We start from the raw sequence: 52,153 nt of genomic DNA, 5'->3' as shown, positions 1-52,153 counted from the left end.
CGAGGCCGGACGCGCCGCGGGCTGCGGCCCGGCGCCGGCGCTTTCGCGCGCCGTCCGGGCGTCCGGCGCGCCGGCGCGGCGAGGCCCGGCCTCGCCGGCGCCGCCGGCCTGCCGATCTCCCGATCGCGCAGGTCTTTTGGGTACATTCGACATGGGGGCGCATTATAATCCCGGGCATGAATTCCCAAACCGACCTCGTCCCCTCGCCCGCAAGCGCGCCGGCCGCTGCCGGCGCTGCGGATTCCGGCCTGCAGCACGCCCAGTTCGTCGACTGGATGCGGTCGGTCGCGCCCTACATCCACGCGTTCAACAACAAGACGTTCGTCGTCGGATTCGGCGGCGAGGTCGTGCACCAGAACCTGCTCAACGCGCTCGCCTCCGACATCGCGCTGCTGCAGGCGATGGGCATCCAGATCGTGCTCGTGCACGGCTCGCGCCCGCAGGTCGAGGAGCAGATGAGCCTGCACGGCGTCGAGTCCGAGTTCTCGCACGGCATGCGCATCACCAATGCCCGCGCGCTCGAATCGGCGAAGGAGGCGGCCGGCGAAGTGCGGCTCGACATCGAGGCCGCCATCAGCCAGGGCCTGCCGAACACGCCGATGGCGCACGCGCACATCAGCGTCGTCTCGGGCAACTTCGTGACGGCGCGGCCGGTCGGCATTCTCGACGGCGTCGACTTCCAGCACACGGGCATCGTGCGCAAGATCGACGCCGACTCGATCCGCCATTCGCTCGCGAGCCGCAAGCTCGTGCTGCTCTCGCCGCTCGGCTTCTCGCCGACGGGCGAGGCGTTCAACCTCGCGATGGAGGACGTCGCGTCGGCCGCCGCCATCGCGCTGCGCGCCGACAAGATCGTGTTCCTCACCGAGACGGCCGGCCTTATGGACGAGAACGGCGAGCTGATCCGCGAAATGTCGCTCGACGACGCCTACCGGCTCCAGGAAAACGGCACCCTGCTCGGCGACGCGGGCTTCTACCTGAAGCACTCGATCCGCGCCTGCCGCGGCGGCGTCGCGCGCGCGCACATCATCCCGTACGCGCTCGACGGCGGCATCCTGCTCGAGCTGTTCCTGCACGACGGCGTCGGCACCATGATCTCCTACGAGAACCTCGAGAGCCTGCGCGAGGCGACGCCCGACGACGTCGGCGGCATCCTCACGCTGATCGAGCCGCTCGAGACCGACGGCACGCTCGTGCGGCGCGGCCGGCACCAGATCGAGCGCGACATCGACCACTTCTCGGTCATCGAGCACGACGGCGTGCTGTTCGGCTGCGCGGCGCTCCACCCCTACCCGCAGGAGCGCATCGGCGAGATGGCGTGCCTGACGGTCGCGCCCGAAGCGCAGGGCGCGGGCGACGGCGAACGGCTCCTGCGCCGCATCGAGCAGCGCGCGCGGGCGCGCGGCCTCACGCGCATCTTCGTGCTGACGACGCGCACCGAGCACTGGTTCCTCAAGCGCGGCTTCGTGAAGGCCAGCGTCGACGACCTGCCCGAAGACCGCCGCCGCCTCTACAACTGGCAGCGCAAGTCGCTCGTGCTGATGAAGCAGCTCTGAGCCGCGCGGCCGCCCCACACCCCGACGAATACAGGAGAAGCACAGCATGGCCCGTCTGATTCAATGCGCGAAGCTCGGCAAGGAAGCCGAAGCTCTCGATTTCCCGCCGCTGCCGGGCGAGCTCGGCAAGCGCATCTATGAAAGCGTCTCGAAGGAGGCCTGGCAGATGTGGCTCAAGCAGCAGACGATGCTCATCAACGAGAACCGCCTGAACATGGCCGACCCGCGCGCGCGCCAGTATCTGATGAAGCAGACCGAGAAGTTCTTCTTCGGCGAGGGTGCCGACCAGGCGTCGGGATACGTGCCGCCGGCGGCAGGGTAAAGGCAAGCGCCCGGGCCAGCCGCGCGACGCGGGGCCCGCTCGCCGGCAGAACGAAAAGTCCACGCTCGTGCGTGGACTTTTTCATTGGCGCGCCGCGAAACGCTCGCGCTGCGGACACCGCCCGCCTATCTCATTCTCGTTTCATTCGACGAGCCGCACCTGCTCCGCGCGGGGCACGCCGTCGCCGACCGTCAGCAGGGCCGCCGAGATCGGCAGCCTGAAGCGGCGCGGGCCGGCGCTGCCCGGGTTCACGTAGAGCACGCCGTCGCGCGTGTCGAGCGACGGACGGTGCGAATGCCCGCTCACGACGACCGCGACGCCCGGTCCGAGCAGATCGGGACGCAGGTCGGACAGCGCGTGCACGACCGCGATCCGGACGCCGCCCGCATCGAGCGTCGTCTGCACGGGCAGCGCGTCGGCCCACGTCCCGCGATCGTTGTTGCCCCGTACCGCGGTCACGGGCGCGATGTGCGCGAGCGCGTCGAGCACGGCCGGCTCGCAGACGTCGCCGGCATGCACGATCGCGTCGCTGCCCTCGACGAAGCGCAGCAGTTCGGGACGCACGAGGTTGTGCGTATCGGAGACGAGCGCGATGCGCAAAGGGCCGGGGCCGGTGATCCGGCGGGCATTCCGCTGGGACATGAGGACGGATTCCGTGACGATGGACAATCGCGGCGGTTCATGAAGTCGCGGCGGAGATCACGGTGCCGCGCCGCCGGACCCGCCGTAGTAGACCGCGAGCCAGACCGTCGGCGCCCCCCCGTCGGTCCAGGCCACCCGATGCCGGCAATGCGCGGGAATGCGCACGTAATCGCCGGGAAAAAGCCGGCGCCGTTGCGGCTCGCCTTCGAACTCGAGCTCCGCGGCGCCGGCAAGCAGCACCACCCATTCCTCGCGCGCGTCGTCGTACCAGAAGCCCTCGGGGCTCGCCTGTCCCTGCGACACGATACGCTCGATCTCGACGCCGCCCCCGGCCGCGAGCCGGTCGAAACGCTCCGCGCCGGGGCTGCCCGCCGCGTCCGCGTACAGGTTCCCGCCGACCGGCCGCACAGCCGGCTCCGGACGACGACGCAGCGTCATTCGAGCGGCGTCGCGACGAAGGCCGGCAATGCCTCGGCGCGCGCCGCAAGCGCCGCGAGCGCCGGATAGCGGCCGGCCTCCACGGCGTCGGGCAAGGCGTACTGCGTGAACCGCCAGGCCACCGCGGCGGCAATGTCGGCATGCGTGACCCGGCCTTCGCAAAGCCAGCCCTCGCAGCCGGCCAGTTGCCGGTCGACGACGTCGTAGGCCGTGAGCATCTGCGCCCGCACGCGCTCGAACCAGGGCGCGTGTTGCCGCTCGGCCGGACGCAACTGGCTCTCGTAGACCATCTGGACGGTCTTCTCCATCGCCGCGAGCGCGAAGCCGATCAGGTGCAGCGCCCGCGCGCGCCCGGCCGGCTGCTCGGGCAAAAGCCGGCGCGCCGGTTCGACCTTGCGGTCGAGGTAATCGAGAATCAAGGTCGAATCGATCAGCAGCGTGCCGTCGTCGTCGACGAACGTCGGCGCCTTCACGACCGGGTTGAGCTGCGCGAACGCGTCGAAGTGCCTGAACACCGACAGCGGACGATGCTCGAACGGCAGCCCGAGCAGATGCATCGCAATGGCCACGCGGCGAACGTACGGGGAATCCATCATGCCGATCAGTTGCATACCGGACCTCGGGAAAAGGGAATGCGGGCCGGAAATGGTGCCGCAATCGTCGATGTATTTCAAGGCTGCCCTTGCCGGCTCCGGACGCGCTCGACCCGGGACGCGCCGATGCGTCGCCCGCCCACGTGAACCGGATTCCGCCTGGAATCGTCGGATCGGGACGTACGCAACGTACCGGCCCGACGAGACCGAACGAGACCGAACGAGACAAAACAAAGGCCAGACGCCGGAAGCCGCGCGACCGCCGCCGATGCTGCGCCGCATCGCCGGGAAATACCTGGCTTTCCATAACGTTTTTGCGACCTAGTCTCAAGACACAAGGAGACGAAATCATGAGACCCGCCTTCAACATCACCGTCGTCATCGTCCTTGTCCTGCTCGTCGCCAATCGCGCGATCGTGCATGTGCAGGCGCACGAGACCGGCTCCATTTCGTGCGCGCAGGGCTCTGAGCTCGTCAGGATCGAAGCCCTCGTCAAGGGCTTCACCGAAATCGGCGCGCGCAGCCAGGGCGAAAACTTCCTGTCGGCCTGTCTCGTGACCGGCAGCGGCCAGATAGGCGGGGTCGTCGCTCACGATTGAGCCCGGAATCGGGCACAATCAGCGCCGGCGCGACACGGCCCTCGCCGTCGTCCGCCCGGAACGCCGACCGGGAAAAGTGGAGAGGCTGCGCCGTTCTTCCGCGCAGGGTTCGCGTTCCGCATCGTTTCGCAACCCCGCAGGAAGGAGCTCCGCCATGAAGCATTCCCCAGCCGCCGTCCACCACGCGGCGGCCGAAGGCTACACCCCGACCGCCGCCGGACACTACGTGCGCGGACGTCCCGACTATCCTCCCGAAATCGACGGCTGGCTGCGCGACACGCTGGGGCTGCGCGCGGGCCAGACCGTGGTCGATCTCGGCGCCGGCACCGGCAAGTTCACGCGCCGCCTCCTCGACACGGGCGCGCGCGCGATCGCCGTCGAACCCGTCGCGGCCATGCGCGAACGGCTGCGTGGCACGCTGCCCGAAGTCGAAGCGCTCGAAGGCACGGCGCAGACGATGCCGCTGCCCGACGCCAGCGTCGACGTCGTGGTCTGCGCGCAATCGTTCCACTGGTTCGCGAACGCCGAGGCCCTCGCCGGCATCCGTCGCGTGCTGAAACCGGGCGGCCGCCTCGGTCTCGTCTGGAACCTGCGCGACGCGCGCATCGGCTGGGTCGCGCGGCTCGACGCCATCGTGAACAGCCGCGAAGGCGACACGCCGCGCTATTACAGCGGCGCCTGGCGGCGCGCCTTCCCGTTCGACGGATTCGGTCCGCTGCACGAGCAGCATTTTTCGATCGGCCACACCGGCTCGCCCGAGGACGTGATCGTCGCGCGCGTGAAATCGACGAGCTTCATCGCGGCGCTCCCGCCCGACGAGCAGGCCCGCATCGACGACGAAGTCCGCGCGCTGATCGCGTCCGAGCCCGAGTTGAGCGGCCGGCCCGTCGTGACCGTGCCCTACGAAACGGCGGCGTTCCACGCGATCAGGGACGCGGCCTGACGCCAACGTCGCGAGCCCGCTCCCGTCGGGAACGGGACACGCTCCCGCCTCGCCGGAAACGCCCGGGGCGGGGCGACAATCCCCGTCCTCCTGCCCTTTCTTTTCTCTTGCACGCCGGCGGCCCGGCGGCGACAATGCCCGCGAACCCGGGGGGAACCATGAAAGGATGCATCCTGTTGGCCGGAGTCGGCATGCTGACGGCCTGCACGGCGGTATCGGACGTCAATGCCGGGCAGGACGGCCACTTCACGGTGACGAGCCACGCGCGCTGGGAACTCGTCTCGTGGAACCACGTGAGAAACGCCGGGCTCAAGCGCGCCGACTCGTATTGCCACCGCAGCCGCAAGGACATGCATACGGTCGCGATCCACAGCCAGGGCCTGAGAGGCCTCACCGCCGAAACCGTCGAGATCGTCTTCGACTGCATCTGATATCGGGGTCGCAGCGCCCCCCGGCCCATCCCCTTTCTTCTGCTGTTTTTCCGCTTCGCACCGCCTCGTTGCGGCCCTGCTTTTCTCCGCCTGCTTTTTCGTTACGTCCCCGTCTTTCGCTCTCCGAACGCAATCGAACGCAACCATTTGCGAAACAGTTTCTTGCGCTTTGGCCATATATCCGCGCGCGCCCGGCAAGGTACACTGACCGTCACATTTTGTTACGCCCTGCATCATGTTGACGACCTTCCTCATCGTCTGCCCGTTCGGCATCGCCGCGCTGTTCGGCTTTGCCAGGCTGATCGATCCCCGTACCGGCCACTTCTCCAGCCGCCGCTGATCCCCCGACGGCACGGTGCGCGGCAGCCGCGCCTCGCTCGCCGCGAAGACCTGCCGTCTTCAGGACAACGTTTCAATCCTCCCGAGCCGCCTCCCGCATCAGGCACTTTCCCGATCGACGATCGTGAAGCCCGTATCGACGTAGACGGGCATCGGCTCGACGTCGCCGCCCGAAAGGCGCGCCAACAGCGCCGCGGCGGCGCGCCGGCCGATGGCGGCGCCGTCCACGCGCACCGTCGAGAGCGGCGGATGAACGTAGGCTGCCGTGTTGAGGTCGCCGAACCCCATGACGGCGAGATCCCGCGGCACCTTCATGCCCCGGCTGGCCGCCTCGGCCAGCACGCCCTGCGCGAGCGTGTCCGAGCTGCAGACGACGACCCTGGGCGCCGCCCCCTTCCCCGCGAGCAGTTTCGCCAGCCCCTCCCGGCCCGTCTGCAGCGTGGCGGGAGCCGGAAGCGTCACGAACGGCACGTCCGTCATGCCGAGGCTGTTCAGCTCGCCGATCAGGCTGCGCGCGCGGCGCAGCCCGCGCGGATCGTCGACCGACAGCACGCCGAAACGCCGATAGCCCTTCTTGCCCGCGAGATGACGCGCGAGCGCCGTGCCGACCTGCTCGTGCGAGAAGCCGATCACCATGTCGATCGGCGTATCCGTCAGGTCCCAGATCTCGACGACCGGAATCCCCGCCCGCGCGAGGCGTTCGACCGTGGCGTCGGTGTGCTGGGTGCCGGCCAGCACGACCCCGTCGGGCCGGCGGCCCAGCACGGCCTCGACGAGCGCCTCCTCGCGCCCGGCGGCGTAGCCGGTCAGGCCGAGCAGCGTCTGGTAGCCCGCGGCCGCCAATCCGTCCATCAGGGACTGCACGGTGTCCGCGAAGATCGAGTTCGCAATGGTCGGCAACAGCACGGCGACGAGGCGGCTCCGGCTGCCGGCGAGCCCGCCCGCCAGCAGGTTCGGCACGTAGCCGGTGGCGCGCACCGCTTCGAGGACTTTCTGCTGCGTTTCGCCGCGAACCAGCTCGGGGCGGTGCAGCGCGCGCGAGACCGTCATCGGCGCGACGCCCGCCGCGCGCGCGACGTCGATCAGAGTGACGCTCTGTGCCGCGCCGCCCGCCTTGCCGACCGGCTTGCGGCCACGCGTTTCGTTCATTTCGGCTCCCCATCAGTGACGCTTTCATTCTGGCATCCGTCCTTGCCTCTTCCTGCGGCGCAAAGCCTGTGCCGTCCCCACGCCGCCCCGCTGCCGCCAGCCTCGTCCGCGATGGACGACGGCACCGCGATGGTTGCGCAATCATTGTATGATCGGTCCATGCGCTGCGCCCGCGCGACGGATGGGCTCCGTTTGTTCGTCCCGTTTGTTCGTCCCGTTCGTTCGTCCCGTTTGGCCGTTCCGCCAGTGCGGAACTCGAAGCTTCCGCCGCTCGCGACGCGCCGCAGACATCGAGGAGACCGTCGGCCCGAACCCGACTCACATCTGCCATTCGAGGACCCCCATGAACGCTCCCCCGGCTCCCGCTTCCCGCATTCCGCACACTCCGCCCGACGCATCCGGCGACAGGATCAACTGGCTACGCGTCGCGTCCGTGTTCCTGCCGCTCGCCACGCCCATCAGCGACGCGAAAGTGCTGACCGGCCGGCAAAAACCGATGACGGAAGTCGCCATCCTGTTCGTCGAACTCGAAACCGCCGACGGGCATCGCGGCCTCGGCTTCAGCTATTCGAAGCGCGCCGGCGGCCCCGGGCAGTTCGCGCACGCGAAGGAGATCGCCCCCGCGCTGATCGGCGAGGACCCGAACGACATCGCGCGCCTCTGGGACAAGCTCTGCTGGGCCGGCGCCTCGATGGGCCGCAGCGGCATGGCGACCCAGGCGATCGGCGCCTTCGACGTCGCGCTCTGGGACCTGAAGGCAAAGCGCGCGAACCTTTCGCTCGCCAAGCTGCTCGGCGCGCATCGCGATTCGGTGCGCTGCTACAACACGTCGGGCGGCTTTCTGCACACGCCGCTCGACCAGTTGCTGGTCAACACGGACGCCTCGCGCGAGAAGGGCATCGGCGGCATCAAGCTCAAGGTCGGCCAGCCGGACCGCGCGCTCGACATCCACCGCGTAGAGACGGTGCGCAAACATCTCGGCGACACGTTCCCGCTCATGGTCGACGCGAACCAGCAATGGGACCGGCCGACGGCGCAGCGCATGTGCCGCGTCTTCGAGCCGTTCAATCTCGTCTGGATCGAGGAGCCGCTCGACTGCTACGACGCCGAGGGTCACGCGGCGCTCGCCGCGCAGTTCGACACGCCGATCGCCACCGGCGAGATGCTGACGAGCGTGCCCGAGCACTGGGAGTTCGTCCGGCTGCGCGCGGCGGACTACCTGATGCCCGACGCGCCGCGCGTGGGCGGCATCACGCCGTTCCTCAAGATCGCCACGCTCGCCGACCACGCGGGCCTGATGCTCGCGCCGCACTTCGCGATGGAATTGCACGTGCATCTGGCCGCCTGCTATCCGCGCGAGCCGTGGGTCGAGCACTTCGAATGGCTGGAGCCGCTCTTCAACGAGAAGCTCGAGATACGCGACGGCCGCATGCTCGTGCCGACGCGCCCGGGGCTCGGCCTCTCGCTGAGCGAGCGCGTCGCGGGCTGGACGGCAGAAAGCTTCGCCACGGGCAAACGACCGTAACGCTTGCCCGCGGCGAAAGCCTGCCGGCGGATCAGGTCGCCGGCGCCGGGACGACGGCGCGAGCGCGTCGGGCGTCAGCCCGCGCAGCCGCATGGACCCGGCCGGCATCGAGCGAGCCGGGTCCGCGATCCATGCCGTGCTCGCGAACCGCGAGCACGCCGAGCACGCAAGCCTCTGCGAGGCCGTCGCGCATCGTCGCGACACCGACGGCGCCCGCCGTCATGCGGATGCCTCTCTCGAACAGCCGGGAGCGGCTACAGCGCCCCGATGCGTCGCGTCGGCCCAGCAGCGCCCTGCCTTTCGCGTTTCATGCCTCGCCGGAAAACGGCCTGAAACCGCCTCAGTGCAATCCGGCCGTCTGTCGTTCAGCCGTCTTGCGACCGTTCAGCGCCAGCGCCGCCGCGAGGCTGATGAGCGCGTTGAGCGCCAGCCAGACGCCGACCATCGCATTGCTGCGGAACGTGTGCGTGAGCCAGGTCAGGATGGCGGGCGTGAAGCCGCCGAGCACGGCCGCGGCGACGGCCTGCGAGAACGCATAGCCCGAGGTGCGCGCATCGGGCGGAACCAGTTCGACCATCGCCGCGACCTGCACGGAACTGTAGCTCGCGTAGATGAACGAGAACCAGATCTCGACGACGGCGAACTTGAACACGGTAGGCCCGTGAGCCAGCCACGCGAGCAGCGGCCAGGCCGTCGCGGCCGCGAGCAGCGTCACGACGACGAGCATCGTGCGCCGGTTCACGCGATCGGCCACGGCCGCCATGATCGGCAGGAACGCGAACACCACGAGACCGCCGAAGAAGAGCACGACGAAGCCGGCGGCTTCGCCGAGGTTCAGGCTCTTGATGAAGGTCGGCGCGTAGGTCGTGATGGTCTGCGACGTCACGGTCGCCATCGCGACCATGCCCATGCACAGCACGAGGGTGCGCCAGCCGGAGACGAGGTTCGTGCCGATTTCGGCGGCCGTCGGCATTTTCTGCTTGCGCGCGAACACGGCGGTTTCCGCAAGGCTCGATCGCAGCCAGAACAGCGCCGGCACGACGGCGCAGCCGAGCAATAGCGGCACGCGCCAGCCCCACGCGCTCAGCTCGCCCGGCGCGAGCAGAAGCAGCAGGAAAAAACCGGCCAGCGAGGCGAGCATGACCGAGAGCTGCTGGCTGCCGGCCTGCCAGCAGGTGTAGAACGCGCGCCGGTTCGGCGGCGCGATTTCCGCGAGATAGACGACCGAGCCGCCCAGCTCCGCGCCGGCCGAAAAGCCCTGCAGCAGGCGTCCGCAGAGCACGATGAGCGGCGCGGCGACGCCGATGCCCGCATAGGACGGCGTGCAGGCCACGCAGAGGATGCCGGCGGACATCAGCGCGAGCGAGAGGATCAGCCCCTTGCGGCGGCCGTGACGGTCGGTGTACGCGCCGATGACGATCGCGCCGATCGGACGCGCGAGGAAGCCGAAGGCGAAGGTCATCAGCGACATCATCAACGAGAGGTACTCGTTGTTGCTCGGGAAGTAGGTCTGCGCGATGTAGCGTGCGTAGTACCCGTAGATCATGAAGTCGTAGATCTCGAGGCCGTTGCCGGCCACGACCTGAACGACCGGCAGCAGGGCGCCGCGCGAACGCCGACCGCCGACCTCGCCGGCCGCGGCGGCCAGCCCTCCCGATGCGACAGCACTGTCTTCCACCATCTGTGTCTCCTTCGTTCAGTCCGTTCAGACCTGGCGGGCTCTGGCGGCCCCGGTTCCGTCCGTGCGCAGCCCGTTCGACCCGGCATCGCTGGCAGAACCCGCTTTTTATTATCAGACGTCCTATATCGTAGACATATCGTAGACCACGAATCGCGGGAAAGCGCGGTTTTTTCTCTGCGTTCCGCTTTTTTCTTCGTGCTTTCTCGTGGTGGAAAGAGGATGCCCGATCGGGCGACCAATGCACGACGCCAGGTTGTCGGACAACGTAATGTGCGTCTCCGACCCATTTTTTTCGGCCGTCCCCGGCAAGCCGAGGAATCGGCCGCCCTCATCTCCACGCGCTTCTTCCAGACGATCGCCCGATCCATATTCCGGATGACGAATGAATTATTCGTCGCCGCCGGCCATCGACTCGCCGCAACGGCTCGCAACCGGGCCCCGCCTTACTCCGCGACTTTATACAACCTTTTTATATCCGATCCCGTAGCCTTGTCTCCCGACCGGATCGGCCGCGACACGCCATGCCGCGGCCTCTCATCCCCGCTACAAACCTGGAGTTCAGAAGCATGAAAAAGTCCCTCCTGGCCTTCGCTGCCCTGCCGGGCGCCTTCGCCCTGTCCGCCCACGCGCAAAGCAGCGTGACGCTATACGGCGTCATCGATACGGGCCTCGCCTACGCCAGCAACCAGGGCGGCCACGGTAGCTGGCAGCAGGTCAGCGCCTCGACCGAAAACACGGTGTTCGGCCTCAGGGGTTCGGAAGACCTGGGCGGCGGGCTGCACGCCGTCTTCAAGCTGGAAAACGGCTTCAATGCGAACAGCGGCAGCCTCTACAACGCCGGCGATGCGTTCGGCGAACAGGCCTATGCGGGACTTCAGGACAACACGTACGGCACGCTGCTGATCGGCCGGCAGTTCGACACCTTCAACGACATGATGGGGCCGCTCGCCGCCGCCGGCGGCAGCTACGGCGGCAGCCTCGCCGCTCACCCGTTCGACAACGACAACCTCGCCGCAGATTCGATGAGCGTCAACGACGTCGTCAAGTACACGAGCAACGCCTACGACGGCGTCAGCTTCGAGGGCATGTACGCGTTCGGCAACAAGGCCGGAAACTTCGCGGACAACCGCGCCTGGGGCTTCAGCGCCGCGTATTCGAACGGTCCGGTCAATCTCGCGGCCGGCTATCTCGAACTGGGCGGCCCCGGCGGCGGCGCCGACGACGCCAACCCCGACGGCGCAGTCGCGCGCGACGACGGCAGCGCGGACTTCGTCGCGCAACGCCAGCGCATCTGGGGCGCGGGCGGCAACTACACGTTCGGCAAGGCGACCGTCGGTCTCCTCTGGACACACTCGCAAATCGGCGACATGGCCGACGTGTACGCGGGCGGCCTCGGTTACGCGGGGCTCGGCGGCAACCTGCGGCTCGACAACTACGAGCTGAACGCGCGCTATGCACTCACGCCGGCGCTGAGCATCGCGGGCGCCTATACGTTCACCGACGGCGCCTACGGCGACGGCGCCGCCAGCGCCTCGCCGGACTGGAATCAGTTCACGCTGCAGACGGACTACACGTTCAGCAAGCGCACCGACGTCTATCTCGAAGGCGTCTATCAGCACGTGCACGGCGGCCCGGCCGATTCCGTGCTCGACGACGCGATGATCAACACGCTGTCGCCGTCGTCGACGCAAACGCAGGTGGCCGTCGAAATCGGCCTGCGGCATCAGTTCTGATAATTCTGATCGCTCGAGGCTGCGCCGCCCGGGCCCGCGACGACCCGGGCCGGTTTCGCGTCAGGCCCGCCGCCGCGCGCGCGAGGCGGCCGCCTTCCCGGCTACCTTCTCGCCCGCCGGCGGCTCCGCTCCTTCGTCGGCGAAATGGCGCACGAAATCGCGCGCCAGCGCGCCGCCGCGGCCGATCCAGAAATCCCGGTCGGCAAGGCGCACGCGCGCGGCCACGCAGAGCATGTGATCGCCGGCCGCGGCGCGCGCGCGCTCCGCATCGCCGGCCACGATCGCCGCGAAAATCTTCTCGTGCTCGTCGCGCACCTGATGGACGAAGTCCATGCGCCGCGCCTCGTTGGCGCGCGTCACCTTGATCGCGAGACGAATCTGCTGCGCGAACATCTCGACGAAGCGGACCCAGTACGGGTTGCCCGTCGCGGCGGCGATGCGCAGATGGAACTGCACGTCCTCCTCCACGCCGTCGCCGCCCGCCGACACGACCTCCTCGATGCGCAGCAGCGCGTGCTCGATCTCGGCGAGCTGGCCCGGCGTGCGCCGCACGGCCGCGAGCGCCGCCGTTTCCGATTCGAGCCCGCGCCGCACCTCGGTCAGGTTCAGCAGCGACTGCACCGACTGCTCGGTCAGCGGATCGCCGAGCGCCGCGTCGGGCAGCCCCGTCTTGCTGACGAACGCGCCGCTGCCCTTGCGCGTCGTCAGCAGGCCGTCCGCCTTCAGGAGCGCGATGGCCTCGCGCATCACCGTGCGGCTCACGCCGAAGTGCTGCGCCATCGCGTGCTCGGACGGCAGCCGCGTGCCCGGCGTCAGGCGCTCGTCGCGAATCTTCGTCAGCAGCCGGTCGGCCACGCGCTCGCCCAGCGTGCCGGAGCGAAACGCGCCGGTCTCTTCGTCCGCGTCCGTTGCGACCGGCGGCGTCGAAGCGTTCATCGATAAAGTCCTCTGAAATGCATGTCCCGTGCGTTCATTGTACGTAAATAAAAACCCCCGTTGACAGCATTAGAACAACTTCATACCATCGATAACAGATTCTAGACAGGTTGCCGACCGTACCTCGTCCCCCCCCCCGCCGCGACCGGCGCACGGGACAGGCCGAGTCGCCCGACAGGAGACACGGGCGCCGCCGCTCTCGCGAGCCGCGGCCCCGCCGGCGGACGTTTCGCGCGAACGCGCGCCGGGCCGCAGAGGAGGAAGCGATGAGCTTCGTGGTCAACAACGTCCAGGTACTGTTCGCCGGGCTCGCGCTGGGGTCGATCTACGCGCTCGTCGCGCTCGGCTTCGTGCTGATCGTGCGGGCGACCAACGTCGTCAACTTCGCCCAGGGCGACTTCGCAATGCTCGGCGGCTTCGCGATGGTCGCGTTCCTCGGCAGCGGCCTGCCCTACTGGCTCTGCTTTCTGCTCACGCTGCTCGCGCTCGGCCTGTTCGGCATCCTGTTCGCGCTCGGCGTCTATTACCCGCTGCGCCACCGCTCGTTTCTGCCCGTCATCATCAGCACGCTCGGCGCGTCGATCTTCATGCAGAACGCCGCGCTCTACGTGTTCGGGCCGCAGCCGCGCGCGATGGGCCGGCTCTTCGACACGCCCGGCATCAACGTCGGCGGCGTGTTCATGGACACGCAGTACCTCTCCATCCTCGGTTTCACGGCGCTCGCCGTCGCGTTCCAGTACGTGCTGTTCGAGCGCACGCTGCTCGGCAAGAAGCTGCAGGCCACCTCGCAGGACAAGGACATGGCGCGCCTCGTCGGCATTCCCGTCGCCGGCATGATCGCGTTCACGTTCTTCTACAGCGCCGTGCTCGGCGGCCTCGCCGGCGCGCTCGTCTCGCCGATCCTGTTCGTCTCGATCGGCATGGGCTCGATCATCGCGCTCAAGGCGTTCGCCGCCGCCATCATCGGCGGGTTCGGCGACATCACGGGCGCCATCATCGGCGGCCTGCTGCTCGGCGTGGTCGAGAGCTTCGGCGCGCAGTACATCTCGGTCGCCTACAAGGACGCGTTCGCGTTCCTGCTGCTGTTCCTCTTCCTGCTGTTCAGGCCGCAAGGCATCTTCGGCGAAAAAATTTCGGAGAAGGCATGAACCGCCCGTCCGCTTCCGCCGCACCGGCATCGAACGCGGGCCGCGTTCCCGCGCGTCTCGTCCTGCCCTGCCTCGCCGCGCTCGCGGTCGCAGCCGCGCCGTTCGTCCTCACGCTGAGCCCCTACGTGCTCAACATCTTCATGCAGGCGGCGACCTACGCGATCGCCGTGCTCGGCATGACCATCGTGCTCGGCTATACCGGCCAGATCAACCTCGCCCAGGCCACGTTCTTCGGCATCGGCGCCTACGCGATCGGGCTCGGCACCGTGGTGCTCGGCCTGAACTTCTGGGTCTCGCTGCTGCTCGGCATCGCCGTCGCCACGCTGGCCGGCTTCGTGCTCGGCCTCACGACGCTGCGGCTCGGCGGCCACTATCTCGCGATGATCACGATCAGCTTCCAGCAGATCTTCAATCTCGTGCTCGTCAACTGGGCCAGCGTGACGCAAGGCCCGGACGGCGTGGCCGGCATCGCGCGCCCCTCGTTCTTCGGCTTGCCGCTCGACGACGACCGCTGCTACCTGCTGCTGTGCCTCGCGTTCCTCTACGCGGCCATCGCGCTCGTCTGGTGGCTGCCGCGCACGCGGCTCGGCCGCGCGATGCGGGCCGTGCGCGAGAACGAGCTGGCCGCCGAGGTGACGGGCGTCCACACGCTGCTCGTGAAGGTCGTCGCGTTCACGCTCGGCGCGGCGCTTGCCGGCGTGGGCGGCGCGTTCTACGCGGCGGGCTTCGCCTACATCAGCCCGGACAACTTCGATTTCTCGCGCTCGGTGGAATTCCTGACGATGGTGCTGCTGGGCGGCGCGGACTCGGCCTTCGGCGCCGTGTTCGGCACCGGCCTGCTGATCGTGCTGCCCGAGTGGCTGCGCTTTCTCAAGGACCTCTACCTCGCGGTCTACGGGCTCGCGGTCATCCTCATCATGGTGTTTTTGCCGGCCGGCATCTGGGGCCTCGTGCGCAGCCGGCTCGGCGCGCTGTTCGGCAAGGAACCCGCGGTCGACGTGGCGCGCATCGCGCCGCTCGAACTCGCGGTGCCGAACGCCGATGCCTCGCCGATCCTGAAGCTCGACGACGTGCGCAAGCACTTCGGCGGCGTGAAGGCCGTGGACGGCATTTCGCTCGAAGTCGCGCGCGGCACGGTCCATACGCTGATCGGCCCGAACGGCTCGGGCAAGACGACGACGCTGAACGTGCTCAACGGCATCTACCGCAGCAGCAGCGGCACGATCGTGTTCGACGGCACCGACATCACGGCGATGACGCCGCACCAGCGCGCGGGGCTCGGCATCGGGCGCACGTTCCAGAACATCCGCCTGTTCGCGTCGATGTCGGTGGTCGAGAACGTGATGGTCGGCGCGCAGCGCGCGAACAACCCCGTCGGCACGAGCCGCGCGGCGCTCTACGAGCGCGCGCTCTCGGCGCTGAAGTTCGTCAACATGGCCGAGCACGCGCACCGGATCGTGCGCAGCCTGCCCTACGGCCACCAGCGCCTCGTCGAGATCGCACGCGCGCTCGCCGGCCACCCGAGCTTCCTGCTGCTCGACGAGCCGGCCGCCGGCCTGAACCTGACGGAAAAGAAGAACCTCGGCGAACTGCTCAAGCGGCTCAAGGGCCACGGCCTCACCGTGTTCCTGATCGAGCACGACATCAGCCTCATCGAGCAGGTGTCGGACACCATCACGGTCCTGAACTTCGGCCGCAAGATCGCCGAGGGCGAGCCCGGCTACGTGCTGCGCCACCCCGACGTCGTGGCCGCCTACCTCGGGGAGAGCACCCATGCCCCTGCTTGAGCTCGAGAACGTCGCGAGCCACTACGGCCACGTGCAGGCGCTCGACGGCGTGTCGCTGCACGTCGAGGCCGGCGAGATCGTCACGCTGCTCGGCGCCAACGGCGCGGGCAAGAGCACGACGCTGCGCACGATCTCCGGGCTCATCGCGCCGACGCGCGGCGAGATCCGCTTCGAAGGCCGGCCGATCGCCGGCCTCGCGCCCGAGAAGATCGTGCGCATGGGGCTCGCGCACGTGCCCGAGGGCCGGCGGATCTTTCCGGGCCTGACCGTGCGCGAAAACATCATGATCGGCGCGTCGGCGCGCAGCAGCCTCGGCCGGCGCGGGCTGAACGCCGAGGCCGACGCGATGTTCGACGTCTTCCCCGACCTGAAGCGGCTCGAACACGCGCTCGGCTGGAGCCTCTCGGGCGGCCAGCAGCAGATGCTCGCCGTCGCGCGCGGCCTCATGTCGAAGCCGAAGGTGCTGCTGCTCGACGAGCCCTCGCTCGGGCTCGCGCCGATCATCGTCCAGCAACTGTTCGCGGCCATCCGCACGATCCGCGCGAACGGCACGACGGTACTGCTCGTCGAGCAGAACGCGAACATGGCGCTCTCGGTCGCCGACCGCGGCTACGTGCTCTCGACCGGCCGCGTGCTCGTCGAGGGCGCGCCCGCCGAACTGCTCGGCAACGAAGACGTGCGCGCCGCCTATCTGGGCGGCGCGCACGCGGTGCCCGGCTGAACCAGGCGATACGCGCCCGGCCGACCCGCGTCGAGCGGCGCCGACCCGGCACGGCGAAGGCGGACAGTCGCGCGAGGTCGACGCAACGAACGCATACGCGGACATCCGCACACATCACGCACAGGAGAAGTCGAAGATGGAAAAGATCGCAATCGTCGGCGCCGGGCTCATCGGCTGCGCATGGGCCTCGGTGTTCGCGCGGGCCGGCCACGCGGTGACGCTGTACGACGTCGATGCCCATGCGCTCGCGAACGCGCGCGCCGCTATCGAGGCGGGTCTCGCGAAGCAGCGCGCGTTCGGGCTCGTCGCTGAGGAGCCCGCTGCCATCGTCGGGCGCGTGAGCGTCACGCCCTCGCTCGAAGAAGCGATGCGCGGCGCGGACTTCGTGCAGGAAAACGTGCGCGAGACCGTCGACGCGAAGCAGGCGATCTACGCGAGACTCGACGCGCTGGCCGGCCCCGACACGCTGCTCGCCAGTTCCACCTCGGGCATCCCGGCCTCGAGCTTCACGGCCGACCTCAAGGGCCGGCACCGCTGCTTCGTCGGCCACCCGATCAATCCGCCCTCGGTCGTGCCGCTCGTCGAACTCGTGCCGGCACCGTGGACCGACGCCGCCGTCATCGAGCGCGCGCGCGACCTCTATGCGCGCGCGGGCCAGGTGCCCATCGTCGTGCAACGCGAGATACAGGGGTTCATCGTCAACCGTCTGCAGGGCGCGCTGCTGGCCGAGGCGTTCCGGCTCGTCGAGGACGGCTACGTGAGCGGCGCCGACGTCGACAAGGCCATCAAGGACGGGCTCGGCCTGCGCTGGGCCTTCATGGGACCGCTGGAGACCATCGACCTGAACGCGCCCGGCGGCATCCGCGACTATTGCGGCCGCTACGGCCCGCTCTACCACGACATCGCGAAGCAGGCCGTGCCGCGCGTCTGGAACGACGCGCTCGTCGGCAAGCTCGAGCAGGAACGCCAGGCCGAGCTGCCGCCCGGCGAGCGCCAGGCGCGCCAGGCCTGGCGCGACGAACGCCTGATGGCGCTCGTCGCCCACAAGCGCGACGCGCGCGCCAGGTGAAGTGAAGCGACGCGCCGGCCGGCTTCGCGCGCGTCGCAGCATCACGAGCAGTCCGACAACACCACAAGGAGACAAGCAATGAACAAAAGACTGTCCTGGTTGACCCTCGCGGCCTCGGCCGCCCTGGGTCTCGCCTCGTTCCACGCGTTCGCCGCCGATCCGATCCGCTTCGGCATGGTGACCGAAAACACCGGCCCGAACTCCGAATCGGGCGCCTACCAGCAAAACGGCGCAAAGCTTGCCATCGACGAGATCAACCGTGCCGGCGGCGTGCTCGGCCGCCAGATCCAGTTGAGCGACGAGGACAACCAGAGCACGAACCCGGGCTCCGTCCTCGCCATCTCCCGACTCACGAGTTCGGGCAATCTCTCCGCGCTGATCGGCACCGTGCGCAGCACGCAGATCCAGGCCATCTCGCCGACCATCCTGCGCGCGCGCCTGCCGCTCATCATGGGCGGCACCGACGTGAGCCTCACGCACACGCACAACCCGTGGATCTTCCGCGCGCGGCCCAACGACGGCTACTCCGCGCGGGTCATCGCTGACTACGGGCTCAACACGCTCAAGCTCAGGAAGTGGGCGATCGTCTACTCGACCGACGCGTTCGGCAACGGCGGACGGGACAACCTGAGCGCCGCGCTCAAGGCCGCCGGCGTCACGCCCGTCGTCACCGAGGGCTTCGCGAGCAACTCGCAGGACTTCACGCCGATCGTGCTCGCCATCAAGAACTCGGGCGCCGACGTCATCTCGACCTACATCGCCAACTCGACCGACGTCGCGATCTTCGGCAAGCAACTGCGGCAGCTAGGCGTGAAGACCGCTTGGGTCGGCTCGCCTTCGGTCGCGACGGCGACGGCCATGGAACTGGCCGGCAACGCGCTCTACGGCACCTATTCGGTTTCGGACTTCTCGCCGGGCGCGAGCCCCGAGGCGCAGGCCTACGCGGACAAGTACCGCGCCGCCTACAAGATGGACCCGGACTTCTATTCGGCCTGGGCCTACGACGCGGTAAAGCTGCTCGCGCTCGCGATCCGCAACGCCAACAGCGCGCAGCCGGCGGACATCGCGCGGGCGCTGCATGCGATCAAGGGCTACCGGGGCGTCGAGGGGACCTACTCGTTCGACGCGAACGGCGACGGCCTGCACGGCTACAACATCGTCAAGAACGACAACGGCAAGATCGTCTTCGTCAAGCACATCGACTTCGCGTCGCCCTGACCGACGCATCGTGCCGATGCGGCCGGCCGGCGAGGCGGTGCCTGCGCGACGCGCGTTGCGCGGGCACCGCCGGATATAGCGAGTCGTGCAGAATAAAAAGCGCGCCGCTCATGCCGACGTGGACGCGGGCGCGGCCGACCGGGCCGCGATCAACCCGCGCACCTTGTCCACGTCGGCCGGCGTCGCCGGGTTGTAGACCACCATGCTGAGATCGGGCCGGCCGTCGACGGCAAAGGCCGAATACTCCATCGCGAGCAGCCCGACCTGCGGATGCCGCAGATGCTTCGTCCCCTCGCCGTAAGCTCGCACGTCGTTGTCGCGCCATATCGCGTCGAACTCGGGGCTCTTGCCGCAGAGTTCCTCGACGAGCGCCTCGACGGTCTTCGAGGCCCCGGCGCGCGCGGAATCCGCGCGAAACGCCGCCACCGCGAATCGCGCGACGCTCTCCCAGTCGAGTTGCACGGATCGCGTGTGAGGGTCGAGAAAGATCCGGCGCAGGATGTTGCGCTGGTCGGACGCGAACGTGTCGTAGCCGAACACCGCGGCGGCGGCCCGGTTCCAGGTGACGAGGTCCCAGGTGAACGTCTTCACGAAGGCGGGACTGAACTCGAGCACGTCGAGCAGATGCTGCAGCCTCGGCGAAATGCCCGAGGCCGCTTCGTAGCGCGCCTCCGGCGCGCGGCCCAGCGCGAGCAGAAACAGGTGCTCGCGCTCGACGCCCGTCAGCATCAGCGCGCGGGCGATCCGCTCGAGCACGTCGGCCGACGGCGCGCCGCCGCGCCCCTGCTCGAGCCACGTGTACCAGGTCGCGCTGACGTTGGCGCGCTGCGCGACCTCCTCGCGCCGCAGCCCCGGCGTGCGGCGCCGCGCCATCGGGAAGCCGAGCGCCGCCGGGTCGAGCTTCATGCGGCGATCCTTCAGATAACTGCCAAGCGGGTTGTCGTTCGTGGGTGCCACGCTCATCCTGTTATTCCTTATACCTCTATAACGTCACTACTTTACCCGGATAAGCCGTGAGCGGAAAGTCACTTCCGTTCTCAACGTTCGGAGGGTTTCACAATGCGCATCTTTCTAACCGGCGCCACCGGATTCATCGGCTCGGCCATCGTCCGCGAATTGAAGGCCGCAGGACACTCGGTGCTCGGCCTCGCCCGCTCCGACGCGGCCGCCGCCTCGCTCGCCGCCGAAGGCGTGGACGTCCATCGCGGCTCGCTCGAGGATCTCGACAGCCTGCGTCGGGGCGCCGCCGCCGCGGACGGCGTGATCCACACGGCCTTCATCCACGACTTCTCGAACTTCAAGGCCAACTGCGAAATCGACCGCCGCGCGATCGAGGCGCTCGGCGCCCCGCTCGCCGGCTCCGGCCGTCCGTTCGTCGTCACGTCCGGGACCGCGCTCCTCGCCTCGAGCCAACTCGCCGAGGAGCAGACGACGGCGCCGTCCAACTCGTTCCCGCGCGTGGCGTCGGACGAAGCCGCGGCGGCGCTGGCGGCGCGCGGCGTACGCGTCTCGGTCCTGCGCCTGCCGCCGTCGGTCCACGGCACGGGCGACCACGGCTTCGTGCCCACGCTCGTCGGCACCGCGCGCGAGAAGGGTCTCTCGGCCTACATCGGCGAAGGGCTCAACCGCTGGCCCGCCGTGCACCGGGTCGACGCGGCCCGGCTCTACCGGCTCGCGCTCGAAAAAGGCGTGGCGGGCGCCCGGTATCACGGTAATGCCGAAGAAGGCGTGCCGTTCAAAGACATCGCCGCCGTAATCGGCCGGCGCCTCGGCGTGCCGGTGGTCAGCAAGACGCCGGAGGAAGCCGCCGAACACTTCGGCTGGTTCGCGCATTTCGCCGCGATCGACAACCCGACGTCGAGCCGCTGGACGCGCGAGCAACTCGGATGGCAGCCCACACAGCCCGGCCTGCTGGCCGATCTCGACCAGAACGCCTACTTCGGCTGACGAGACAGGCGGGCCGCGCGCGGACGCATGGTCGCACTCCGCTCGCGACCCGCCGGATTCCGCGCCTACACGGCCACGCGCCGCACGACGCCGTAGCCCGCCACGGTCGCGGCCGCCATCTCCGCGACGGCCGCGAGTTCGGCCTCCTTCGCGCCGTCGCGCGCCTGCACCGACATCCCCTGAACCACCGCGCCGACGTAGCGGGCAAGCGCCGCCGCGTCGGTGTCGGAGCGCAGCTCGCCCGCCCCGATCGCGCGCCGGACCCTCGCCTCGAACGCGGCGATCGTGGCGCCGCGCAACCCCGCGACGTGCGCGGCAATCTCCGCGTGCTCGGCCGCGCACGTCAGCACGCCCGTCGACACCATGCAGCCGCGCGGCCGGCCGCGCCGGCAAAACGCCCTCGCCGACTCGCGCAGCAGATTGCCGAACGCCGCTACGGCCTCCGGCTCCGCCTGGAACGATTCGAATATCGCGCCGCCGACACTGGTCCGATAACGGTCCAGCGCCTCGCGATACAGATCAGCCTTCGAGCGAAACGCCGCATAGAGGCTTTGCGGCGTGATGCCCATCGCCCCGGTCAGGTCGGCGATGGACGCCCCTTCGTAGCCGTACTTCCAGAACGTCCGCATCGCATCGGCCAGCGCGGCATCGCGGTCGAAACCGCGCGGCCGGCCGCGGGAACGCGCCGGCATCGGACTATTTTTCATAACGATCACTCTTGAAATTAATCCGGCATCCGCGTAGATTTCCGGAACGGTCATTGTGATTATAGGAGATTCCCCGTGTCTGGCTCCCCCGCTTCACCCGCGCGCTCCGCCGCGCTCGACGCCGCCATCGACAGCGCGCTTGCCGGGCGGCGCCTTGTCGGCGCCGTCGTGCTCGTCGCGCGAGACGGCGAACCCGTCTACCGCCGCGCAGCCGGTTTCGCAGACCGCGAGGCCGGCACGCCGATGCGCGAGGATGCGATCTTCCGGCTGGCGTCGCTGACCAAACCGATCGTCTCGACCGCCGCGCTGCGGCTCGTCGAGCGGCGCGTACTTCGACTCGACGCGCCGGTCACGCAATGGCTGCCCGCCTTCCGGCCCCGGCTCGCCGACGGCAGCGAGCCCGTCATCACGATCCGCCATCTGCTCACGCATACGGCGGGGCTCACCTACGGCTTCCTCGAACCGGAGACGTCCGCGTGGCACGCCCACGGCGTGTCGGACGGGCTCGACGACGCGGACGTCGACCTCGACGAAAACCTGCGCCGGCTTGCCACCGCGCCGCTGTCTTACGCGCCCGGCAGTGCGTGGCGCTATTCGCTCGCGATCGACGTGCTCGGCGCGGTCGTCGCGGCGGCCGGTGGCCGCCCGCTACCGCAGATGATCGACGAACTGATCGCCGAACCGCTCGGCATGACCGATACCGGCTTCGTCGTGCCGGCCGGCCAATCGGCACGCCTCGCCGCGCCTTACGGCGACGCCGTCCCCGAGCCCACCCGCATGCCCGCGCACGCCGAACTCGCGCATCCGTCGTCGGGCGGCATCCTTTCGTTCGCTCCGGGCCGCGCGCTGAACCCGTCGGCCTGGCCGTCCGGCGGCGCGGGCATGGTCGGTACGGCGAGCGATTTCCTGCGGCTGCTCGAATGCCTGCGCAAGGGCGGCGACGGACTGCTCGAAACGCAGACCGTCGCGCAGATGACGACCGACCAGGTCGGCGTCCAGCCCGAGACGATCGGCCCCGGATGGGGCTTCGGCTACGGTGCGTCGGTGCTCGTCGATCCGGCCGCCGCCGCGACGCCCCAATCGCCGGGTACGTTCGCGTGGGGCGGCGCGTACGGACATAGCTGGTTCGTCGATCCGCGGCAGGCGCTGAGCGTCGTCGCACTGACCAACACCGCGTTCGAGGGCATGTCCGGCCGGTTCACGCTCGACGTGCGTGACGCCGCCTATCGTTCATAGGTTCATGAGCCGCGCGCCCGGCACAACCGCTCCGGCAGGACGAGGAGACAAAACCGGCAGGCCTGCGAGGGTTTTTATTTCTCGTGTAGCATGACTTTTCGGGTGACCGGAGGATTCCGGACGCGAATCTGCCCGCACCCGGCGTCTGGAACGAGCGGAAGGAGTCGGACATGGATGCTCAACAGGTGATCGATCTCGCGAGCGCGGCGGGTCTCGCACTGCATCCCCGCGGCGACACGCTGGAGATGGTCGGGCCCGCCGGTTCGCGCGACGCGCTGCGCGCGCTCGTGGCCGAGCACCAGTACGAGATCATCGATTACCTGCGGAATGCGCCATGTCGTCCGGTGCGCTCCGGACCGCCTGCCGGAGAGCTGGGTAAAGCGCGAAGAGCGCGCGCCGAACTGATCCGGTTGATCAAGGCGCTGGCGGCCGCCGAAGGATGGCGGGACGAGACGCGCGAGCGCGTGCTGTCCGTCGCGAGCCGTCAGCCGGCGTCGACGCTGGCCCCCGATTTGGTGCACTTCGCGGAGCGGCTTCGGGGAGTAGAGGCGGCGCGGTAGGCGAACCGAATGATTTCGCGGCCGGGTCTCGCCGCCCGGTACCGTTCGCGTTGCCTGGGCGCTACTCCCACTCCGCCACACCGTGGTGATGCGAGCAGGTCCCGGCGTGATGCTGGCTGAAACTGTACGTGCCGTCCCCGCACTTCGCCGTCGCGCCGACGGGCACCTTGCCGTTGCGCGAATGCGCCGGCGAGTGCACCACATGCCCCTCGCGGTTCACGTAATGGCCGTGCTCCTGCAATTGGGATTCGTCGGGAGACGGCTGGCCGGCGTGAGCCGTGCCGGTGACGGCCAGCAGTGCCGCCAGACTGGTGCATCGAATGAGGGCGAATATTCTCGCGGCCACGCGGCCGTTTTTCATGTGGCTCTCCGCCATCTCCTTCCTCCGTCTTTTTCTTTGTCTTGCGGGGCATGCCCGACACGAACCCGTCGGGCATGCGGAACGTCGTGCTACACGAGGCGGCGCGGCCGATCAGCTTCTTGTGCCGCCCTCAGGAAAACATACCCGCAATCCCGGAGTACAAGCCAAGGCCGACCGTCACGACGATCAGCATGCAAGCCACCCACCCGTAACCCTTCCCCAGTCGATACGACTCGGGCAGACGCCGGGCGAGCAGATACAGGAAACCGAGGACGATCGGCAGCAGCAGCGCGTTCATCACCTGCACGCCGACGCCCAGCGAGACCAGGTTCGCACCGGAGCCCGTGATGAACGCAGCGGCGATCAGCACCAGCGTATAGGTGGCGTAAAACCACGGCGCCTCGCGCGGCTTGTGCTCGAGCGTGTGCCGATACCCCAATATTTCGCCCAGTGCGCGCGCCGCGGTCAGCGTCACGACGATCGCGGCCACGAGCGCCGCGCCGACCATGCCCATGCCCATGCCGAACAGCAGCTTGCCGCTCTGCACGCCGAGGAACGGCGTGATGGCGTCGCCGATCTGCTGCACGGTGTCGAGCGGCCTGTTCGAGCCGGAACGCGCGAGCGTCGCCCCCGTGACGATCAGCACCGCCGACATGATCAGTTGGGTCAACACCGCGCCGATCGCGGTGTCCCACCGGGCGGCGCGCAAATCTCCGGGGCCGAGCCTCTTCTCCACCACGGCCGACTGCTGATAAAACACCATCCACGGCATGATGACCGCGCCGATGTTGGCCGACAGCAGGAACAGATAGTCGTGGTTGCCGAGCGGCATGTCGACGAGCTGGGCGCGCACGGTCGCAACGTCGGGATGGGCGCGCCAGGCCACCACGAGGAACACCAGTTCGAAAGCGCCGAGCAGAAGGGCGACCCGCTCTACCGACAGGTACGACCCGGTGTAAACCATCCAGGACAACCCGACGACCACGACCGTCAACGTCAGCCAGGAGGGAATGCCGTACATCAGGCCGACGCCGGCCAGCCCGCTCATTTCCGATAGCAGCGCACCGAGGCAGGCGAGCATCAGCGTGCCCACCGACAGCCACGCCCAGCGCAAACCGAAATGATGTTTGATCAGATCGCCGTGACCCTTGCCGGTGACGACGCCGAGGCGAACGGTCAGTTCCTGAATGATGAACAGGACGGGAATGAGGAGCAGTTGCGGCAGCAGCAGCCGGTACCCCCATTGGGCACCGCTTTGCGCCGCGGTGATGACGCTGCCGGCATCCGTGTCGGCCAGCATCACGACCACCCCCGGGCCTACGACAGCGAGCGCCCTGAGCCACCAGCGCGACGGCCGGGCAGGTAGGGGTAAACTCATCGGGAACAGTGAGAATAAGAACTATTATAAAAATGAGATAGTGGCGCAGAACGGGGGGAGCGTCAAGACTGGGCTTCCCCCTGACAAGCCTGCACGCAACACAGGGCCGGGCTAACGACTGCGTCCCCCCCCGGCAGACCGAACTACCACCGATACTCGTCAATTTCGACTACGCCGCCCAGGAATTCCATCATCGCGCGGATGTCGTCAGGCACGTCGGGCACGCGGTCGCCGGTCGCGTTGTCCCAGTAGCACCAAAACCGCGCCTTGACCCCTTCGCGCTCCAGCAGTTCGCGAAGGCCCGGCCGCGTGAGGTTCAGTCGGTCTGTCAGATAGCGCAGGTGCGGTTCGAGTGCGTCGCTGTGAACGAATGGTTTGCTGCCGAAGCCCCACAACCTGACCCTACCTGGCGTGCGGCTGATCCTGCCGGATGGCGTAATAAAGGGCTCACCCTTCGTAATGGCCGTATCCGGTTTGACGTCAAAGTAGTCGGTCCAGAACGCAGGCACCACCGAGTCACCCATGACATGAAACGTTGCGTGCGCGAGTTGACGGTCTGTCATCGGCAATCCTGATCCTTGGTCCTGTTAATTGGCCCAATCGTGGAAGTTCGCGACGAAATTTCCATTGAAGTAGACATCGCCGTTGTCGTGCCAAATGACGTTATCCGCTGGTCCAAGGCCATTGTCGGGTTTGAAGCAATGCAGGATGTCGTCGAATGTTTTTGGGTCGCTATTCCCGTTCACGATTTGCCCATGAATAAGGGTGGAACGGGAGCCTACAAATCGACATCGACGCCGACTATATCAAGTCCCCATTTTGACATCTGAAGGATTACTTATAATTCCTGCACGTCGTCAAGCCCGACATCATTGAAAACGATCAGCGGACACTGAATCCAGACGACGGATTCAAGAATCAGGCGCACTTTTCCGATGTGTCGACTGGCGAGATCGAGAGCATCCTGTGCCACATCAGCGTCAGCCGTGAGCGCTTCGACCCGTCGCGCAGCAGGTGACGCGATTACGGGCAGTCGAAGGTCCTGTGAGCAACGCTACCGGGTGACCGGCGGGATACCGGCGTCGACGAACCGTGACGCTTGTTCGACGACCGCCTCGACCATGAATTGAAGCCGCGTCCGGTCAAGCCAAAGCCGGTCAGCCGCCGTCACGGCATACGCGTCTCGCCATGACGGCGACCACTCACGATTGAATTGCCGGACATGGTCAGGCACGTCGGGCTGAATTGACGCTCGCCACCGGCAACCCGCCAACGATCCATGACCACCTCGCCGATGCCTGACCCAATCCCGTTTCATGCCGCTTCATGCCGCTTCGCGGCCTTCCTTCCAATGCCCGATGCCCTCGGTCACCGCGTAGTAGACGATGACGAGGCCGGCCAGCGGATCGGCCCACCACCAGCCGGCAAGCGCATTCAACGCAACGCCGGCCAGCACGGCCGCCGCCAGCAGCGCATCGATCACCGTCACCCGCGATTCGGCGATCAGCACGGCATTGCCGAGGCGACGCCCGACCACGCGCTTTCCCCTTGCGAGCAGCAGCATCGCCATCACGGTTGCGGCGAGCCACGCCGCGCCGACCGGCGAAGGCGCGGGACGCCCGCCCACGGCAAACACGTACGCCGTCCCGATCACGACATACGCAGCCAGCGCCAGAAACGCCGCCCCGATCAACCGCAGCGCAAGCTTCTCCTTGCGCCCGCCGGCACCTGTCAGGTGCCACACGACGACCATCGACGCGAAAATCTCGATCAGGGAATCCAGCCCGAAACCGGCAAGCGCCACCGATCGCGCGGCCAATGCGGCCATACCCACCACGACGACGCCGACCACATTCCAGCCAAGCGTGACGTATTCGAGTAACAGCCCCTGACGCAACAGCACCCGGTTATCCGGACCGTCGATGGTGTGGGTGGAGGGGCCGTCGGACATATCCGCCATGAATGGTCGCTCGCTCGATAAAAATAGGATCTGGCGCGAAGCGCCCGTCATGCGGGCGCGCTTCGCACGGGAAGCGGCTTTCTTGACCGGGTGCAGCGAAACGACGGTCATCGGCTGCCCGACCATCGGACCGCCCCGCCTCCCGGTTATCCCGCAACCCGAAATCGATTATAGTATACCCCCTATGGGTATATAGGAGACGCCGTGAGTCATACCGTTCGAGAGAAACAGAAGTTGCTGAACCGGGTTCGCCGCATCAAGGGGCAGGTCGAGGCTATCGAGCGCGCGCTGGAAGACGAAAGCGGTTGCGACGAGGTCATGCAACGAATCGCCAGTTGCAGGGGCGCGATGAATGGTCTGCTGGCCGTGGTGCTCGAGGACCACATTCGCACGCATCTGGTCGATGCGGAGAGCGGCAAGGATCATGACGGCGGCAGCGCGACCGAACTGCTGGTCGAGGTCGTGCATAGCTACTTCAAATAAGAGACCGGCATGAGCGACTTCAGCGATGCCGCATTCGGCGCGGGGCACGACCACGTTTTCCTCGGTGCCGCCCACAAGGAAAACGAACGCCGCACATGGGCGGTCATCGCGCTGTGCAGCGCGATGATGGTCGCGGAAATCGTTGGCGGAAGCGCGTTCGGTTCGCTGGCACTGGTGGCCGACGGCCTGCACATGTCCACCCATGCGGGAGCGATGCTGATTGCCGCGCTGGCCTACACCTACGCACGCAGGCACGCAAACGATGCCCGCTTCGTGTTCGGGACGGGCAAGCTCGGCGACCTGGCGGGATTTTCGAGCGCCATCGTGCTCGCGATGATTGCGCTGCTGATCGGATACGAAGCCGTCGCGCGCTTCCTGTCGCCGGTGCCGATCCGTTTCGGAGAGGCCATTCCCATCGCCGTGCTCGGTCTGCTGGTCAACCTCGCCAGCGTATGGCTTCTGGGCGGAGATCATCACGGGCACAGCCACGGCCATCATCACGGTCACGATCATGACGGGCACGGTCACGACGAAGAGCCCAGGAAAATTCTCTCCCAGTCCGGCATGCTCGACGTATCGATCTTCGAGAACGGCGTGCCGCCGGTATTCCGGCTCGCCCCCGCCACCGCGGGGTCGTTGCCTGGCACGCCCGTTTCGGTGACCACGGTCCGTCCGGACGGCACGCGCCAGATATTCGCCATGCTGGACCGGGGCGGATACCTGGAATCGGGGGAAGAAATTCCGGAGCCGCACGAATTCAAGGCGATCGTCCTGCTCGACGGCAACGAGCACGAATTCGAATTCGAGGAGCACGAGCACCATGGCCCGCACGATGCCGCCACGCGGGACCACAACATCCGGTCGGCCTACCTGCACGTCATGGCCGATACGGCCGTATCCGTACTCGCCATTGTCGGGCTCGTCCTGGCGCGACTGTTCGGATGGCTCTGGATGGACCCGCTTGCCGGCATCATCGGCGCACTGGTCATCGCAAACTGGTCCTACGGGCTGATGCGCGATACCGGGGGAATCCTGCTCGACGTGAACCCGGACCGGCGTCTTGCCGACAGCGTTCGCCGGGCGATCGAGGCGGACGGCGACCGGGTCGTCGATCTGCACGTCTGGCGGCTCGGCCCCGGCCATATGAGCGCCGTGGTGTCCGTCGCCACTGACCGGTCGAATCGGGACTCGCGTTTCTATCACGCAATCCTGCAGCGCCTCAAGGGCCTGTCGCATATCACGGTGGAAGTGCTGCGGCCCGCAGCCCTCAACTGAAACGGTGCGATGAAGCGCGAGCCGGCGACTCGATTACCGGACCATCGACGACCGTTCGCGCTTCCGCGTGCGGGCCGTCCATGCCCCGGACTCACGCGGACATCGCCGGCATAAAGAACCCGCGAAGCGCTGCGCCATCGCGGGTTTCAGGATTTTCCCGGAAATCTGTACGCCTCGACTCGACACCACCTGTGCGCCGTCGCACGGAACGCCGCGAAGCCTTTTGCGAAATTGACAGGGCAAACGCGTACGAAGTGGAGAGGCAAGCGATGAGTCGTATAAGCCGGGTGCTAACCGTGGTTTCGATATCGGTTCTGTCAATGCTGATTGCCGCGGCAAAACCTGCATCGACCGCCGTTTCGGTGTCGGCACCGGCGCCAGCCCCGAGCCATGCTCCACATGCCGGCGACATCGATCTGACAGGATACACACTGACCTTCGAAGACAACTTCGATCGTCTGAGCGTCGCTACCCGCTCGCCCAAAGGCAGTGCAACCTGGCTTCACATTCCGCCCTACGGACCGGCCTCAAACTACTCCGCTTCAAGGTGGGATAGCCGCGCACTCAGTGTTTCGGGGGGCGTTTTGTCCATCAAGGCATACGTGGACCCGGCCGGCACCTGGCGTTCCGGCAATCTCTCCTCGATGGACGAAACCGGCCAGGGATTTGCGCAACGCTACGGATACTTCGAAGTCCGCGCCAGAATGCCGGCGTCCGGTACGGGTTCCTGGCCGGCATTCTGGCTGCTGAGTTCGACGTCCATCAACAACACGTCGGGGAAAAAATTTTCGGAGATCGATATCTTCGAGTGGTACGGCAACACCTACACGGATAATCGCGCCGTCATTCAGGAAGCGACGCACAACTGGGCTTCAGGCGGCACGCGTAGCGAAGGGGCGCAGTTCTACTCGCCCGCCACGCCGATGCCGGACGGAGCGAAGCCCTGGAGGCGCTACCATATCTATGGCTGCCAGATTGACCCTGTGCACATCACCTGGTATATCGACGGCATCCAGACCAATCAGATCCCGACTTCAGATGCCGCAGACTATATGACGGGGCCTTATTACATGATGCTCGACTACGCGCTGGGCGGCGGTTGGCCCGTAGACAAAGTGGTCGACGGTTCCACGTTCGATATCAATTGGGTCCGCGTCTACGCGTTACCGGCGTCGGTCGGCCGATCCGGATAAGCGATGCAGAAATATCGCGAGGCGTAGCGTTACGGCACGGGCTTTGAGATTTTCCCGGATCTATCCGGATGGAGAGTTGGTGCGGGGACCGGACTCGAACAAATCAGGTTGATCCTTTACTGTCAACAATCTGGCAATATCAGGCTAGAGAAGTACCACCGAAAATACCACCAGAGGATGACCGCTATGGTCAGCGGCTCGGTGAATTTGGGCAGTCCACCCTACCCGCATACCGCAGTTGCTGGCGGGTTGCGCGAAAACAACACTCGCCAAAATTGGCGCAGCCTCATTCGCCTTCCGCATGTCGACGCACGCGCGTGGCAGTTTTCAGATCCTGATTTCTGATCGGGAAGTCACTCGGCTGCGGTGGGGTGCCAGCACCAGTGCAAACACCATGCGAACCCTGCGAACTGTTCGCCCTGTTCGCACTCGTGTTCGCATCCCTTGTTCGCACTGCTGCTCACAGCCGGCGCAGCGCCCTTCGCATTGCCTTCACGCCAGGCAGTGCCGATGAGCGACGGGTCGAGCGTTCCATCGTCGAAAGCCTTGACCCGCGCCTGTTTGAGCGCCCTTCGAACCGGCGTGTCCGAAACGCACTCGCGGCGCGCGAACTCGCGAATCGAGATGCCTTCAGCCATCTGTCGACGCCCTTGCGATCCCGGAAAGTGCGAACACCTTTTGGCCCCTATAGCTGGTCACAAAACGCGGCGGGCAATGCCCGTAGGGATTCTCGCCCCAGGAGGGACCCACGCGGCCGCCAGACTCCCGAGAGGTGCTCCAATCTGGCGCCGCACCGGACTTAATCAGGGCCAATGTTGACCGCGATGGCGCTCCGCCGGGTGGGCTTGTGCTGATAACTCCGGATAATCGTACTGGCCTTGCGTGGCAACGGTTTGTTGCGAGCATTTGCCACTTTCCTGCCGCTGTACCTCCGCCAGCCTAAGGCACTCGACCACGGATGCGCGCGTGTAGCTGCCACGGATCAGAGCATCGATCTGGAGATCGCGAAAGCGCTCTATGGCAAAGGGGGTGGCCAAACTGACCCCGTTCGGCAAGGAGATCAGCCACATGGCGGTCGCTGAAGCCGAGACGAGCTGCGATTTCCTGCGCCGTCAGCCGGACGCCCGTTTTTGCCAACCGCGTTTCAAACGCGAGTGGGCCAAACTCCGAGAGATCGCGCTCTATGGCAAAGGGGGTGGCCAAACTGACCCCCTTTGGAATTCAGGACTGCACCGGCGGGCAAATGCAACCGCCAATTTAGGGTACAGCCATGTACCACCGCCCCGGCCGGGCTGCCGTTGAATCAAATACCCAGAATCCGGGTATGTAAGAGGAACGAAACGTCCGTTACTCTACAATCGTCACGAATTTCAAATCTGAGTAATTAATCTGTGGTCGGCGCGAGCCCCGTACGTCGCGCGATTGTCTGCTGAGCTTGGACGGCGAGGTCCACATTGACTTCGAGATAGCCGATGGTCGTGAGCGGATCTTTGTGGCGCATGAGCCGCTGCACTGTCTGGACGGGAATGCCGGCTTCACTGAGGAGGGTCCCGAAGGTGCCGCGCAGTCGATGCGCCGTGAGACCCTGCACGTCGCACCGAACGTTGGCTGATCGCATGGCCCGGCGTGTGAAGCCGGGGCAGCATGCGCAGCCACGCCGGTTCGTCACAATCAAGCCGCCCGTTTTTCGCAGCGGTGCGAGATAACTGACGAGCCATGCGGGCATCGGAAGAGCGACTGCCTCACGGCCTTTGGTGCAGCCGGGCGTGTAAGTGCAGCGTTCCCAGTCGATCCACTCCCAGCGCGCAGTGATTGTTTCCGACTCGCGCAATCCAAGCCCGAACATCAGGCGAACAGCGACCGCCGCTGCACGAGACCGGATCGAATAGACGTCGACCGCATCAAGCCACGCCGTGGTGACTGAAAGCGGAAGAATGGGCCGCGGCTTCTTCTGGATCCGGACCGTACGGATTTCCCACGGAACGCCTGCGATGAGATGCCGGCGTACGGCCCATCGAGCCAGCACCTTGAGCAGGCGTAGCCAGCCGTTCGTACTCGACTGTGCATGGGTCGAACGGTGCATCAGCATCGCTGCCTCGACGCGAGGTGTCGTGAGCTCGTCGAGCCGCAGGGGCGCCAAGCCGTACAGATGAAGGCGTAACAACTGGTCCATGGAACGCAAATAAGCATGGCTGACGATGAGCTCGTGATGCGTCATCCATTCCTTGCCCAACTCTTTCAGCGTTTTCGCGCCGCTTGGCCGCGTGCTTTCGCATACTGCGCGCCATGCCTTGTTCGCAACTACCTCGGCGCGCCGCTGGTTCGTTTCGTGAGTCGACCGCTGGACTCGCTTTCCGTCGAGCTGGAAGCGGTAATGCCAGATTCGTTTAACTCGAAAGAGCTTCATGCTGGTAAGGTGCTCCACGCCCGCCGCCAAGTCAGTCCGAGGAGACCAAGAGTAGACTGATGTGACAGTACCGCGTCGCGGAGCTGCCGGTGTTTTTTCCCACCGCCGGCTGGGGGCCGAACGTTCATACGGTCTTGTTCGGCGTCGAGGTCGTGATCGTGCTGCTGCCGGGTTGCACGTTCTCGACGTCGTGATCGTGCTCGTCATGTGCAGCGCGCAGCTCGGCGAGCGTGCTACTTTGCGTGTCGCAGTTGTCGACGATGTCTCCGGTGCACTCGAAGACCGGCGTGACTGCGCGGATCCTCGTGGCCGCGTTGATCGTTACCGTCGTCGCGTTGTCGATCTCCACCGTCTGCCCGTTCGCGTTGACCTTGATTCCGCCGCCGGCCGTCAGGTAGATCTGCTTGCCGTCGAGCGAATAGAGCATCGTCTCGCCGGCCTGCAGCCCGGTCGGCCGACTACGCTGGTGCCCGGTCGCTATTGCGATTCCATTGGCTCGATCGCCGGCGAGGAACACAATCGCGACGTCGGAGTCCGCCGGTGGCGACGAGGTGAAACCGAATTCGGCGAGGCGCTGCAGCTCGCTGATCGTTTCCAGCGCATTCACCTGCACTTGAAGCTTCTGCACCGCGCCGCCATCGTTCACAAGCTTGATCCGCGCGCGATCGAGCAATGTGAAAATGCGCCGCGCGACGCGATTGATCGCTCTGCGCTCAAAGGTCATCATTGACTCCCGTAGACGCTCAGATCGACGAACAGCGGCAGCAGTACGATCGGTTCCGGAAGAAACGCGCGCGGGTCCATGATCGCGAGCTGTGCCGTCGTGCCGCCCTCGAGCGAGCGTTGGTACGTCACCTCGCTAATCAGCCAGTTCACGGGCTGGAGCTTCAGATGTGGCAATGACACAGTGACGAGCGTGTTCGGCGTCCACAGCGCGCCGGCGCCGTCGCGCCAACTGTCGACGACCGCGCTCACAATCGCAGAGCGGCCGGCGCGCCGGTTCATTTCCCAAGTCGCGCGACGTTGCGCGAGGTCAGAGTAGCCTTGCGGAGCCTCGCATACGACGTAGTGTTCCCGTGGGCGTTTTACGTTCTCGTCCTGCGCACTCCCGGTCCAGATAGGCCCAACGCCAGCATCGCTCAGCGTGGCAACCGACTGTGCGAAGCAGACGTAGTCCCTATACCGTTCGTCGGCCGAGTAGGCCACCGACGCCGACTGCACGTTCACGCCCTCGAACACGCCGCCGACGGCCTGCGCCTGCTGCGTCGCCTGTGCGAGGATCAGGTTGCCGTCCGGTCCGTCGTACACAAGCAGCTGGCTGAACCGGCTCACGCGCTCGATGACTTCGAGCGGTGTCTCGCCGACCAGGACGTTGAATAGCGGGATCGCGACGAGGTTCGGGACGTCGCAGCTCACCGTGATCCCATAATGCGCGGCCAGTTTCGTGGCGATGTCGAGCGCTGACGTGCCGTTCATCTGGCTGTTCGGCCACACGGCCGAGCAGTCGACGAGGTCCTGGCACTTGCCGCGGCCGCTTACCCGAATCTGGTGTGAGCCGGGGCTATAGGAGGGCACGAAGCGATCCACGTAGCCGGTCAGCACGAGGTCATTGCCCAGCCGGATCTCGCAGGCGTCGCCCGGCTGCACCGTTACCTCCGACACCGAATCCGGAGCGGAATCGGTCAGTCCGAGTTCGAAGTCGCTCGGGCAGCGCTCGACACCTCTCGTCAGCCGGATGTCCGTCCAGCCGGATATGGTCCGGCCGCCGACAATCAAGGACAGGTCGCCATCGTCCATCACACGTTCCCTCCGACCATGTCCGACGAATATGAGATTCTGGTCGACGCGACGATGTCGCCCCGCGTCTTCACGCTCGCGGTCATGCCCTTCGGCGCATTCGCGAACTGCACGTCGACCTTTACATGGCCATCGGCCGCCATGCCGCTGCCGGCACCGACATCCTGTTGCGCCGGGGCGCCTGCGATGCTGCCCGACGGGTCCATGCCGTCGAGCACCCTGTCGACGTACTCTCGCGTTTCCGCAGGGCGAGCCGAAAAGCCGTACCTGTTAAGGTTGCCCTGCCCCCAGTTGTACGCAGCGATCGCCGCCGGCAGATTGTTGCCATTCGCGCGCAGCAGGTCCGAATACATCCGGGCCGCGCCGGTCGCGGACTGTCGCAGATCCATCGGATCGGTCACGCCGTACTCGCGCGCCGTTTCCGGCATGAACTGGAATGGTCCCAGCGCGCCTTTCGGCGATACCAGCGTGCGACCGCGACCGGACTCGGCCGTATAGACGCTGTCGAGCAGCCCGGGCGGCAAACTGTATTGCGCCTCGAGGCCGGAGAATAGCGTCCGCGTATCCTCGTTCGAACGGAATTGCGATACGGGCGACGGCGCGGCTGCCCGCGCGACAGGTGCCGTGGGAGCCACAGCCGCGACCGGTGCGACAGGCGCCGTCGCCGCGACGGGCGGTGTTGACGCGGCCACCGCCGGCGGCGATGCCGTCACGCGTTTCGAGTCTTGCCCAAAATGTCGATTCCACCAGTTGTCCCAGTCCGTCCACGCACCCGCACGTGATCCCGCACTCGTGTCGACGTCCGGCGTCACGATGCCGCCCGCCATCGCGTCGGCGACGCGCTGCTCGCGACTCGATTCCGACTCGCCGGCCTGTCGGTGGATGGCGCTATCGAATGCCTTTCGGCGCGCGTTCTCCGCGGCGTAGCCGCCACCCACCAGCGCCAGCGTCGATGCAATGACGGGGTTCGCTGCCAGTCCGCCTGCGATCGCGGCGATATCCTTAAGCATGCCGGCGAGCGTCAGTGCGCCAGCGATCGGGCCCGCGAAAGTGATCAGCGCAATACCCGCCGCGATCGGGCCCACGCCGCCGACCGCGTCGACGAAACTGCCGACTCGCTGCGCGCCGCCCTTCCAGTCCGTGCTCTCGATCCAGTTCGCGATCTGCGGCCCGTACTTGTCCGCGATCGGGATCAGCTCGTTCGCCACCTGGCCGAGCGCCGGCGCGAGCGCCGCACCGGCCGAGTTCGTCAGCTTGTCGATGCTGGCGCCGAGTGCGACCATCGACTCGGTGTATTGCTGGCCTTTCGCGATCTGGTCCGGTCCCATGGCGGCGTTCAACTGCTGGAACTTTGCGAGATAGGTGTCCAGTTCCGCGAGCATTGGCGCGAGTCCCTGAAGCCCGAAAGCATCGAGGAAGCGATTGCGGGCCTGCGCATTCGTCATCGTCGAGGCAACGCGGGCGACGTCGCGCATCGCGCGCGCTGTATCGATGGAGCCGTTTTTCAGCCGGTGCACGCCGATGCCGTATTGCGTCATGGCGGCGAGCGCCTCGGGCTTCAAACCCAGCTGGGCGAGCTCGAGCGCGTTGCCGACGGACATCAGGCCGTTCGTCATCGACTCGCTCGATAGGCCGGCAAGACGTGCTGCACCTTGCCAATTCTGCAGCTCGGTCGTGCCCATGCCGAGGTTGTACGCAGTGTTCTTGATTTGCACCGCACTGCGGCCGAAGCGTTGCGCGATCGCACCGATACCCGCGAGGGTGCCGGCGCCGGTCAAAGCCGCGATCGGCGGGGCGAGCGACGCGATCCGGCGTGCGGTTTCCGTCGACGCAGTCCCGACCTTCTCGACCGAGCGCCCGAGCTTGTCGAGGCCCGTTTCCTTGGAGAACGCCGCCACCGACTGCCGTACGTCAGCAATCGGCTTCGTGACCTGCGCGATCGACTTGTTGACCTTCTGCGCGACGGCGGTAGCCTTGTCGATCGCTGTGATGGTAATGGAAAGATTGCTCGCCACGTCAAGTTCCTTTCCGCGGAATTCGGGGGAGACGCCGGTGCCTATAAACCGTGCGACAGCGTGAGACGATTACCTGTTTCATCGTGACATCGCCCATTATCGGTTCCCGTCAGTCTGCATCAGCGCTTCCATCTCCGAGCTAAAGCCAACCCGGTGAAGTTCGTTGTGTTCGGCACCGGCAAGCCGCGGCCGCATGGCTTTTTCAGCGTCTCGCGGAATGCCAGTGCGTGATGGCAGTTCGCCTTCGCCGCGGATAACAACATGACCCAGAATGTGAAGCTGGCGCGCAGTAGCTTCCTCGAGTTCGAGGTCGTCACCGACCTCATAACTGCGAGTGATCTTTGAGACGACCGCGCCGGTAGCGGGATGCCGCTTGATCAAAGAGTCAGCCCGGATGATTCCGCGCTTCACGCGCACCTTGACCATCTTCGGCACTTCCGGCTCGGTCGGTGCTGTCACGAGGTCATCGCCGGGGAAGCCGGCACGCCGCGCCGCATTGACGATGTCGTCGGCGTCTTTCATGCCGATATCTTGCCGCTCAGCAGCGGCCCATACCGGTACGAACCAGTAGTTCCGGAAATCGTCGGTGTAGCCGGCTGCGACGGCGGGATCCTTGAGCCGGGAAAATTCCCACGGGACGCGCACCCCACGAGCGCGAATGTCTTCGATAACATCCAAGCCACGACCCGGAAAATGGTCGCCCGGCAACTTGTTCAATAGTAGTCGCCAAGCGCGTTCAGCGCCGGCCATGCCCTCCACGCATGCCTGCAGAGCCGCTACAGCTTCGCAGTAGCGGCCCTGGTGTATCTCGTGTTCGGTCATGATGGCCGCTTCAAGCGCGGCTGCACGCTGGCCTTCAAGATCTGCGAGTGCGTTTTTCGCCAGTTCGACGGCGGCATCAAGCGGGACGATCGATTCAGCCGCTGCGCGCGCCGCAGCCACTGCGGCCGCGTGCTGCGCTTCAGCGTTACTAATTTGCGTGTCGAAATTCGACGTATCGGCGGTCTTTCCCGATGCGAGGGTTTCGGCCTGCAGTGTGTGACGCTGCTCCCGGAGCGAATCGATAATCGCCGTCCGCTCTTCAACGATCGCAATAGCTCTCTCAGCGAGTTCGCGATCGGCTGTCAAGCCCGTGATAATTTGTTGTTGAGCGGCGATCTGTTTGGTTAGTTGCGCGACTTTTTTCATGAGATCCTCAGGTGGTTTATTGAGCGTTGCGACGCACAGCGGGACCAACTGATGGACCACCTTTGCCGGTTGCGGCGTATTCACCAGCCGCGACGATGCGATCGGCAAGCGCGCCGGGGTTGGAAACGATGGTGCTGACGAAACGTGATTCGCGCGGGCTCTCGGGCATCAGACTGGGCTGCATTTCCTCGGTCGCGTCACACGCAGCAGCGCGTATGACGTTAATCGCGGCTGCGGCATCGACCGAAGTTCGTGCCAGTGCCGCAGCTAACCTGGGCGCTCCAAACGCGGCACCTTCAGCAACGATGGAGGAGATTCGCATCCGTTCGCGTTTGACTGCTGCCTCGGTCTCGCTGTGATCGGGACATGGTGTCCGAATGGGCTCCACAGCAAGCACAGGTGCCGTCGCACGGGCAGTAGGCTTCGGCGCCGGCGCTTCCATCGCGGCGACTGCAGGAGACGACCGACTCGGGATCGATTGCGCAAACGGTCTTCTCACAATGGTAGAAGATGTCGTGCCGCCGGAACCGGCGTGCCGTGCGGGCGTGACGTTTTTCGGCTCGATGCCGAGAAAACCCCAGAACCTCGACGAAACGTTTTTCGCGATGAGAGATTTCATGATCTGCCTCGCGCTCGGGTCCCATCGAACCTAATCACGCGTCCCGAAGAGGATTGTTGCGTGCTCGCGCCCGGCTGGAACGTGCCGGCGCGCGCACCGAAAGTCGCCTCGCCGATCTCGATGATTTTGTCTGCCAGCGACTTCCGTTCTTCGTCGGTCTTGTCGATCCAGTCGACGGTCTTTCGATTTTCGCCGTCGAATTTGTCCGCATTTCGCTCGTCGTTTTCCGCGGCATCACTCTCCGTTGACCCGTACTCGCCGGACTTGATCAGAACGCGACGTGCAGCGACTACATCCAAGTCGGTGTCGCACGCCAATGAGGCGGCCTGGACGATATGGCCAACGCGTATGCCACAAGCAAGAATTTGGGCGATGCGCTCACGCTCACGCGCGATCGCCGCGCGAATCGAATCGTTCACGACTCACCCTTTTTGAGGAATTGCTGCAGATCAGCAATGCGCCACTTGAGAGCGCAGCCTTCACGCAGAGGTAGAGGAAGAATGCCTGCCCGGACTCGCCGTCTGACGGTTACGGGGCTGACCTTGAGAAGGTCAGCAACGGCATTGATGCCGACCCGGGAATTGGCCGACTGGTGACTGAAATGCTCCGCGAGCTCAGCGCCGAGGGCAACTGCGAAAGGCTGCACGATCGCTCCAATTGATCAAACTGACCAATCATCGCGCGAATCTGAAGTTACCTGAACTCCGTGAGATTCAGTAATTACCGCCGCTCACGCGCCGCCTGCTGGCTCCGGTTTCTGCGATTTTCCACCGAGCCCCAGAGGGCAGTTGCCGCCGAGCCCTCGCTGTCTTTTTGGCAGCAGTCTTCCGTTTCGTGAAACCGAGCTCCGATGCCTTTTTCTTCAGATAAGCCCGGCTACGAGGCATCCCCCATTCCTCGAGTATCTTTGCTGCACCTTCGATCGACGAACCCGACAGCGCGACGGCGACAGCACGGCTGGTCAACAGATCCTTCCGCGCCAATGTCGCTCGCCTACCACGCGAATGCAGCGCGCGCTCGGTTGCCGCAGGAGTCTGCGCTTCGAGCAACTTTTCTCGAACTCTTAAGATACCGAGCGTTACACACCGGCGCAGCACCTGCCACTCCCTGCGCATGCCAGGCCGCCTGCCTCGATCGGTTATCCACAACCGCTCGGCCGCCGCAAGACTGTCCAGTGCGTCAAGAAGCAGCAGCGCATTGCGGCTGCCACGCCACTCACGGAAATAGACCCAACCGCGGAGAATCGCATCATCGGACGGTTCGTGAATGATCCTCATGCTCTCGCTCCCCATGCGCGCCGCTTCGCGGCAATTTTCTCTTCGGCAAGGATAGCGAAAATCGTGTGCCGGAAAGCAGGCTCTATGCACATGCGGCGGCGCCCTCCAGCGACTGAGATCCATCCCGGGGCTTCAATGCATTACGCAGCGCCTGCCGCATGTCATCGGGCATTGGTTTGCGCGGCCCATCGTCCGGCCGCTCGACAGGCGCTGGTACGGCCGGTGCGAGCGAGGCGGAAGGTGAACCACCGTTGTCGATCGCTGTCTGGATGCGCGCGTGCCATGCGTCACGGCTCTCGTTCGGCCATGCCGTGCCCACGCCGAGCTCGTTCGCCTTCGCCAGCGCCGCATCATCGGATGCGCGCCATGCACCGCCAGTCTTGCCTGCGGCTGCAGCACGCAGCGGCCCAGCGTTTCGTACCCAGTTGCGCCATGTCGCGAGCCAGTCGGTTTTCGCTGCGTCCTTGCCGGACTTCCCGTGCCAGTAATCGCGAAATTTGTCCGCCTCGAAGCGCATGTGCTCGGGCGTCCAGGCACCGCCAGCCCAGTTTTTCAACGTGCTGGCGAACTGTTGCGTTTCGGTGAGCGCCCATTCGCCCCATGCTCTCGGCAAAGCCCAGTCTTCGGGCAAGCGCGAAGCGCGCGCAGGAGAAAAAATATCTGTGTTTACATCTGTACTTATATAGTCATCCCGCGATTTTGCGGAATGCAACTCGGAGGCCTGGGGCATCGCTGCCAATTGCCGAGCCTCATCGACGAGCGCATACCAGCCTGTGCGATCGCGCCCATCGTCCGGATTGCTGCGGCGGAGCAATACCCCGCTGTCGATCAGCTTGCGGAGGTTGCGCTGAATCTGGTCCTCGCTGAGGTAGGGAAACTGCTTTTTGTAGGCTTGCGCGCTGTTGAACGTCCACGTGCGGCCATCGATGAAATTTTTGCCGTTGGCCTGATTGTTGAATATCCAGAACCGCAGGTTGTACAGCAGGATCGCGCCGATCAGGCCATGTTCCGGCACATCGTCGGTATCGAAAAGGTGAACCGCCATGGTTACCTCCCCAAACCCTGTCGCGTCGGAATCGCACCAGCAGCAACATGCGCGGCCAGCACAGTCAGCCCGCGCGCCGTGACGTGGACATTGGAAACGAGCCGGCGCGAGCCATCGCGAAGCTCGGCCATATACGTGCAATGCACCAGCAGGCCATCCATGATCTTGATCTCGTAGGCGGCGAGGCGCTTCCCGTTCGGGCGGTAAATCCACGCGTTGCGCTGCAGCCAGTCGATCAGGGTATGCGGGGCTATGCCAAGCGACTTCGCCGCTTGAGTCATCGACATCGAGCCGTCGGCTGCCGCGAACTGGTCGAAAGCTTCAGCCTTTTGGGCCTGAGCCTGCACAGCGCTAGCCAACTGCGCATTCGATTTCGCGAGCTCGATCATCGTTTGCATCAGCTCGGGTGACGGAGAAGGAAGTGCGGCATGTTGCGGCGACTCGTCTCGCTGCCCGCGCAGCGCGAGAAACGCATCTACCAGACGCACCTGTGCGGCGCGGGACTCGCGGCCACCGATGAACGGTGCGGCGATCCACGCTGCTCGCTCGTCCAACTCGAACATGCGGCGCTTCTCGCCCTTGGCGTCGACGTAATCAACGCGCGCAACGTTGCGCGCGTTGAGAGTTCCGTCCGCCAGCAGACCATCGATCGTACGAAGAACGTCGCGGTGGTTACGGTCAAATACTCGTGCGACTGCCAGGGTGCTCACGATAAGGATATCGCCTCGCACACTCACGAGTGCGTCACCAGCGAGTTCGCTGCAATTGGCAAGCATGTCGAGCCTTATGCCGTGACCGTGCCGCGAGACTGCGCGGCACGCTTGCTCAACCATGCGTCAAGCTCGCTTTCGAGGAACACAGTCGTCCGGCTACCGAGCTTGACTGGGCGAGGGAAGTCAGCTTCGTGTTTGGCGCGGGCCCACAAGGTTGAAAGGCCGATCCCGAGTTTCTCGGCAGCTTGGGCGGGGCGAAGCCCTTTATTTTTCACCACGGACATTGACTTTCTCCAATTAGGAAGTCTCCAAAGATGCGAACGCATCTTTGTTTGTCGGATGGTGGTACTTCGTCAGTGCGAAGGCTAGGAAATGTGCGCTAACGTGTATTAGTGGTTCTTAACTCGCGCTAACCTGCGGCACGCCTGTTAGAGATTATTGAATCGCCGAACAAATACCCTATTTTCCATGATTTTGACGGTGCCATTCTCTGCCTGCCATTTGACGCCTTCGCCCTCCACATAACCCATCATCGGATTTGGAGGAGACGATTTTTTTGCCATTTCAACAAATGCATTCCATGCCGACTGGGCGTTTTCCGGCTCGTCGGCCTCAGTTTTGGCTTTACGGACCAAGGCGCGCATCGGGCTATCGCGACGGTGCGCGGTCCGAACCGCAGACTGCTTAGCGGCCGGGGGCTCCGGATAGACATCGCCCGCCACCTTTCCAGACGATAAGGCCGGCTGTGGGGACACATCGAGCTCCTCGGGTCGCGGAAATACATATCTGATTTCCGGCTCATTCTTCGTCAGCCAGTCATTCAGGTCACACCAGCGGGCCACTTCGTAGAAGGTTCGTACAGGCCTCTTGTTGGTATACCCGTAACGGAGACGACCGGCAGAGCTGCTATCGGGCCAGAACATCGGCAGATCACCTGCTTTAGCCGACGCAGAAAGCCTCCCCTCCAACTCCCGGACCTTCCCTTGGTCATTGCCCCAGATCGTCTCTGCGGCCTCATTGATGGTGTAAAACCCTTGAGCGCGCCGTTCGGATTTCTGGGGGGCAATAGATGCAATCATGCGCTTGGTAGCTGAGATATTCGAGCTGATATGCTTGCGCTTGGCGGCATCCAGCTTGTCCCATTGGGCAACCGAGCAGTCGACCAATGCGAGATCACGCATCTCGTTAACGATAGACTTCAGATCCTCGTCTCGGAGGCGTAAATCCTCTATGCGTGGCCAATAGTCGAAATCGACAACCCAAAATAAACCATTCTCATCCTGGTCTACTGGATGCAAAAACACTCCCGAGTCCACAAACAAAAGAGAATCGTCCTCGTCAACAACCGTTTCATCACTCAACGGATCTTCAACTGCCGGCAAGATCACCGGATCTTCGATCTGGGCAGCTACGACGCCAGGAGGAGTTAGCTCATATAACCCTTCGTCCAATGGGACTAACTTCAACCCTGCACTCATATCATCAAGGCCGGGCGCACGCCATGCCTTGACGCCTTGGAGCACTTGCCAATAAACAGGCCAGTGGCGATTTTCGAAGGCACACAGAAGATCAGCTTCGATCAGTGATTGCCCCGACATGGAAGCCACCAATTCCAGAGCGCTGGAAAAGGTGACATATTTTCCTTGCGGATTTTCTTGTTTATGCATGTCGCGCCCTTCGTGCGCAAACCCTCGGTCAGGAGCCCCCGCCGGGCCGGTGAAGGTGTCCGGCTTTTCCGCCCGTCGACGTAGGCGGGAGCAAACTGCATGATCGCACCGAATAGCCGGGCACGCGGGCTAGAATCGATCGTCGTTTGCCGCGGCTTGCACCTCAAACCGCTTCAACTGCCACCCACGAATCTGGACCAGCGCGCGGGCCCATTGCCCGGGCGTCAGTACACGCCAGCCGGCTTCCGGCCGAGGCCACATGCGCCGGACGCGGAAGCGCTCGATGTCGGGCCAGTTTGGATTGGCTGGATTGGCGGCCGGCGCCGCGGTGTAGAGCGCCACGTAGGCGGGAACGCCCGCGAGCCGCGCGAGATGCTGCATGACGCCGGCAGGCTTCTCCTGACCGATATCACGTGCGACTTCGATCAGCGCCAGCGGCAACTTCTCGTGGTGGTCGTACTCGGTGAACAGCACCGCGTCGAGGTCGACCATCGTTAGGGATTCTGCCTGATCGCGGCAGAGGTAACGGCCGATCGACTGCGCACGATGCCAGGCGCCGTATGCACGATCCCGTGTTTCATAGCGCTCGGTTCTCATGACGCGCCCCAAATAGGAAGCGGCCGCTTTTCCGGCGGCCGCGGTTGGTGGGTTAGGCAGCTTGGTCACTTTTGGGCGCCGGTGCGGCACGGGGTCTTTCGCACTCGCGAAAAAGACCCGATATTTCGCTCATCTGCTCGCCGACTTCGTGGAGGTATTTGCCGATGATCTGCAGGGCGTCGAGCAACCCGTAGTGCGCGTCACGGCCAAGCGGCCCCGTCCCAGTTCCCTCAGGCTCGCCCAGTGAGTTTCTCAGCAACATCGAGATGGTGGTAATCGCGCTGGCGGCACGCTGGACCTCCGCGAGGCTTCTGGATTCAACCATGGCATGTTCGGGGCTGTCCGGCATAGTCCAGCCGTCCTGCATCAACTTCCCTCGGAAATTGGGAGCGTGATAGTCCGGCTTTGATTTCGGGTTGATGCTACGCATGACTCTCTCCCTCGTGGAGCATTCCGTTACGACGTTCACCGAGTACGAAGGAGGTCTCGCTACCGATAAAGGCCATCTGCGCAATAGTTTCCAGCTCGCCGGCGATACTCCGCAGCAAACCGGACACTTCGTTGCTTGGAAGCGAGGCGCCCGAATTGCGGTTCTGATCATCATCGATGAGACCCCCGAGGCCGCGCACCAGCTCTCCGAGTCGGGAGGCAGCGTGGGAAGCTTGCTCGGACGCAGTCGCCAGAAACGACAACTCGGCGTTCGTTGCCTTCTTCAGGTCGAACCGCCCAAGGAAGAATTCCAGCAGTGCTGATGCGTCAGCTTCTTTATGAGCCATGGCGCACCTCCACGCGGACTAGCTCGGCAAGCTGCCGGAGTGCTTCGCCTGCCACGTCGAGCGCATCGCGGTCGGACGGCGCATGTGCTGCGGCTCGCAGTGCCGCACGAATGATTTCAAGGGGCGGGCATTGCTGCCCGGTAAAATGGACGACAGCCATGGTACGGACCTCCATCAAAGGCCGTGTTGTGGTCAGGCGGGTTCGATGTTGGAGCATCGTTCCTGCCGCTTTGCCCGATACCGTCAGGCGGCGGTCATGCAATCGTCTAGCCAGCCTTCCCGAGCGGAATCACCTGTGCGCCGGCCTTGAGCTGGTCGAGGTAATCCGCCCACTTCTGCATCATCTCCCGACGCTGTTTGAGGTACTTTGCCCGGTCATACGCTTCGCCGTTGGCCGTCTTCGTCTTGTGGGCCAATTGGCGTTCGATGTACTCCGGATCGAACAGCAGCGCCTCGTCTTCGCTGAGGATCGTGCGCGCCATGGCCCGGAAGCCGTGGCCGGTAATCTCGTTCTGCGTGTCGAACCCGAGCCGGCGAAGCGCCGCGTTGATCGTGTTTTCGGACATGGGGCGCTGCCGGTCCTGGGCGCCCGGGAACAGGTAGCGGTAGTGACCGGTCAGCCCGAACAGCTCGCGCAGGATGGCGACCGCCTGGCGCGGAAGCGGAACGATATGATCGGTCTTCGTCTTCGTCGCGACGTAGCGCCACTCCGTGCGGTCCAGGTCGAATTGCGACCACTCTGCCTTACGCAACTCGCCGGGCCGCACGAATAGCATCGGCGCCAGCTTGAGCGCGCACTGCACGGGAAACGTGCCGGTAAAGCCGTCGAAGGTACGCAGCAGCGCGCCGACCTGTACTGGATCGGTAATCGCAGCGTGATGCTTCTGTTCGGCGGGCGGGATGACGCCCTGCAGTTCACGCGCCGGGTTGTCCTTGCGCAGCCCGAGTTGCACCGCGCGCTTGAACACGCGGGCGATGTCGCCGCCGAGCCGGTTGGCCGTGTAACGGACGCCGCGCGCATCGACTGCCTGCAGCACCTCGATGATCTCGGGCGCCTCAATCTTGTCGACAGGGCGTCGGCCGAGCCTCGGAAACACGTCGTTTTCGAACAGATTGGTCTTCTTCGTGAGGCTGGCGGCTGTGACACCTTTGCCCCACGTACCGAGCCAATCGAGGGCGACGGCTTCGAAAGTATTGAGCGCAGCCGTCTTCTCGGCGCGCTTGCGCGCCTGCTTCTCGGCGCCCGGGTCCAGGCCGTCCGCCAGCAGTCTGCGTGCGTCATCTCGCTTCTCGCGCGCCTTCGCCAGCGGCACATCCGGATAGACGCCCAGCGCCAGCGTCTTGTCCTTACCGGCAAAGCGGTAGTTCATGCGCCAGTACTTCGCCCCGGATTTCTCGAGCTGAAGGTACATGCGATCGCCGTCCGTCAGCCGGTTGCCCTTGCCATCCGGGTTGTACTTCGCGTTCTTGATCTTGACGTCCGTGAGCGCCACGGTGGTATCTCCTGAGCGGCGGTATCTAAAACACCCTCGATGCCACCAACAATACCACCCAATACCACCGGATGACTAGAGACAAATAAAGACGCATGAAAACGAAAAACCCCGCTAGGTCAGGGATCAGAGCGGGGTTTCTAGACTTACCGAGAGAATCTGAGACTGTCCTGTGGTGCCGGGGACCGGACTCGAACCGGCAAGCCGTGAGGCGGCGGATTTTCGTCACACCACGTCTTTCGACGCCACGCGCGCCATGCGCGCGCGTTCGTGCGCTGGACTATGCCTTCGCCTTCGCCGCGCGCCGCATCGCATGCCGCGCGCCGCCTTAGGCGCCCCCCGTCTAGTCTCTACACCTTCCGTGCCGTCGTCGCGGTCGCGACAAGTGGCCCGGCTTGGCTCGGCGTTGCCTCGGCGGCGAAGCGCGAACGCATCGCGCGGCGCCAGGGGGTTCGCCGAATTTGAGGGGTTCTGCACCGGCCGTTTCCAGTCGGGCACTCAATTTTTCAAGTCCGCTATGTTTACCAATTTCATCACCCCGGCAGGGCGGACGCGATTCTACCATCCCCCCTTCCGGGCCGCCGAGGTTTGCAGACCTTGCGTCATCCAGCCGTCATACAGGCTACCGATAATCTGGACCGTAAACGTTTACATTTCCGCCGAGGACGCAAGGCAATGACCCACACGATCAAGGACGTCGCGGCCCACGCCGGCTTCTCGATCGCCACGGTTTCGCGCGCGATCAACGCCCCGCACACGGTCAACCCGATGACGCTCGCGAAAGTGCGCGAAGCGATCGACGCGCTCAATTTCCGGCCGAGCCCGCTCGGGCGCCAGTTGCGCGGCGAGCGCACGCGGCTCATCGGCGTCGTGCTGCCGACCATCGCCAACCCGGTGTTCGCCGAATGCCTGCAGGGCATCGACGAACTGGCCGCCGCCCAGGGCTACCGGCTCATGCTGATGACGACCCAGTACGACTCGACCCGCGAGCGGCACGCGATCGAAACGCTGCGCGCGCAGCGCGTCGAAGGCCTGATCCTCACGGTTGCCGACGCCGACACGCACCCGCTGCTCGACGAGCTCGACCGCGACGGGCCGCTCTACGTGCTGACGCACAACGACACGGTGCGGCGTCCGTCGGTTTCCGTCGACAACCGCCAGGCCGCCTACGACGGCATCCGCATGCTGATCGCGCACGGCCACCGCCGCATTCTGATGCTGGCCGGCACGCTCGCGGCCTCGGACCGCGCGCGGCTGCGCCACGCGGGCTACACCCAGGCCATGATGCAGGCCGGACTCACGCCCGCGCCGGCGCTCGAAGTCGACTTCAACGCCAACGAACTCTCGCCCTCGGTGCTCGCGCATCTGACCGCCGGCGCCGGGCGTCCCACCGCGCTCTTCTGCAGCAACGACCTGCTCGCGATGGTCGTGATGCGCGGACTGCTCCGCGCGCAAGTACAGACGCCTCGCGACATGTCGATCCTCGGCTTCGACGGCCTCGCGATGGGCGAGCTGCTCGCGCCGGCGCTCTCGAGCATCTGCTCGCCGAATCGCGAGATCGGCTGCGCGGCCTGGGCGCGGCTGATGGCGCGCATCGAGGGCGATTACGGCGACGCCTCACTCTCGCTGACGCTGCCGCACACGCTGCGCGAAGGCGCGAGCGTCGCCGCGATATCGAGCACGCACGACGCGCCCCCCTGACCGACCGGACCTGAAACCCACGCGAGCGACCATGCAGCCCGCCCGTCCCCGCCCATTAGCCGACTACGACCGTCCCACGAGGAGATTCGCCGTGATTCGCCGTTTCGCCCCCGCCAGCCTGCTTCCCCGCCGCGCGTCCCTTCTTTCGCTGCGCCGGCTCCTGCCGTTGCGCGCCCTGCTGCGCCCGCTGCGCGCGGGCCTGCCCGGCGCGGCCGCCGCGCTCGCGGCGGCGCTCGCCTTCGCCCTGCCGGGCGCGGCGCACGCGCAGTCCACGGCGATCTGCTACAACTGCCCGCCGGAGTGGGCCGACTGGGCGAGCCAAATCGCGGCGATCCAGAAAGCAACGGGCATCCACGTGCCGTTCGACGACAAGAACTCCGGCCAGGCCATCGCGCAACTGATGGCGGAGCGCAAGAGCCCGGTGGCCGACGTGGTCTATCTGGGCGTGTCCTCGGCGTTCCAGGCGAAGGAAAAAGGCGTCGTCCAGCCGTACCGCCCTGCGCACTGGGACGACATTCCCGCCGGCCTCAAGGATCCGCAGGGCTACTGGTTCGCGATCCACTCGGGCACGCTCGGCTTCTTCGTCAACAAGGACGCGCTCGACGGCAAGCCCGTTCCGCAGTCGTGGGCCGACCTGCTCAAGCCGGAATACAAAGGCATGATCGGCTACCTCGACCCGTCGAGCGCGTTCGTCGGCTATGCGGGCGCCGTGGCCGTCAACGTGGCGCTCGGCGGCACGCTCGACAACTTCCAGCCCGGGCTCGACTGGTTCCGCAAGCTCAAGGCCAACGGCCCGATCGTGCCGAAGCAGACCGCCTACGCGCGCGTGCTCTCGGGCGAGATTCCGATTCTGCTCGACTACGACTTCGACGCGTACCGCGCCGAGTACAAGGACCACGCCAACGTCGCGTTCGTGATTCCGAAGGAAGGCACGATCTCGGTGCCCTACGTGATGAGCCTCGTCGCAGGCGCGCCGCACGAGGCGAACGGCAAGAAAGTGCTCGACTTCGTGCTCTCCGACGAAGGCCAGCGGCTCTGGGCGCAAGCGTATCTGCGCCCGGTGCGCGCGAGCGCGATGTCGCCGCAGCTCGCCGCGAAGTTCCTGCCCGCGAGCGACTACGCGCGCGCGAAAACGGTCGACTTCGCGAAGATGGCCGCGCAGCAGGAAGCGTTCGGCGAGCGCTATCTCGAAGTCATGCACTGAAGCCCAAGCCCCGACGAACCGCACCGCCCGCCCGACCACCATGCACGATCTCACGTTCCCGCTGCGCTGGCGCATCGCGCTCCTCGCGCCGGCGCTCGCCGTGTTCCTCGCGTTCTGGCTGTTGCCGATGGTCGCGCTCGTGCAGGTCAGCGCGAACGGGCACCTCGTCGCCGCCTATCGCGCGCTGCTCACCGACGCGCGCTACATGCGAAGCCTCGCGGCCACGGTCGCGCTGTCGGCGGCGGTGACGGCGGCCACGCTCGTCCTCTCGGTAATCTGCGGGCTGCTGCTCGCGCGGCGGCATTTTCCGGGGCGGCGCACGCTCGTCGCGCTGCTCACGTTCCCGCTCGCGTTTCCGGGCGTCGTGGTCGGCTTCATGGTCATCATGCTCGCCGGCCGCCAGGGGCTCATCGGCGCGCTCGCGCTGCGCCTGACCGGCGAGCGCTGGGTGTTCGCCTACTCGATGGCCGGGCTCTTTCTCGGCTACCTCTACTTCTCGATTCCGCGCGTGATCGTCACGGTGATGGCCAGCGCAACCCAGCTCGACGCCTCGCTCGAGGAGGCCGCGCGCTCGCTCGGCGCATCGCCGTGGCGCATCATGCGCGACGTGATCCTGCCCGCGCTCGCGCCGGGCCTCGTCGCCTCGGGCGCGATCTGCTTCGCCACCGCGATGGGCGCGTTCGGCACCGCGTTCACGCTCGCGACCGACATCGACGTACTGCCGATGACGATCTACACCGAGTTCACGCTGAACGCCAACATGGCGACGGCCGCGGGCCTCTCGATCGTGCTCGGCTTCGTCACCTGGGCCGTGCTGAACGTGGCGCGCAGCGTCGCCGGTTCCGCCGTCGCGGTGACGGCATGAGCCTGCGCCCCGACTCGTTCGCCGGTTCCCCCGCGCCCGCGCTGCCGCCCGGCGCGCGGCGGTGCGGCTTTGCGCTGCCCGCGGCGCGCGGCTGGCTCGCGCTCGCGCAGTGGAGCGTCCTGCTCCTGACCTGCGCGTTCCTGATCGTGCCCGTCGTCATGTCGATCATGGCCGGGCTCACCGTCAACTACTTTCGCGGCGTCGCGAGCGGGCTCACGCTGCGCTGGCTCGGCGAGGTCTGGACGCAGTACCACGACTCGCTGTTCCTCTCGCTTGAAATCGCCGCCGCTACGCTCGCCGTCACGCTCGTCACCGGCGTGCCGGCCGGCTACGCGCTCGCGCGCAGCCGCACGCGCGGCTCGCGCATCGTCGAGGAGCTGCTCGTGCTGCCCGTCGCCCTGCCCGGGCTCGCCTCGGCGCTCGCGCTGCTCGTGGTCTACGGCGGCGTCACGGCGTTTCGCACGAGCGTCGCGTTCATCGTCGTCGGCCACGTCGTGTTCACGCTGCCGTTCATGGTTCGCACCGTCGCGGCCGTCTGCGCCTCGGCCGATCTCGTCACGCTCGAGGAAGGCGCGGCCAGCCTCGGCGCGAGCTTCGCGCAGCGCTTCTTCACGGTCGTGCTGCCGAACGCGCGGCCCGGCATCGTCGCGGGCGCGCTCGCCGTGCTGACGCTCTCGATGGGCGAGTTCAACCTGACCTGGATGCTCCACACGCCCGAGACGCAGACGCTGCCGGTCGGCCTCGCCGACGCCTACGCGTCGATGCGCATCGAGGTCGGCAGCGCCTACACGATCCTGTTCTTCGTCATGACGATGCCGCTGCTCGTCGCGATGCAGTGGCTCGGCATCGACGCGGCCGGCACACGCTACGACCGCTACGACCGCCCCGGCCGCAAGAAGGAGGCCCGATGAAACTCGATTCCGTCCCGATCACGCTTGCGCGCTGCGCCAAGACCTTTCGCGGCACGCGCGTGCTGGAGCCGCTCGACCTCGCCGTCGGCGCGGGTGAAACGCTCGTGCTGCTCGGCCCGTCGGGCTGCGGCAAGACCACGACGCTGCGCCTCATCGCCGGGCTCGAAACGCCCGACGCGGGCGGGCGCGTCGCGTTCGGCGACGACGACGTGACCGCGCTGCCGATCGAGCGGCGCAAGGTCGGCATGGTGTTCCAGAACTACGCGCTCTTTCCGAACCTGACCGTGCGCGGCAACATCGGCTACGGGCTGAAGATCCAGCGCGTGCCGGCCGCAATTGCGCGCGCGCGCGTGGACGAACTGCTCGCGATGATGCGGCTCGACGCGCACGCGGACAAACCCGTCGGCCAGCTCTCGGGCGGCCAGCGCCAGCGCGTGGCGCTCGCGCGAGCACTGGCGCCGCGCCCGCGCGTGCTGCTGCTCGACGAGCCGCTCACGGCGCTCGACGCGCGGTTGCGCGACGCGCTGCGCGGCGAGATGAACGCGCTCTTGCGCGAGCTCGGCGTGACGACCGTCTACGTGACCCACGACCAGGCCGAGGCGATGGCGCTCGGCGACCGCATCGTCGTCATGAGCGCGGGCCGCATCGAGCAGATCGGCACGCCGCGCGAGATCTACTACCGGCCCGCCAACCGCGCGGTCGCGCAATTCGTCGGCACGCTCAACCGCCTTGCGGGACAATGGCGCGAGGGCCGGTTCTGCACGACCGGCGGCGCCGTGCCCGTCGTCGCGGCGCGGGCGGAGGAAGCCGCCCTCAGCGGCGAGCTGTTCTTCCGGCCCGAAGACGCCGCGCTCGTCGATCCGCAAGCCGCGCATCTGCGCGGCACGGTCGAACACGCGGCGTTTCTCGGCGAACGCACGCGGCTCACGATCCGCGGCGCGGCGCCCGACCCGCTGTTGATCGACGTGGCGGGCCGCGTCGAGCTGGCGCGCGGCACGGCCGTCGGCGTCTCGCTCGCGCCCGAGGCCCTGATCGCGCTCGCCTGACCCCGACCCCGACTATCCGCAACCTACGTCCCTACCGCTTCTTTTCACCGGGAGATGTCCATGCTGCTCGCCCAGATCAGTGACCTGCACATCAAGCCGCCCGGCGCGCTCGCCTACGGGCGCGTCGACACCGCCACGGCGCTCGCGCGCTGCATCGCGCGCCTCAACGCGCTCGCGCCGCGCCCCGACGCGGTGCTCGCGACGGGCGACCTCGTGGATCGCGGCACGCCCGAGGAATATCGCTATCTCCGGACGCTGCTCGACACGCTCGAGATTCCCTACTACCTGATGGTCGGCAACCACGACGCGCGCGAGGCGCTGCGCGAAGTGTTCGCGGACCGGCCCGAGCTGCGCACGGGCGACGAGTTCGTCCACTACGCGTTCGACGTCGGCCCGCTGCGCGTGCTCGCGCTCGATTCGATCGTGCCGGGCCAGAGCGCCGGCGACCTCTGCGACGCGCGCCTTCGCTGGCTCGCCGGGGAGCTCGATGCCGCCCGCCGCCGGCCCGTCGTCGTCGCGCTGCATCATCCGCCGTTCGTCTGCGGCATCGCCCACATGGACGACCTGCGGCTCGCCCCCGCCGCCGCCGCGCGGCTCGAGGCGCTGATCGCGCGTCACCCGAACGTGGAGCGCGTGCTCTGCGGACACGTGCACCGCTCGATATTCACGCGCTTCGGCGGAACCCTCGCGTCGGCCGTGCCCTCGACGGCGCACCAGGTCACGCTCGACCTGAGCCGCGACGGCGACTCGTCGTTCTCGATGGAACCGCCCGCGTTCGCGCTGCACCGCTACGACGGGCACGGCCCGCTCGTGACGCACCACGCCTACGTGGACGGCGCGGCCGGCCCCTATCCGTTTCACGACGACACGGGCGAGCTCATCGCCTGAGCCCGGCCCGGCGA

56 protein-coding genes are annotated in these 52,153 nt (G+C 66.1%); 25 read left to right on the top strand and 31 right to left on the bottom strand.

What is annotated here, in order from left to right:
- The first annotated feature begins 176 nt into the window (after positions 1 to 176).
- Together argA and CY652_RS10835 are read left to right on the top strand one after the other, a co-directional pair.
- Complete coding sequence (gene argA, locus CY652_RS10840; protein ID WP_102130692.1) at positions 177 to 1,556, top strand: amino-acid N-acetyltransferase; 1,380 nt, start codon at positions 177 to 179, stop codon at positions 1,554 to 1,556.
- A 46-nt stretch (positions 1,557 to 1,602) separates the two neighbouring features.
- Complete coding sequence (locus tag CY652_RS10835) at positions 1,603 to 1,878, top strand: oxidative damage protection protein (RefSeq protein ID WP_102130691.1); 276 nt, start codon at positions 1,603 to 1,605, stop codon at positions 1,876 to 1,878.
- A gap of 141 nt (positions 1,879 to 2,019) precedes the next feature.
- On the opposite strand, the gene CY652_RS10830 is transcribed toward CY652_RS10835, so the two are convergent.
- The 3 genes from CY652_RS10830 to CY652_RS10820 are packed head-to-tail and all read right to left on the bottom strand — an operon-like array spanning position 2,020 to position 3,569.
- A complete protein-coding gene (locus CY652_RS10830) occupies positions 2,020 to 2,520 on the bottom strand; it encodes a metallophosphoesterase family protein (protein WP_102130690.1) in 501 nt (166 codons plus the stop codon).
- Between the two features lie 57 nt (positions 2,521 to 2,577).
- A complete protein-coding gene (locus tag CY652_RS10825; RefSeq protein WP_102130689.1) occupies positions 2,578 to 2,958 on the bottom strand; it encodes a cupin domain-containing protein in 381 nt (126 codons plus the stop codon).
- Positions 2,955 to 3,569: a glutathione S-transferase family protein gene (locus tag CY652_RS10820; RefSeq protein ID WP_102130688.1), complete on the bottom strand. Its 615-nt coding sequence runs from the start codon at positions 3,567 to 3,569 to the stop codon at positions 2,955 to 2,957. The genes CY652_RS10825 and CY652_RS10820 overlap by 4 nt, the downstream gene beginning before the upstream one ends.
- A gap of 332 nt (positions 3,570 to 3,901) precedes the next feature.
- On the opposite strand from CY652_RS10820, the gene CY652_RS10815 reads away from it, so the two are divergent.
- The 3 genes from CY652_RS10815 (at position 3,902) to CY652_RS10805 (ending at position 5,524) form a co-directional block, all read left to right on the top strand.
- Complete coding sequence (locus tag CY652_RS10815; protein WP_102130687.1) at positions 3,902 to 4,150, top strand: hypothetical protein; 249 nt, start codon at positions 3,902 to 3,904, stop codon at positions 4,148 to 4,150.
- 154 nt (positions 4,151 to 4,304) lie between these two features.
- On the top strand, positions 4,305 to 5,093 hold the full coding sequence (locus CY652_RS10810) for a class I SAM-dependent methyltransferase (RefSeq protein WP_102130686.1): 789 nt from the start codon (positions 4,305 to 4,307) through the stop codon (positions 5,091 to 5,093).
- A gap of 191 nt (positions 5,094 to 5,284) precedes the next feature.
- Positions 5,285 to 5,524, top strand: a complete 240-nt coding sequence (locus CY652_RS10805) for a hypothetical protein (RefSeq protein ID WP_258002272.1) — start codon at positions 5,285 to 5,287, stop codon at positions 5,522 to 5,524.
- A 438-nt stretch (positions 5,525 to 5,962) separates the two neighbouring features.
- Here CY652_RS10805 and CY652_RS10800 read toward each other — a convergent pair whose 3' ends face one another.
- Positions 5,963 to 7,012 carry a LacI family DNA-binding transcriptional regulator gene (locus CY652_RS10800; protein ID WP_102130685.1) on the bottom strand — a complete coding sequence of 350 codons (1,050 nt, stop codon included), beginning with the start codon at positions 7,010 to 7,012 and terminating at the stop codon, positions 5,963 to 5,965.
- A gap of 343 nt (positions 7,013 to 7,355) precedes the next feature.
- Here CY652_RS10800 and CY652_RS10795 point away from each other — a divergent pair, with 343 nt between their 5' ends.
- Positions 7,356 to 8,537, top strand: coding sequence for an L-talarate/galactarate dehydratase (locus tag CY652_RS10795; protein ID WP_102130684.1), 1,182 nt, complete (start codon positions 7,356 to 7,358; stop codon positions 8,535 to 8,537).
- Positions 8,538 to 8,877: 340 nt separating this feature from the next.
- On the opposite strand, the gene tcuC is transcribed toward CY652_RS10795, so the two are convergent.
- Complete coding sequence (gene tcuC / locus CY652_RS10785) at positions 8,878 to 10,218, bottom strand: tricarballylate/proton symporter TcuC (RefSeq protein WP_102130682.1); 1,341 nt, start codon at positions 10,216 to 10,218, stop codon at positions 8,878 to 8,880.
- 566 nt (positions 10,219 to 10,784) lie between these two features.
- Here tcuC and CY652_RS10780 point away from each other — a divergent pair.
- Positions 10,785 to 11,951 carry a porin gene (locus tag CY652_RS10780; protein ID WP_102130681.1) on the top strand — a complete coding sequence of 389 codons (1,167 nt, stop codon included), beginning with the start codon at positions 10,785 to 10,787 and terminating at the stop codon, positions 11,949 to 11,951.
- Positions 11,952 to 12,011: 60 nt separating this feature from the next.
- Here CY652_RS10780 and CY652_RS10775 read toward each other — a convergent pair whose 3' ends face one another.
- Positions 12,012 to 12,887: a FadR/GntR family transcriptional regulator gene (locus tag CY652_RS10775; RefSeq protein ID WP_102130680.1), complete on the bottom strand. Its 876-nt coding sequence runs from the start codon at positions 12,885 to 12,887 to the stop codon at positions 12,012 to 12,014.
- A gap of 266 nt (positions 12,888 to 13,153) precedes the next feature.
- Here CY652_RS10775 and CY652_RS10770 point away from each other — a divergent pair, with 266 nt between their 5' ends.
- The 5 genes from CY652_RS10770 (at position 13,154) to CY652_RS10750 (ending at position 18,830) form a co-directional block, all read left to right on the top strand.
- A complete protein-coding gene (locus CY652_RS10770; protein WP_102130679.1) occupies positions 13,154 to 14,035 on the top strand; it encodes a branched-chain amino acid ABC transporter permease in 882 nt (293 codons plus the stop codon).
- Complete coding sequence (locus tag CY652_RS10765) at positions 14,032 to 15,822, top strand: branched-chain amino acid ABC transporter ATP-binding protein/permease (RefSeq protein WP_102130678.1); 1,791 nt, start codon at positions 14,032 to 14,034, stop codon at positions 15,820 to 15,822. The genes CY652_RS10770 and CY652_RS10765 overlap by 4 nt, the downstream gene beginning before the upstream one ends.
- Positions 15,809 to 16,543 carry an ABC transporter ATP-binding protein gene (locus CY652_RS10760; protein WP_102130677.1) on the top strand — a complete coding sequence of 245 codons (735 nt, stop codon included), beginning with the start codon at positions 15,809 to 15,811 and terminating at the stop codon, positions 16,541 to 16,543. The genes CY652_RS10765 and CY652_RS10760 overlap by 14 nt, the downstream gene beginning before the upstream one ends.
- Before the next feature lie 103 nt (positions 16,544 to 16,646).
- Positions 16,647 to 17,612: a 3-hydroxyacyl-CoA dehydrogenase gene (locus CY652_RS10755; RefSeq protein WP_374703650.1), complete on the top strand. Its 966-nt coding sequence runs from the start codon at positions 16,647 to 16,649 to the stop codon at positions 17,610 to 17,612.
- A 78-nt stretch (positions 17,613 to 17,690) separates the two neighbouring features.
- Positions 17,691 to 18,830: an ABC transporter substrate-binding protein gene (locus CY652_RS10750; RefSeq protein WP_102130675.1), complete on the top strand. Its 1,140-nt coding sequence runs from the start codon at positions 17,691 to 17,693 to the stop codon at positions 18,828 to 18,830.
- 108 nt (positions 18,831 to 18,938) lie between these two features.
- Here the strand turns inward: CY652_RS10750 and CY652_RS10745 are convergent, their stop codons facing one another.
- Positions 18,939 to 19,793: a helix-turn-helix transcriptional regulator gene (locus CY652_RS10745; protein WP_180970531.1), complete on the bottom strand. Its 855-nt coding sequence runs from the start codon at positions 19,791 to 19,793 to the stop codon at positions 18,939 to 18,941.
- Between the two features lie 96 nt (positions 19,794 to 19,889).
- On the opposite strand from CY652_RS10745, the gene CY652_RS10740 reads away from it, so the two are divergent.
- Positions 19,890 to 20,777, top strand: a complete 888-nt coding sequence (locus CY652_RS10740) for an SDR family oxidoreductase (protein ID WP_102130674.1) — start codon at positions 19,890 to 19,892, stop codon at positions 20,775 to 20,777.
- Positions 20,778 to 20,842: 65 nt separating this feature from the next.
- Here the strand turns inward: CY652_RS10740 and CY652_RS10735 are convergent, their stop codons facing one another.
- Positions 20,843 to 21,484: a TetR/AcrR family transcriptional regulator gene (locus tag CY652_RS10735; RefSeq protein WP_102130673.1), complete on the bottom strand. Its 642-nt coding sequence runs from the start codon at positions 21,482 to 21,484 to the stop codon at positions 20,843 to 20,845.
- Positions 21,485 to 21,559: 75 nt separating this feature from the next.
- On the opposite strand from CY652_RS10735, the gene CY652_RS10730 reads away from it, so the two are divergent.
- Complete coding sequence (locus CY652_RS10730; RefSeq protein ID WP_180970529.1) at positions 21,560 to 22,720, top strand: serine hydrolase domain-containing protein; 1,161 nt, start codon at positions 21,560 to 21,562, stop codon at positions 22,718 to 22,720.
- A gap of 170 nt (positions 22,721 to 22,890) precedes the next feature.
- Positions 22,891 to 23,280, top strand: coding sequence for a hypothetical protein (locus tag CY652_RS10725; RefSeq protein WP_102130672.1), 390 nt, complete (start codon positions 22,891 to 22,893; stop codon positions 23,278 to 23,280).
- Positions 23,281 to 23,341: 61 nt separating this feature from the next.
- Here CY652_RS10725 and CY652_RS10720 read toward each other — a convergent pair whose 3' ends face one another.
- The 3 genes from CY652_RS10720 to CY652_RS10710 form a co-directional block, all read right to left on the bottom strand.
- Complete coding sequence (locus CY652_RS10720) at positions 23,342 to 23,641, bottom strand: DUF3761 domain-containing protein (protein ID WP_102130716.1); 300 nt, start codon at positions 23,639 to 23,641, stop codon at positions 23,342 to 23,344.
- Positions 23,642 to 23,771: 130 nt separating this feature from the next.
- The gene (locus CY652_RS10715; RefSeq protein WP_258002271.1) at positions 23,772 to 25,019 is read right to left on the bottom strand and encodes an NRAMP family divalent metal transporter; all 1,248 of its coding nucleotides are present in this window, start codon (positions 25,017 to 25,019) and stop codon (positions 23,772 to 23,774) included.
- Positions 25,020 to 25,162: 143 nt separating this feature from the next.
- A complete protein-coding gene (locus CY652_RS10710) occupies positions 25,163 to 25,582 on the bottom strand; it encodes a DUF4279 domain-containing protein (protein ID WP_102130671.1) in 420 nt (139 codons plus the stop codon).
- 39 nt (positions 25,583 to 25,621) lie between these two features.
- On the opposite strand from CY652_RS10710, the gene CY652_RS23980 reads away from it, so the two are divergent.
- Positions 25,622 to 25,849 (top strand): hypothetical protein, encoded by a 228-nt coding sequence (locus CY652_RS23980; protein WP_146010068.1) that lies wholly within the window; start codon positions 25,622 to 25,624, stop codon positions 25,847 to 25,849.
- A gap of 494 nt (positions 25,850 to 26,343) precedes the next feature.
- Here CY652_RS23980 and CY652_RS10705 read toward each other — a convergent pair whose 3' ends face one another.
- Positions 26,344 to 27,090: a hypothetical protein gene (locus CY652_RS10705; protein WP_219723724.1), complete on the bottom strand. Its 747-nt coding sequence runs from the start codon at positions 27,088 to 27,090 to the stop codon at positions 26,344 to 26,346.
- Positions 27,091 to 27,183: 93 nt separating this feature from the next.
- Between CY652_RS10705 and CY652_RS10700 the strand changes: the two genes are divergently transcribed.
- From CY652_RS10700 to CY652_RS10690, 3 genes are all read left to right on the top strand, one after another.
- Positions 27,184 to 27,462 (top strand): metal/formaldehyde-sensitive transcriptional repressor, encoded by a 279-nt coding sequence (locus CY652_RS10700; RefSeq protein ID WP_102130670.1) that lies wholly within the window; start codon positions 27,184 to 27,186, stop codon positions 27,460 to 27,462.
- A gap of 9 nt (positions 27,463 to 27,471) precedes the next feature.
- Positions 27,472 to 28,737, top strand: coding sequence for a CDF family Co(II)/Ni(II) efflux transporter DmeF (gene dmeF, locus CY652_RS10695; RefSeq protein ID WP_102130669.1), 1,266 nt, complete (start codon positions 27,472 to 27,474; stop codon positions 28,735 to 28,737).
- A gap of 320 nt (positions 28,738 to 29,057) precedes the next feature.
- A complete protein-coding gene (locus CY652_RS10690) occupies positions 29,058 to 29,930 on the top strand; it encodes a glycoside hydrolase family 16 protein (RefSeq protein WP_180970527.1) in 873 nt (290 codons plus the stop codon).
- Between the two features lie 353 nt (positions 29,931 to 30,283).
- On the opposite strand, the gene CY652_RS10685 is transcribed toward CY652_RS10690, so the two are convergent.
- From CY652_RS10685 to CY652_RS10600, 19 genes are all read right to left on the bottom strand, one after another.
- Positions 30,284 to 30,568: a hypothetical protein gene (locus CY652_RS10685; RefSeq protein ID WP_102130667.1), complete on the bottom strand. Its 285-nt coding sequence runs from the start codon at positions 30,566 to 30,568 to the stop codon at positions 30,284 to 30,286.
- A gap of 165 nt (positions 30,569 to 30,733) precedes the next feature.
- Positions 30,734 to 31,000 (bottom strand): hypothetical protein, encoded by a 267-nt coding sequence (locus CY652_RS10680; protein WP_102130666.1) that lies wholly within the window; start codon positions 30,998 to 31,000, stop codon positions 30,734 to 30,736.
- Between the two features lie 314 nt (positions 31,001 to 31,314).
- The gene (locus tag CY652_RS10670; RefSeq protein ID WP_180970525.1) at positions 31,315 to 32,337 is read right to left on the bottom strand and encodes a tyrosine-type recombinase/integrase; all 1,023 of its coding nucleotides are present in this window, start codon (positions 32,335 to 32,337) and stop codon (positions 31,315 to 31,317) included.
- A gap of 124 nt (positions 32,338 to 32,461) precedes the next feature.
- Entirely contained in the window at positions 32,462 to 33,064 is a 603-nt protein-coding gene (locus CY652_RS10665; protein ID WP_258002270.1) for a phage baseplate assembly protein V, read from the bottom strand.
- Positions 33,061 to 34,134, bottom strand: a complete 1,074-nt coding sequence (locus CY652_RS10660) for a phage baseplate assembly protein (protein ID WP_258002269.1) — start codon at positions 34,132 to 34,134, stop codon at positions 33,061 to 33,063. Before CY652_RS10660 ends, CY652_RS10665 begins: the two co-directional genes overlap by 4 nt.
- The gene (locus CY652_RS10655; protein WP_102130663.1) at positions 34,134 to 36,149 is read right to left on the bottom strand and encodes a lytic transglycosylase domain-containing protein; all 2,016 of its coding nucleotides are present in this window, start codon (positions 36,147 to 36,149) and stop codon (positions 34,134 to 34,136) included. The genes CY652_RS10660 and CY652_RS10655 overlap by 1 nt, the downstream gene beginning before the upstream one ends.
- 96 nt (positions 36,150 to 36,245) lie before the next feature.
- Positions 36,246 to 37,337 carry a hypothetical protein gene (locus CY652_RS10650; protein ID WP_102130662.1) on the bottom strand — a complete coding sequence of 364 codons (1,092 nt, stop codon included), beginning with the start codon at positions 37,335 to 37,337 and terminating at the stop codon, positions 36,246 to 36,248.
- Positions 37,338 to 37,353: 16 nt separating this feature from the next.
- The gene (locus CY652_RS23975; protein ID WP_146010066.1) at positions 37,354 to 37,956 is read right to left on the bottom strand and encodes a hypothetical protein; all 603 of its coding nucleotides are present in this window, start codon (positions 37,954 to 37,956) and stop codon (positions 37,354 to 37,356) included.
- A complete protein-coding gene (locus CY652_RS23970) occupies positions 37,953 to 38,375 on the bottom strand; it encodes a hypothetical protein (protein WP_146010065.1) in 423 nt (140 codons plus the stop codon). The genes CY652_RS23975 and CY652_RS23970 overlap by 4 nt, the downstream gene beginning before the upstream one ends.
- A gap of 294 nt (positions 38,376 to 38,669) precedes the next feature.
- Positions 38,670 to 39,233 (bottom strand): hypothetical protein, encoded by a 564-nt coding sequence (locus CY652_RS23960; RefSeq protein ID WP_146010064.1) that lies wholly within the window; start codon positions 39,231 to 39,233, stop codon positions 38,670 to 38,672.
- Positions 39,234 to 39,315: 82 nt separating this feature from the next.
- A complete protein-coding gene (locus CY652_RS10640) occupies positions 39,316 to 40,278 on the bottom strand; it encodes a hypothetical protein (protein WP_102130660.1) in 963 nt (320 codons plus the stop codon).
- A gap of 2 nt (positions 40,279 to 40,280) precedes the next feature.
- Positions 40,281 to 41,111: a phage regulatory protein/antirepressor Ant gene (locus CY652_RS10635; RefSeq protein ID WP_102130659.1), complete on the bottom strand. Its 831-nt coding sequence runs from the start codon at positions 41,109 to 41,111 to the stop codon at positions 40,281 to 40,283.
- Complete coding sequence (locus CY652_RS10630; protein WP_102130658.1) at positions 41,063 to 41,275, bottom strand: helix-turn-helix transcriptional regulator; 213 nt, start codon at positions 41,273 to 41,275, stop codon at positions 41,063 to 41,065. The genes CY652_RS10635 and CY652_RS10630 overlap by 49 nt, the downstream gene beginning before the upstream one ends.
- A gap of 144 nt (positions 41,276 to 41,419) precedes the next feature.
- Positions 41,420 to 42,658, bottom strand: a complete 1,239-nt coding sequence (locus CY652_RS10625) for a hypothetical protein (RefSeq protein ID WP_146010063.1) — start codon at positions 42,656 to 42,658, stop codon at positions 41,420 to 41,422.
- Between the two features lie 129 nt (positions 42,659 to 42,787).
- Complete coding sequence (locus CY652_RS10620) at positions 42,788 to 43,324, bottom strand: hypothetical protein (RefSeq protein WP_258002268.1); 537 nt, start codon at positions 43,322 to 43,324, stop codon at positions 42,788 to 42,790.
- Entirely contained in the window at positions 43,308 to 43,685 is a 378-nt protein-coding gene (locus CY652_RS10615) for a hypothetical protein (protein ID WP_146010062.1), read from the bottom strand. Before CY652_RS10615 ends, CY652_RS10620 begins: the two co-directional genes overlap by 17 nt.
- Positions 43,678 to 44,031, bottom strand: coding sequence for a hypothetical protein (locus tag CY652_RS23955; protein ID WP_146010061.1), 354 nt, complete (start codon positions 44,029 to 44,031; stop codon positions 43,678 to 43,680). Before CY652_RS23955 ends, CY652_RS10615 begins: the two co-directional genes overlap by 8 nt.
- Complete coding sequence (locus CY652_RS24440; RefSeq protein ID WP_180970520.1) at positions 44,021 to 44,191, bottom strand: hypothetical protein; 171 nt, start codon at positions 44,189 to 44,191, stop codon at positions 44,021 to 44,023. Before CY652_RS24440 ends, CY652_RS23955 begins: the two co-directional genes overlap by 11 nt.
- A gap of 106 nt (positions 44,192 to 44,297) precedes the next feature.
- Positions 44,298 to 45,524 carry a tyrosine-type recombinase/integrase gene (locus CY652_RS10600; RefSeq protein ID WP_102130652.1) on the bottom strand — a complete coding sequence of 409 codons (1,227 nt, stop codon included), beginning with the start codon at positions 45,522 to 45,524 and terminating at the stop codon, positions 44,298 to 44,300.
- 675 nt (positions 45,525 to 46,199) lie between these two features.
- On the opposite strand from CY652_RS10600, the gene CY652_RS10590 reads away from it, so the two are divergent.
- The 6 genes from CY652_RS10590 to CY652_RS10565 all read left to right on the top strand — a co-directional run bounded on the left by CY652_RS10590 (position 46,200) and on the right by CY652_RS10565 (position 52,139).
- Positions 46,200 to 47,225 (top strand): LacI family DNA-binding transcriptional regulator, encoded by a 1,026-nt coding sequence (locus CY652_RS10590; protein ID WP_102130650.1) that lies wholly within the window; start codon positions 46,200 to 46,202, stop codon positions 47,223 to 47,225.
- Between the two features lie 148 nt (positions 47,226 to 47,373).
- On the top strand, positions 47,374 to 48,429 hold the full coding sequence (locus CY652_RS10585) for an ABC transporter substrate-binding protein (protein WP_102130712.1): 1,056 nt from the start codon (positions 47,374 to 47,376) through the stop codon (positions 48,427 to 48,429).
- A 40-nt stretch (positions 48,430 to 48,469) separates the two neighbouring features.
- A complete protein-coding gene (locus tag CY652_RS10580) occupies positions 48,470 to 49,294 on the top strand; it encodes an ABC transporter permease (protein WP_102130649.1) in 825 nt (274 codons plus the stop codon).
- On the top strand, positions 49,291 to 50,205 hold the full coding sequence (locus CY652_RS10575; protein ID WP_102130648.1) for an ABC transporter permease: 915 nt from the start codon (positions 49,291 to 49,293) through the stop codon (positions 50,203 to 50,205). The genes CY652_RS10580 and CY652_RS10575 overlap by 4 nt, the downstream gene beginning before the upstream one ends.
- Positions 50,202 to 51,251 (top strand): ABC transporter ATP-binding protein, encoded by a 1,050-nt coding sequence (locus CY652_RS10570; protein ID WP_102130647.1) that lies wholly within the window; start codon positions 50,202 to 50,204, stop codon positions 51,249 to 51,251. The genes CY652_RS10575 and CY652_RS10570 overlap by 4 nt, the downstream gene beginning before the upstream one ends.
- A gap of 60 nt (positions 51,252 to 51,311) precedes the next feature.
- Positions 51,312 to 52,139, top strand: coding sequence for a phosphodiesterase (locus CY652_RS10565; protein WP_102130646.1), 828 nt, complete (start codon positions 51,312 to 51,314; stop codon positions 52,137 to 52,139).
- The last annotated feature ends 14 nt before the right edge of the window (positions 52,140 to 52,153 follow it).

This window comes from Burkholderia sp. WAC0059 (assembly GCF_002870125.1).
In the GTDB taxonomy this organism is placed as follows: domain Bacteria; phylum Pseudomonadota; class Gammaproteobacteria; order Burkholderiales; family Burkholderiaceae; genus Paraburkholderia.
Note: the sequence above shows the minus strand (reverse complement) of the source record. Positions and strands in the feature narration are given on the sequence as shown.

Excerpts from the sequence above, each read along its gene's own strand:
- argA (WP_102130692.1), top strand. The coding sequence starts at position 177 with ATGAATTCCCAAACCGACCTCGTCCCCTCGCCCGCAAGCGCGCCGGCC.
- CY652_RS10835 (WP_102130691.1), top strand. The coding sequence starts at position 1,603 with ATGGCCCGTCTGATTCAATGCGCGAAGCTCGGCAAGGAAGCCGAAGCT.
- CY652_RS10830 (WP_102130690.1), bottom strand. The coding sequence starts at position 2,520 with ATGTCCCAGCGGAATGCCCGCCGGATCACCGGCCCCGGCCCTTTGCGC.
- CY652_RS10825 (WP_102130689.1), bottom strand. The coding sequence starts at position 2,958 with ATGACGCTGCGTCGTCGTCCGGAGCCGGCTGTGCGGCCGGTCGGCGGG.
- CY652_RS10820 (WP_102130688.1), bottom strand. The coding sequence starts at position 3,569 with ATGCAACTGATCGGCATGATGGATTCCCCGTACGTTCGCCGCGTGGCC.
- CY652_RS10815 (WP_102130687.1), top strand. The coding sequence starts at position 3,902 with ATGAGACCCGCCTTCAACATCACCGTCGTCATCGTCCTTGTCCTGCTC.
- CY652_RS10810 (WP_102130686.1), top strand. The coding sequence starts at position 4,305 with ATGAAGCATTCCCCAGCCGCCGTCCACCACGCGGCGGCCGAAGGCTAC.
- CY652_RS10805 (WP_258002272.1), top strand. The coding sequence starts at position 5,285 with ATGCTGACGGCCTGCACGGCGGTATCGGACGTCAATGCCGGGCAGGAC.
- CY652_RS10800 (WP_102130685.1), bottom strand. The coding sequence starts at position 7,012 with ATGAACGAAACGCGTGGCCGCAAGCCGGTCGGCAAGGCGGGCGGCGCG.
- CY652_RS10795 (WP_102130684.1), top strand. The coding sequence starts at position 7,356 with ATGAACGCTCCCCCGGCTCCCGCTTCCCGCATTCCGCACACTCCGCCC.
- tcuC (WP_102130682.1), bottom strand. The coding sequence starts at position 10,218 with ATGGTGGAAGACAGTGCTGTCGCATCGGGAGGGCTGGCCGCCGCGGCC.
- CY652_RS10780 (WP_102130681.1), top strand. The coding sequence starts at position 10,785 with ATGAAAAAGTCCCTCCTGGCCTTCGCTGCCCTGCCGGGCGCCTTCGCC.
- CY652_RS10775 (WP_102130680.1), bottom strand. The coding sequence starts at position 12,887 with ATGAACGCTTCGACGCCGCCGGTCGCAACGGACGCGGACGAAGAGACC.
- CY652_RS10770 (WP_102130679.1), top strand. The coding sequence starts at position 13,154 with ATGAGCTTCGTGGTCAACAACGTCCAGGTACTGTTCGCCGGGCTCGCG.
- CY652_RS10765 (WP_102130678.1), top strand. The coding sequence starts at position 14,032 with ATGAACCGCCCGTCCGCTTCCGCCGCACCGGCATCGAACGCGGGCCGC.
- CY652_RS10760 (WP_102130677.1), top strand. The coding sequence starts at position 15,809 with ATGCCCCTGCTTGAGCTCGAGAACGTCGCGAGCCACTACGGCCACGTG.
- CY652_RS10750 (WP_102130675.1), top strand. The coding sequence starts at position 17,691 with ATGAACAAAAGACTGTCCTGGTTGACCCTCGCGGCCTCGGCCGCCCTG.
- CY652_RS10745 (WP_180970531.1), bottom strand. The coding sequence starts at position 19,793 with ATGAGCGTGGCACCCACGAACGACAACCCGCTTGGCAGTTATCTGAAG.
- CY652_RS10740 (WP_102130674.1), top strand. The coding sequence starts at position 19,890 with ATGCGCATCTTTCTAACCGGCGCCACCGGATTCATCGGCTCGGCCATC.
- CY652_RS10735 (WP_102130673.1), bottom strand. The coding sequence starts at position 21,484 with ATGAAAAATAGTCCGATGCCGGCGCGTTCCCGCGGCCGGCCGCGCGGT.
- CY652_RS10725 (WP_102130672.1), top strand. The coding sequence starts at position 22,891 with ATGGATGCTCAACAGGTGATCGATCTCGCGAGCGCGGCGGGTCTCGCA.
- CY652_RS10720 (WP_102130716.1), bottom strand. The coding sequence starts at position 23,641 with ATGAAAAACGGCCGCGTGGCCGCGAGAATATTCGCCCTCATTCGATGC.
- CY652_RS10715 (WP_258002271.1), bottom strand. The coding sequence starts at position 25,019 with ATGAGTTTACCCCTACCTGCCCGGCCGTCGCGCTGGTGGCTCAGGGCG.
- CY652_RS10710 (WP_102130671.1), bottom strand. The coding sequence starts at position 25,582 with ATGACAGACCGTCAACTCGCGCACGCAACGTTTCATGTCATGGGTGAC.
- CY652_RS10705 (WP_219723724.1), bottom strand. The coding sequence starts at position 27,090 with ATGACCGTCGTTTCGCTGCACCCGGTCAAGAAAGCCGCTTCCCGTGCG.
- dmeF (WP_102130669.1), top strand. The coding sequence starts at position 27,472 with ATGAGCGACTTCAGCGATGCCGCATTCGGCGCGGGGCACGACCACGTT.
- CY652_RS10690 (WP_180970527.1), top strand. The coding sequence starts at position 29,058 with ATGCTGATTGCCGCGGCAAAACCTGCATCGACCGCCGTTTCGGTGTCG.
- CY652_RS10685 (WP_102130667.1), bottom strand. The coding sequence starts at position 30,568 with ATGGCTGAAGGCATCTCGATTCGCGAGTTCGCGCGCCGCGAGTGCGTT.
- CY652_RS10680 (WP_102130666.1), bottom strand. The coding sequence starts at position 31,000 with ATGTGGCTGATCTCCTTGCCGAACGGGGTCAGTTTGGCCACCCCCTTT.
- CY652_RS10670 (WP_180970525.1), bottom strand. The coding sequence starts at position 32,337 with ATGAAGCTCTTTCGAGTTAAACGAATCTGGCATTACCGCTTCCAGCTC.
- CY652_RS10665 (WP_258002270.1), bottom strand. The coding sequence starts at position 33,064 with ATGATGACCTTTGAGCGCAGAGCGATCAATCGCGTCGCGCGGCGCATT.
- CY652_RS10660 (WP_258002269.1), bottom strand. The coding sequence starts at position 34,134 with ATGGACGATGGCGACCTGTCCTTGATTGTCGGCGGCCGGACCATATCC.
- CY652_RS10650 (WP_102130662.1), bottom strand. The coding sequence starts at position 37,337 with ATGAAAAAAGTCGCGCAACTAACCAAACAGATCGCCGCTCAACAACAA.
- CY652_RS23975 (WP_146010066.1), bottom strand. The coding sequence starts at position 37,956 with ATGAAATCTCTCATCGCGAAAAACGTTTCGTCGAGGTTCTGGGGTTTT.
- CY652_RS23960 (WP_146010064.1), bottom strand. The coding sequence starts at position 39,233 with ATGAGGATCATTCACGAACCGTCCGATGATGCGATTCTCCGCGGTTGG.
- CY652_RS10640 (WP_102130660.1), bottom strand. The coding sequence starts at position 40,278 with ATGGCGGTTCACCTTTTCGATACCGACGATGTGCCGGAACATGGCCTG.
- CY652_RS10635 (WP_102130659.1), bottom strand. The coding sequence starts at position 41,111 with ATGGTTGAGCAAGCGTGCCGCGCAGTCTCGCGGCACGGTCACGGCATA.
- CY652_RS10630 (WP_102130658.1), bottom strand. The coding sequence starts at position 41,275 with ATGTCCGTGGTGAAAAATAAAGGGCTTCGCCCCGCCCAAGCTGCCGAG.
- CY652_RS10625 (WP_146010063.1), bottom strand. The coding sequence starts at position 42,658 with ATGCATAAACAAGAAAATCCGCAAGGAAAATATGTCACCTTTTCCAGC.
- CY652_RS10615 (WP_146010062.1), bottom strand. The coding sequence starts at position 43,685 with ATGCGTAGCATCAACCCGAAATCAAAGCCGGACTATCACGCTCCCAAT.
- CY652_RS23955 (WP_146010061.1), bottom strand. The coding sequence starts at position 44,031 with ATGGCTCATAAAGAAGCTGACGCATCAGCACTGCTGGAATTCTTCCTT.
- CY652_RS24440 (WP_180970520.1), bottom strand. The coding sequence starts at position 44,191 with ATGGCTGTCGTCCATTTTACCGGGCAGCAATGCCCGCCCCTTGAAATC.
- CY652_RS10590 (WP_102130650.1), top strand. The coding sequence starts at position 46,200 with ATGACCCACACGATCAAGGACGTCGCGGCCCACGCCGGCTTCTCGATC.
- CY652_RS10580 (WP_102130649.1), top strand. The coding sequence starts at position 48,470 with ATGCACGATCTCACGTTCCCGCTGCGCTGGCGCATCGCGCTCCTCGCG.
- CY652_RS10575 (WP_102130648.1), top strand. The coding sequence starts at position 49,291 with ATGAGCCTGCGCCCCGACTCGTTCGCCGGTTCCCCCGCGCCCGCGCTG.
- CY652_RS10570 (WP_102130647.1), top strand. The coding sequence starts at position 50,202 with ATGAAACTCGATTCCGTCCCGATCACGCTTGCGCGCTGCGCCAAGACC.
- CY652_RS10565 (WP_102130646.1), top strand. The coding sequence starts at position 51,312 with ATGCTGCTCGCCCAGATCAGTGACCTGCACATCAAGCCGCCCGGCGCG.